The organism is Labedella gwakjiensis, assembly GCF_003014675.1.
GTDB lineage: Bacteria > Actinomycetota > Actinomycetes > Actinomycetales > Microbacteriaceae > Labedella > Labedella gwakjiensis.
This window is the reverse complement of the sequence record NZ_PYAU01000001.1, coordinates 113545-170017: the sequence shown is the minus strand read 5'-3', so window position 1 is coordinate 170017 and position 56473 is coordinate 113545. Positions and strand designations below refer to the sequence as shown.

The 56473-nt window shown below is 68.5% G+C and carries 53 protein-coding genes, 1 tRNA gene and 1 pseudogene (1 of these 55 cut by a window edge); 33 read left to right on the top strand and 22 right to left on the bottom strand.

Translation table 11 applies throughout. The features are described 5' to 3' along the window. Positions 1–1130: the start of a LamG-like jellyroll fold domain-containing protein gene (locus tag CLV49_RS00775; RefSeq protein ID WP_106561823.1), read on the bottom strand. The gene continues 1432 nt to the left of window position 1, outside the view; the window shows 1130 of its 2562 coding nt (coding positions 1–1130); the start codon lies at positions 1128–1130; its stop codon lies off the left edge, out of view. A 317-nt stretch (positions 1131–1447) separates the two neighbouring features. Here CLV49_RS00775 and CLV49_RS00770 point away from each other — a divergent pair. Further along, positions 1448–1522: transfer RNA gene (locus tag CLV49_RS00770), tRNA-Arg, on the top strand. Between the two features lie 233 nt (positions 1523–1755). Here the strand turns inward: CLV49_RS00770 and CLV49_RS00765 are convergent. Beyond that, positions 1756–2331 (bottom strand): hypothetical protein, encoded by a 576-nt coding sequence (locus CLV49_RS00765; protein WP_106561822.1) that lies wholly within the window; start codon positions 2329–2331, stop codon positions 1756–1758. Positions 2332–2557: 226 nt separating this feature from the next. On the opposite strand from CLV49_RS00765, the pseudogene CLV49_RS00760 reads away from it, so the two are divergent. The 4 genes and pseudogenes from CLV49_RS00760 (at position 2558) to CLV49_RS00750 (ending at position 9209) form a co-directional block, all read left to right on the top strand. Next, positions 2558–3726: pseudogene (locus tag CLV49_RS00760) on the top strand (IS3 family transposase). A gap of 151 nt (positions 3727–3877) precedes the next feature. Continuing rightward, entirely contained in the window at positions 3878–4054 is a 177-nt protein-coding gene (locus tag CLV49_RS18235; protein ID WP_158261872.1) for a hypothetical protein, read from the top strand. Next, positions 4051–6492: an AAA family ATPase gene (locus CLV49_RS00755; RefSeq protein ID WP_106561821.1), complete on the top strand. Its 2442-nt coding sequence runs from the start codon at positions 4051–4053 to the stop codon at positions 6490–6492. Before CLV49_RS18235 ends, CLV49_RS00755 begins: the two co-directional genes overlap by 4 nt. Before the next feature lie 11 nt (positions 6493–6503). After that, a complete protein-coding gene (locus CLV49_RS00750; RefSeq protein WP_106561820.1) occupies positions 6504–9209 on the top strand; it encodes an ATP-dependent DNA helicase in 2706 nt (901 codons plus the stop codon). Positions 9210–9231: 22 nt separating this feature from the next. Here the strand turns inward: CLV49_RS00750 and CLV49_RS00745 are convergent, their stop codons facing one another. After that, positions 9232–9633 (bottom strand): HNH endonuclease signature motif containing protein, encoded by a 402-nt coding sequence (locus CLV49_RS00745; protein ID WP_106561819.1) that lies wholly within the window; start codon positions 9631–9633, stop codon positions 9232–9234. Between the two features lie 48 nt (positions 9634–9681). Between CLV49_RS00745 and arfB the strand changes: the two genes are divergently transcribed. After that, positions 9682–10119 carry an alternative ribosome rescue aminoacyl-tRNA hydrolase ArfB gene (gene arfB, locus CLV49_RS00740; RefSeq protein ID WP_106561818.1) on the top strand — a complete coding sequence of 146 codons (438 nt, stop codon included), beginning with the start codon at positions 9682–9684 and terminating at the stop codon, positions 10117–10119. Positions 10120–10183: 64 nt separating this feature from the next. Next, positions 10184–10573 (top strand): ester cyclase, encoded by a 390-nt coding sequence (locus CLV49_RS00735; RefSeq protein WP_106561817.1) that lies wholly within the window; start codon positions 10184–10186, stop codon positions 10571–10573. Positions 10574–10591: 18 nt separating this feature from the next. Here CLV49_RS00735 and CLV49_RS00730 read toward each other — a convergent pair whose 3' ends face one another. After that, a complete protein-coding gene (locus CLV49_RS00730) occupies positions 10592–10960 on the bottom strand; it encodes a cupin domain-containing protein (protein ID WP_106561816.1) in 369 nt (122 codons plus the stop codon). Between the two features lie 88 nt (positions 10961–11048). On the opposite strand from CLV49_RS00730, the gene CLV49_RS00725 reads away from it, so the two are divergent. Next, the gene (locus tag CLV49_RS00725) at positions 11049–11600 is read left to right on the top strand and encodes a hypothetical protein (RefSeq protein ID WP_106561815.1); all 552 of its coding nucleotides are present in this window, start codon (positions 11049–11051) and stop codon (positions 11598–11600) included. Positions 11601–11607: 7 nt separating this feature from the next. On the opposite strand, the gene CLV49_RS00720 is transcribed toward CLV49_RS00725, so the two are convergent. From CLV49_RS00720 to CLV49_RS00710, 3 genes are all read right to left on the bottom strand, one after another. After that, positions 11608–11937 (bottom strand): hypothetical protein, encoded by a 330-nt coding sequence (locus tag CLV49_RS00720; RefSeq protein WP_106561814.1) that lies wholly within the window; start codon positions 11935–11937, stop codon positions 11608–11610. A gap of 34 nt (positions 11938–11971) precedes the next feature. Further along, entirely contained in the window at positions 11972–14353 is a 2382-nt protein-coding gene (treS, locus tag CLV49_RS00715; RefSeq protein WP_106561813.1) for a maltose alpha-D-glucosyltransferase, read from the bottom strand. Positions 14354–14462: 109 nt separating this feature from the next. After that, a complete protein-coding gene (locus CLV49_RS00710; RefSeq protein WP_106564799.1) occupies positions 14463–15224 on the bottom strand; it encodes a GntR family transcriptional regulator in 762 nt (253 codons plus the stop codon). A 156-nt stretch (positions 15225–15380) separates the two neighbouring features. Here CLV49_RS00710 and iolC point away from each other — a divergent pair, with 156 nt between their 5' ends. The 7 genes from iolC (at position 15381) to CLV49_RS00675 (ending at position 22956) form a co-directional block, all read left to right on the top strand. After that, the gene (iolC, locus tag CLV49_RS00705) at positions 15381–16340 is read left to right on the top strand and encodes a 5-dehydro-2-deoxygluconokinase (RefSeq protein ID WP_106561812.1); all 960 of its coding nucleotides are present in this window, start codon (positions 15381–15383) and stop codon (positions 16338–16340) included. Then, a complete protein-coding gene (locus CLV49_RS00700; RefSeq protein WP_243696486.1) occupies positions 16337–17257 on the top strand; it encodes a class I fructose-bisphosphate aldolase in 921 nt (306 codons plus the stop codon). Before iolC ends, CLV49_RS00700 begins: the two co-directional genes overlap by 4 nt. A gap of 58 nt (positions 17258–17315) precedes the next feature. Beyond that, complete coding sequence (iolB, locus tag CLV49_RS00695; RefSeq protein ID WP_208019753.1) at positions 17316–18242, top strand: 5-deoxy-glucuronate isomerase; 927 nt, start codon at positions 17316–17318, stop codon at positions 18240–18242. Next, the gene (gene iolD / locus CLV49_RS00690) at positions 18239–20164 is read left to right on the top strand and encodes a 3D-(3,5/4)-trihydroxycyclohexane-1,2-dione acylhydrolase (decyclizing) (RefSeq protein WP_106561811.1); all 1926 of its coding nucleotides are present in this window, start codon (positions 18239–18241) and stop codon (positions 20162–20164) included. The genes iolB and iolD overlap by 4 nt, the downstream gene beginning before the upstream one ends. A gap of 23 nt (positions 20165–20187) precedes the next feature. Beyond that, positions 20188–21078 (top strand): sugar phosphate isomerase/epimerase family protein, encoded by an 891-nt coding sequence (locus CLV49_RS00685; protein ID WP_243696487.1) that lies wholly within the window; start codon positions 20188–20190, stop codon positions 21076–21078. Positions 21079–21166: 88 nt separating this feature from the next. Then, the gene (gene iolG / locus CLV49_RS00680) at positions 21167–22174 is read left to right on the top strand and encodes an inositol 2-dehydrogenase (RefSeq protein WP_106561809.1); all 1008 of its coding nucleotides are present in this window, start codon (positions 21167–21169) and stop codon (positions 22172–22174) included. Then, on the top strand, positions 22174–22956 hold the full coding sequence (locus CLV49_RS00675; RefSeq protein WP_106561808.1) for a TIM barrel protein: 783 nt from the start codon (positions 22174–22176) through the stop codon (positions 22954–22956). The genes iolG and CLV49_RS00675 overlap by 1 nt, the downstream gene beginning before the upstream one ends. Here CLV49_RS00675 and CLV49_RS00670 read toward each other — a convergent pair whose 3' ends face one another. Beyond that, complete coding sequence (locus tag CLV49_RS00670) at positions 22957–24141, bottom strand: Gfo/Idh/MocA family protein (RefSeq protein WP_106561807.1); 1185 nt, start codon at positions 24139–24141, stop codon at positions 22957–22959. A gap of 151 nt (positions 24142–24292) precedes the next feature. On the opposite strand from CLV49_RS00670, the gene CLV49_RS00665 reads away from it, so the two are divergent. From CLV49_RS00665 to CLV49_RS00655, 3 genes are all read left to right on the top strand, one after another. After that, a complete protein-coding gene (locus CLV49_RS00665) occupies positions 24293–25258 on the top strand; it encodes a sugar ABC transporter substrate-binding protein (RefSeq protein ID WP_106561806.1) in 966 nt (321 codons plus the stop codon). Between the two features lie 61 nt (positions 25259–25319). After that, complete coding sequence (locus CLV49_RS00660) at positions 25320–26363, top strand: ABC transporter permease (protein ID WP_106561805.1); 1044 nt, start codon at positions 25320–25322, stop codon at positions 26361–26363. Further along, positions 26360–27271 (top strand): ATP-binding cassette domain-containing protein, encoded by a 912-nt coding sequence (locus CLV49_RS00655; RefSeq protein WP_106561804.1) that lies wholly within the window; start codon positions 26360–26362, stop codon positions 27269–27271. Before CLV49_RS00660 ends, CLV49_RS00655 begins: the two co-directional genes overlap by 4 nt. 98 nt (positions 27272–27369) lie before the next feature. Here CLV49_RS00655 and CLV49_RS00650 read toward each other — a convergent pair whose 3' ends face one another. Continuing rightward, the gene (locus CLV49_RS00650) at positions 27370–28227 is read right to left on the bottom strand and encodes an aminoglycoside phosphotransferase family protein (RefSeq protein WP_106561803.1); all 858 of its coding nucleotides are present in this window, start codon (positions 28225–28227) and stop codon (positions 27370–27372) included. Positions 28228–28514: 287 nt separating this feature from the next. On the opposite strand from CLV49_RS00650, the gene CLV49_RS00645 reads away from it, so the two are divergent. The 3 genes from CLV49_RS00645 (at position 28515) to CLV49_RS00635 (ending at position 32053) form a co-directional block, all read left to right on the top strand. Continuing rightward, complete coding sequence (locus CLV49_RS00645) at positions 28515–29930, top strand: hypothetical protein (protein ID WP_106561802.1); 1416 nt, start codon at positions 28515–28517, stop codon at positions 29928–29930. A 132-nt stretch (positions 29931–30062) separates the two neighbouring features. Then, positions 30063–31049 (top strand): WxL protein peptidoglycan domain-containing protein, encoded by a 987-nt coding sequence (locus tag CLV49_RS00640; RefSeq protein ID WP_127054194.1) that lies wholly within the window; start codon positions 30063–30065, stop codon positions 31047–31049. 83 nt (positions 31050–31132) lie between these two features. Then, entirely contained in the window at positions 31133–32053 is a 921-nt protein-coding gene (locus CLV49_RS00635; RefSeq protein ID WP_106561800.1) for an NmrA family NAD(P)-binding protein, read from the top strand. A gap of 39 nt (positions 32054–32092) precedes the next feature. Here CLV49_RS00635 and CLV49_RS00630 read toward each other — a convergent pair whose 3' ends face one another. From CLV49_RS00630 to CLV49_RS00610, 5 genes are read right to left on the bottom strand one after another with little or no spacing between them, the layout of a single operon-like run. Then, a complete protein-coding gene (locus tag CLV49_RS00630) occupies positions 32093–33343 on the bottom strand; it encodes a hypothetical protein (protein ID WP_127054196.1) in 1251 nt (416 codons plus the stop codon). A 17-nt stretch (positions 33344–33360) separates the two neighbouring features. Beyond that, a complete protein-coding gene (locus tag CLV49_RS00625) occupies positions 33361–34461 on the bottom strand; it encodes a hypothetical protein (protein ID WP_208019754.1) in 1101 nt (366 codons plus the stop codon). Beyond that, the gene (locus CLV49_RS00620; protein WP_106561798.1) at positions 34454–35287 is read right to left on the bottom strand and encodes a heme ABC transporter ATP-binding protein; all 834 of its coding nucleotides are present in this window, start codon (positions 35285–35287) and stop codon (positions 34454–34456) included. The genes CLV49_RS00625 and CLV49_RS00620 overlap by 8 nt, the downstream gene beginning before the upstream one ends. Continuing rightward, complete coding sequence (locus tag CLV49_RS00615) at positions 35278–36438, bottom strand: FecCD family ABC transporter permease (RefSeq protein ID WP_106561797.1); 1161 nt, start codon at positions 36436–36438, stop codon at positions 35278–35280. The genes CLV49_RS00620 and CLV49_RS00615 overlap by 10 nt, the downstream gene beginning before the upstream one ends. Continuing rightward, positions 36435–37517, bottom strand: a complete 1083-nt coding sequence (locus CLV49_RS00610) for a heme/hemin ABC transporter substrate-binding protein (RefSeq protein WP_106561796.1) — start codon at positions 37515–37517, stop codon at positions 36435–36437. The genes CLV49_RS00615 and CLV49_RS00610 overlap by 4 nt, the downstream gene beginning before the upstream one ends. A 129-nt stretch (positions 37518–37646) precedes the next feature. Between CLV49_RS00610 and CLV49_RS00605 the strand changes: the two genes are divergently transcribed. Both CLV49_RS00605 and CLV49_RS00600 read left to right on the top strand, forming a co-directional pair. Then, positions 37647–38312, top strand: coding sequence for a biliverdin-producing heme oxygenase (locus tag CLV49_RS00605; protein ID WP_106561795.1), 666 nt, complete (start codon positions 37647–37649; stop codon positions 38310–38312). 67 nt (positions 38313–38379) lie between these two features. Further along, the gene (locus CLV49_RS00600) at positions 38380–38802 is read left to right on the top strand and encodes a hypothetical protein (RefSeq protein ID WP_106561794.1); all 423 of its coding nucleotides are present in this window, start codon (positions 38380–38382) and stop codon (positions 38800–38802) included. On the opposite strand, the gene CLV49_RS00595 is transcribed toward CLV49_RS00600, so the two are convergent. From CLV49_RS00595 to CLV49_RS00575, 5 genes are all read right to left on the bottom strand, one after another. Continuing rightward, a complete protein-coding gene (locus CLV49_RS00595; protein WP_106561793.1) occupies positions 38795–39586 on the bottom strand; it encodes a hypothetical protein in 792 nt (263 codons plus the stop codon). The two genes, CLV49_RS00600 and CLV49_RS00595, sit on opposite strands and share 8 nt — an antisense overlap. A 12-nt stretch (positions 39587–39598) precedes the next feature. Then, positions 39599–40111 (bottom strand): MarR family winged helix-turn-helix transcriptional regulator, encoded by a 513-nt coding sequence (locus CLV49_RS00590; protein WP_106561792.1) that lies wholly within the window; start codon positions 40109–40111, stop codon positions 39599–39601. A 2-nt stretch (positions 40112–40113) separates the two neighbouring features. Continuing rightward, a complete protein-coding gene (locus CLV49_RS00585) occupies positions 40114–41778 on the bottom strand; it encodes an MDR family MFS transporter (RefSeq protein ID WP_106564796.1) in 1665 nt (554 codons plus the stop codon). 281 nt (positions 41779–42059) lie between these two features. Next, positions 42060–42476: a GNAT family acetyltransferase gene (locus CLV49_RS00580; protein ID WP_106561791.1), complete on the bottom strand. Its 417-nt coding sequence runs from the start codon at positions 42474–42476 to the stop codon at positions 42060–42062. Between the two features lie 118 nt (positions 42477–42594). Next, positions 42595–43758, bottom strand: a complete 1164-nt coding sequence (locus CLV49_RS00575; protein ID WP_106561790.1) for a glycosyltransferase family 4 protein — start codon at positions 43756–43758, stop codon at positions 42595–42597. Positions 43759–43964: 206 nt separating this feature from the next. Between CLV49_RS00575 and CLV49_RS00570 the strand changes: the two genes are divergently transcribed. The 10 genes from CLV49_RS00570 to CLV49_RS00525 all read left to right on the top strand — a co-directional run bounded on the left by CLV49_RS00570 (position 43965) and on the right by CLV49_RS00525 (position 54918). Next, complete coding sequence (locus tag CLV49_RS00570; protein ID WP_106564795.1) at positions 43965–45023, top strand: LLM class flavin-dependent oxidoreductase; 1059 nt, start codon at positions 43965–43967, stop codon at positions 45021–45023. 150 nt (positions 45024–45173) lie between these two features. Further along, complete coding sequence (locus CLV49_RS00565) at positions 45174–46031, top strand: hypothetical protein (RefSeq protein WP_106561789.1); 858 nt, start codon at positions 45174–45176, stop codon at positions 46029–46031. After that, positions 46032–47666: an AAA family ATPase gene (locus CLV49_RS00560; RefSeq protein WP_106561788.1), complete on the top strand. Its 1635-nt coding sequence runs from the start codon at positions 46032–46034 to the stop codon at positions 47664–47666. Positions 47667–47715: 49 nt separating this feature from the next. Then, complete coding sequence (locus CLV49_RS00555; protein ID WP_106561787.1) at positions 47716–47937, top strand: DUF2997 domain-containing protein; 222 nt, start codon at positions 47716–47718, stop codon at positions 47935–47937. After that, positions 47921–48631 (top strand): 4Fe-4S single cluster domain-containing protein, encoded by a 711-nt coding sequence (locus CLV49_RS00550; protein ID WP_106561786.1) that lies wholly within the window; start codon positions 47921–47923, stop codon positions 48629–48631. Before CLV49_RS00555 ends, CLV49_RS00550 begins: the two co-directional genes overlap by 17 nt. Further along, complete coding sequence (locus CLV49_RS00545; RefSeq protein ID WP_106561785.1) at positions 48628–49125, top strand: hypothetical protein; 498 nt, start codon at positions 48628–48630, stop codon at positions 49123–49125. Before CLV49_RS00550 ends, CLV49_RS00545 begins: the two co-directional genes overlap by 4 nt. Further along, on the top strand, positions 49122–49931 hold the full coding sequence (locus tag CLV49_RS00540; RefSeq protein WP_106561784.1) for a ComEA family DNA-binding protein: 810 nt from the start codon (positions 49122–49124) through the stop codon (positions 49929–49931). Before CLV49_RS00545 ends, CLV49_RS00540 begins: the two co-directional genes overlap by 4 nt. A gap of 124 nt (positions 49932–50055) precedes the next feature. Next, positions 50056–53781, top strand: coding sequence for an AAA family ATPase (locus CLV49_RS00535; protein ID WP_243696489.1), 3726 nt, complete (start codon positions 50056–50058; stop codon positions 53779–53781). 55 nt (positions 53782–53836) lie between these two features. Next, positions 53837–53998 carry a hypothetical protein gene (locus CLV49_RS18400; protein WP_166426839.1) on the top strand — a complete coding sequence of 54 codons (162 nt, stop codon included), beginning with the start codon at positions 53837–53839 and terminating at the stop codon, positions 53996–53998. Between the two features lie 83 nt (positions 53999–54081). After that, positions 54082–54918 (top strand): methyltransferase domain-containing protein, encoded by an 837-nt coding sequence (locus tag CLV49_RS00525; RefSeq protein WP_106561781.1) that lies wholly within the window; start codon positions 54082–54084, stop codon positions 54916–54918. Here CLV49_RS00525 and mscL read toward each other — a convergent pair. Genes mscL through CLV49_RS00510 form a run of 3 tightly spaced genes read right to left on the bottom strand, consistent with a single transcriptional unit; the run spans position 54915 to position 56399 of the window. Continuing rightward, the gene (gene mscL / locus CLV49_RS00520) at positions 54915–55340 is read right to left on the bottom strand and encodes a large conductance mechanosensitive channel protein MscL (RefSeq protein WP_106561780.1); all 426 of its coding nucleotides are present in this window, start codon (positions 55338–55340) and stop codon (positions 54915–54917) included. The two genes, CLV49_RS00525 and mscL, sit on opposite strands and share 4 nt — an antisense overlap. 52 nt (positions 55341–55392) lie before the next feature. Then, complete coding sequence (locus CLV49_RS00515) at positions 55393–55800, bottom strand: FmdB family zinc ribbon protein (protein WP_106561779.1); 408 nt, start codon at positions 55798–55800, stop codon at positions 55393–55395. A gap of 20 nt (positions 55801–55820) precedes the next feature. Beyond that, complete coding sequence (locus CLV49_RS00510) at positions 55821–56399, bottom strand: 5-formyltetrahydrofolate cyclo-ligase (protein ID WP_106561778.1); 579 nt, start codon at positions 56397–56399, stop codon at positions 55821–55823. Positions 56400–56473 lie beyond the last annotated feature (74 nt).

The window sequence follows — 56473 nt, the reverse complement described above, 5'->3', positions numbered from 1 at the left end:
AGCTTCGGCTGGGTCGGCTCACCCGCGGTGAAGTCCGGGTCGAAGGCGGCGAAGCGCTCCTCGAAGTCGATGTCGATCGTGAACTGCTGCCCGGGTGCCTCGAGGAACGGCTGGTCGTAGCTCGTGAGGGTGTCCTGCGGCTTCGACACGACCCACGGCGACGCCGTCTGCACGTTGATCGCGTTGTTCGTGAGGTCGAACTCCATGAGTCCGAGGTAGCCGTTTCCGCCCTCGTAGGCCATCTGGTAGTCCATGAGGACCTGGGTCACGGCGTGGCCGGCATCGTTGGTCTTCGTCTGTTTCGTGGCGCCGTGGAAGTGCCCGTTGAGGGTGAGGAAGATCTGGTCGCTCGGGGCGATGAGCTCGTCCCATAGCTTGTCGCCGTACTCCGTGTCGCGCGGCGTCTCCTGGTCGGCCTCGATGTTGAGGAGTGAGTGCGTGGTGAGGATGACGGGGACGTCGGGGTGCGCGGCCATCGCGTCGCGCGCCCACTGGAACGTCTGCTCGGACGCCCGCCAGGTGAGGGCGAGCACCATGAACTCCTGGCCCTCGGCCTCGAAGACGTGATACTGGCTGAGGCCGGTGGGGTCGCTGCCCTGGAAGGTGGAGACGCCCGCGGCGCGGTCGGGGCCGAACCACTGCAGGAAGGGCTCGTTCGCGAGGTCGTAGTCGACGTCGGTGACCGTGTCGTTCGAGTTCCGGACGTCGTGGTTGCCCGGGAGGATCGAGTAGGGGAGCTGCGCATCGTCGAGTGTCTGCATCGCCGTGTCGGCGGCCTCCCACTCGCGCGTGGTGCCGACGCGGTCGACGACGTCGCCGAGGTGCGCGACGAACGGGATGTTGAGGGCGTCGGCGTTCTCCGCGAGGAACTCCGTCTGCACGCGGTACGGGTCGGTGCCGTAGCGGGGGAGGAACTGGTCGGCCGAGTAGCGCGAGTAGAACTGCGTGTCGGGGAGGACCGCGAACGTGAAGCGCGACGCGAGGTCCTCGGGGACGGCGACGGCCGGTGCGGCCGGCGACGCGGCGAAGAGGCTCAGGGCGACGGCGCTCGCCGCGGCCGCCGCAGCGGTGCGGACGGCGGTTCGGCGTCGACCGGATCCGCCGGAGGGGGCGGAGGGGGAGGAATGCACAGGAGTGTCCTTCGAAGGGTTGTACGGAGGGGGAGTTGTTTCCACTGGAAACGTCTCAACGCTTCCGTCCTCCCGTGAACCCCGCGTTGCCCGCTGCGCCCCGTCGTGTGTCTCGCCGGTGAACGCGCGGTACGTGGAGGATTTCGACCCGGTGGCCTCGTGTCGTCGCCGTCAAGCCCGCGATGTCGTCACTTCGAGCGCTTTGTGTCGCGTACTCGGGGCACAAAGCGCTCGCACCGACGTCCTCGTGTGGCACGGAGGCGAGTGAGCGGACGATGGAAGGGCAGCGAGGCCGTCCGATAGACTGACGTGCGCTGGCCTCTGTAGCTCAATGGAAGAGCACCTCCGTCCTAAGGAGTTGGTTGGGGGTTCGAGTCCCTCCAGGGGCACCAGGTGTTCGTGCACAGGACTGAGGTTCGAATTCTTATCCGAAGCCCAAGGTTCCACCGTCGAGCGAGAGCGGTGTCGCTCTTGTCTGGAGAGCATCCCCGAAAATTACGCGCAGCGAGGCTGAGTCACTGGAAGGTCTCGGCTGGTAGCCGCCAGTACGGGTGGCGGGCCCGGGGCGGTTCGGAATGGCTTCTTTCTGAGGCATCCAGTGCAGATGGTCACCGCCCGAACTCGCTCAATGTTTGATTCTCAGCGCTTCACGCATCACTGCATGGAGTCGACCGAGCTGGCGGTCCATTTCCTCGGAGCCTCCGACGCCCATCGCGCCGGCGAAAGCGGTTGCGGCATCTTCGACCTTCGCTGGACCGAGTAAGTAGAAAGCGGTTGCTCTGTCTACAACGGTGTCCATGAGCATCTTCTGTCGGTCCTGATTGTCGGCGAGAGCCGCGATCAGGGCTTCCAATGTGTCCTGGTGACGCTGCACCTGGGCGGCTAAGTGAGCGCGCTCGGAACTATCTACGCTGGCCGCTAACGCAGTCCTAGCCTCATCGACCGCGGCGCGAGTGGCGTGCCCACGGCCTATTGTCTTCTCCACGTCGCGAGCAATCCCAGCGAGATCTTGGGCAACCTTCATGAAAGCGACGTAGGCGCCGAGCCTTTCTTGTCGCACCCAGCGCTTGTGATCGCGCCTCGATTGCAACCACGCGCCAACGAACCCGGAGGCCGCGGTGACCAGTGCAGCACCGAAGATCGTGAGCAGAACTTGAGCTGTGGGATCGAGTACCAGCGCACCGGCGTCAGAGGGAGTCACGCGGCGAGCCTAATCGGGCCGCGCAGCCAGAGTCGAGGACACTCCGCGTCGCAAGTTCGACGTCCAATTCATCCTGTTCGCGAAGGATCTTTTCCAGCCAAGCGCTCGAGACGCTCAGATGATCGAGCGAGCACGGCATCGAATTGCAGTTCCCGGGCTTGGGTCTGATGCAGGGATTGCTGACAACTGATCTGGCTTGTCCGGGAGGGCGGCCTGAAAGTATGTCATCACGTCGAAGCCGTTTCCGAAGGAGTTCCGGGAGGACGTTGTCCGAGCCGCGCGGGGTCGCGAGCCGGGTGTGACGCTCGAGCGGATCGCTTCCAATTTTGGGGTGCACCTGATCACGTTGTCGAAGTGGATTCGTCAAGGCGACATCGACGACGGGGCGAAGCCTGGGACGTAGCGGTCGGACTCGGCCGAGTTGCGGGCCGCGAACCGACGGACCAGGCTCCTTGAGCAGGAGAACGAGGTCCTACGGCGAGCCGCGGCGTATTTGTCGCAGGCGAATCTGCCGGGAAAAGGCTCTACCCGCTCGTGAAAGAGCTCGCCGCTGACGGGGTTCCCGTCGCGGTGACGTGCCGGGTCCTCACGCTCGCCCGCCAACCGTATTACCGGTGGCTGGCCCACCCGATCACCCCCACCGAGGCGCTGCGCCAAGACCGGGTCAACGCGTTGACGAGAGCGTATCGGGAAGATCCCGAAATCGGGTATCGGCTCCTCGCCGACGAAGCTCGCGAGGTCGGGTTCCCGATGGCGGACCGGACCGCATGGCGGTTGTGTTCGGATGCCGGGATCATGTCCGCGGTGCAGCGCCGCCGGCGCCGAAAAGGTACCAAGCCTGGTCCACCAGTCCACGACGACCACGTGCAACGTGTGTTCGCCGCCGAAGCGCCGAATCGGCTCTGGCTGACCGGCATCACCGAGCACTGGACCGGGCAGGGGAAGTTGTATTTGTGCGCTGTGAAAGACGTGTTCAGCAACCGGATCGTGGGCTACTCAATCAGCGATCGGATGAAGTCCCGCCTTGTCGTCGACGCCATCAAATAAGCGGTCGCCCGCCGAGGCAACGTCGCCGGCTGCATCGTTCATTCGGACCGGGGCAGCCAGTTCCGGTCCCGGATAGTCTTGACCGTTCTGGCCCACCACGGGCCGGTCGGATCAATGGGGAGGGTCGGCGCTGCCGGCGACAACGCGGCTATGGAGAGCTTCTTCAGCCTGCTCCAGAAGAACGTCCTGAACCGTCGCGCCTGGGCCACGCGCGACGAACTACGCATGACCATCGTTGTCTGGATCGAACGCACCTACCACCGACGCCGAAGACAGCTCGGCCTGGGCTGTTTGACCCCCGTCGAGTACGAGACCATCATGAAACCACCGGCCGAGCTGGCCGCGTGACTAACCTGTCACCGATTCCTGCATCAGACCCGTCTTCAGCCCGCGCGACTCGGCAACAGAGGCTGCGGAGTCCTGAGGACCTCTACAGAAAAAAAGATAAATCGTCATACTAAGTGGCGATATGACCCCCGATCAGAATAAGGACAAGAGAATGAGCACTCCGCTCGAGGACGCAGTACTGGTGTCCTACCTTGCTAAGCTCACGGAAAAGGGGCTGAACGAGGATCTGATCAAGGCCATCGGTTTGGCGTTTCTCGGCGAAAAGCTCCCAACTGCGGAGATTGTGGCCGAATTTATCAAGCAGCACAGCGGGCAAAAGTTCGCATGATCCAACTCGAGCATCTCCACATGGAAGACTTCCGCGGTATCCGAGTACTGGATCTACCCCTGAGGTCGAAGTCGTTCGCGATCCACGGCCCGAACGGATCGGGCAAGAGTGGCGTGGTTGACGCGATCGACTTCGCATTGTCGGGCAGCATCCACCGCCTACTCGGCGCTGGAACTGGTGGTGTCACGCTCGTGAAGCACGGCCCGCACGTTCACAAGCGAGACGATCCCGGCGCCGCGGTCGTCGAGCTGACCGTCAAGGATATCGTGACCGGTGACACCGCGGTGCTCCGACGCAGCATCAAGGACCCTGGTGAGTTCACGCTCGATCCGGACACCGAGCCGATGCGCGCTTCCATCGCCGAGGCCCAGGTCCACCCTGAACTGACCTTGTCGCGCCGCGAAATCATTAAGTACGTGCTGTCGAAGCCGGGCGAGCGAGCCCAGGAAGTGCAGGCGCTCCTCAAGCTCGATCGTCTCGATGAGTTCCGCAAGCTTCTCAAGTCGTCGCTTACCAAGACGAGCGGTGCGCTCACCACGGCCACGACCGAGCGGTCGACGGCGGAGACCAACTTCGCAGCTCACCTGGGCATCGGCGAGCTGCTGTCCGAGAGCATCGCCCGTGAGATCAATGCTCGGCGAGCAGTTCTTGGCGCTGATCCACTCACGGACGTCACCATTGATACCAACTTCGAGGAGGGGCTCACTGCCGCTGGCGAGGCGGGAACGTTCAACCTCGCGACCGCGTTGCTCGAGGTCGCCGGTCTGATCGATGCAGTGGACGACACAACGGAACTCGCCGCGAAGCAGACTGCGCTCGCGACGATCGCGCAGGAGCTTGCTGACGACCCAACGCTGCTAGAAGCCCTCAAACACCAGCAACTCGTTGACGCCGGCCTTGCGGCCTTAGTCGATGGACACTGTCCTCTTTGCGACCACGACTGGGAAGACATCGACACCCTTCGCGCGCATCTCACCGAGAAGCTCGAGCATTCTCGCAGCGCCGTCGGCGTGCGGACGCAGCTCCTGGCAGCCGCAACGGCCTATCGCACTGGTCTTCGCGAGTTGAAGGAGTCGATCGACAAGGCAATTCCCTTCGCGACCTCGCACGGCGACGACACGCTTCCCCACCTCCTTTCGAACTTCTCCGCATCTATCTCGGCTCATAACCAGGCCGTCGGGACCACACCTGAATCGGTCCTGGCGGCCGCCGATGCGCTTGCGTCTTCCATCTTCGCGATCGAGTCCGATACCCGTCGCCTCGTCGGAGACCTGGATACGACCCTCAAAGCACTGCCCGACCAGACTGCTTCGACCGCCGCCCGAACCTATCTCGCCATCGCTCAGGATCGGTGGGCTCGCGTTCGCGTTGCACGCGCTCAAGCAACGAAGGCCACGGCGGTTCGCGACAATGCCCAGATCATCTATGACCAGTACTGCGCGGTCTCGGATACGGCGCTCAAAGAACTCTACGAGTCCGTCGAGGCCGACTTCAGCCGCTACTACCAGATCATCAATTCCGACGACGAGGGGCATTTCACCGCCGAACTGAAGCCCACGTCGGGGAGTCTTGACCTCACCGTGGATTTCTACGGCATCGGTAAGTTCCCGCCCACGGCCTACCACAGCGAGGGACATCAGGACGGGATGGGCGTCTGCCTGTACCTCGCTCTCGTGAAGCAGCTCCTTGGCGAGGGGTTTCGCTACGCCGTACTCGATGACGTGGTGATGTCGGTTGACGTCAACCACCGCCGCCAGTTCTGCGAACTGCTCAAGAGCGAATTCCCGGACGTTCAGTTCATCATCACGACCCACGACGTCGTGTGGGCCCGTCAGATGCAGTCGGCCGGTCTCATCACCTCGAAGTCCCAGGCGCGCTTCTATGGATGGACCGTCGATGGTGGCCCGGTCTACGAGCAGGGCGACATCTGGGAGCGCATTGACGAGGACCTCGCCAAGGAGGACGTCGCTGGTGCCGCGCACAAGCTTCGTCGGCGGCTGGAAGCCGCAGCCGCAGATATCGCTGAGGCCATCGGCGGGAAGGTGCCCTTCCGCGGAGACAACAACTACGACCTGTCGGTGCTCCTGTCTGCGGTAAAGGGTCGTCACGGCGACTTGCTCGCCAAGGCAGCAGCAGCAGCGAACTCATGGGGCGACGAGACAGCGGTCGAAGTAGTGAAAACGAAGAAGGCGGAGCGCGCCGCCATCGTCCCCGAGCAGGAATCCGAAGTGTGGCTCGTGAACTCGATGGTGCACAACAACGACTGGGCGAACGCTTCTGTGAATGATCTGGAGCCCGTTCTCGATGCGACGCGCGCGTTCCTCGATCTCTTCACCTGCGACAACCCCGATTGCGGCGGATGGATCTATACCGGCTGGCCCGAAGATGCACTCCGCTGCGACTGCGGCAACTACAACCTGAACCTCAAGAAGAAGTAGTCGGGGACGTTGTGAGTACCGTCTACGAGCACGTAAGCAGCATCGACGAAGCGGTCTGCAGCAACATCGAGGCGCTCGGCGATGACCGCGGACTCCTGTCCCAGAACATGCTCTTGCAGCTCCGGAACCTCGTCGAGGGTGTCGCGGTTCTGGTGCACACCAACGACGGCGACACCGAGCACGACTATGCCGCGATCACGGCCGCACTCGCGCACATCAAGTCGCGGGGCAAGTTCGCGTTCTTGAATCGCTTCTATACGCTGCTTCAGCCGAGCACCTCGCACTACACGTTCGACGGCGACAGTTCCGAACGCTTGATGCTCAAGTACTACGAGTACCTGTTGCGAGTCCGCGCTTTCCTTAGCGACACGTTCGGCCTCGAGGTGCTTGCCAACCTCGAGTCATTCCCAGTGGACCTTGATCCGTCTCTCCGGGAGTACCACGAGAAGATCGCTGCTCGTATTGTCGCGGTGCGAAGCCTCCCCGAGGCCGGAGATTCGTCTTCGCGATACTACGTCCTCAAGACCCGCCCCCTCTTCGTGAACGGTCGGATCTACTACGAGGTGACCTTCACGAATCCGGTTGATCGCAACAGTAAGTTCGACCGCGTGATCGCCTTCACCGATCAGGATGTCGGTGACAAGTACGCTGCCTATCTGACGCTACGTTCTGAGTCGATCGACGTGCTCGGGCAGACAATGCCGATCACGGTCATCCGAAAGTGGGCTGTGTCTATCCGTCCGTGTGAGCTTGAGAACTTCGCGCGCCTGGTTGGTCCGTCAACGAACGTCAACTCCGGCGGTCCCGAATATCGGGCTCTCATGGACTACCTGACGTCGACCGAGTCGACCTTGGTTGATCTCATGGACCTGTCAGACCGGCGGTACGAACGCGTCAAAGCCAAGGTGACCGAGCGGTCCCGAGATCCAAGGATCTTCCCGGCCCTAGACAAAGCTCGGGCGATCATCAAGGAGAAGCGCCGCGGCTACGTGGTGCTACGGTACCTCTTGCTGCAGCTCAAGAATGCCGTGGTGCGTCAGCAGTACAACTCCGATGGATGTGCACGGTTGTCCGGGCTGAATCTTCAGTGGGGCTGCATTCCGTTCGATCAGATGCCGTTCTGCACGTCTCCGATGGGCCACAACCCGCGGTTTCGGGACCTGATGGAAGCCATCGACTCGACCGATCGCACGCACGAGCTATTGGCCCGACGAGTGAAGAACAACGTCGATCGCTACGGGATGCTCTACACTCCGATCGCCGACCTTGAGGGCTTCGGCGATGTACCTGCCTTGATCGAGCAACACAACGATGCGCTATATCGGAGCGCGCGCCACCAGGCCCGGACGCTCGAAGTAGATCGCGGGCATGTTTTCATCCGGGGCTACGAGAACGAGATTGTCGAGATCGTTGAGAAGGTGCAGGCCAATGCCGCCACAGGTGTTGGTGGTTGGGGGAGCGCCATCGACCAATGGTTGGACGAGCGTCCTCAGTTGATCGACGACCCAATTAAGGCCGGCGCCCTGAGATCACTCTTCGAGGAGTCGCGGGTCGCACTCGTCTACGGTGCAGCCGGAACTGGCAAGACGACGATGGTGAACTACATCGCGAATTACTTCAACGAGTCGCCGACGCTCTTCCTCGCGAACACACACCCAGCGGTCGACAATCTCCGTCGTCGTGTGCAGTCGCAGCACGCACAGTTCCGGACAATCGCGAGCCACAACTGGCGGAACCAGTCCGACCCCGAGTTTGAGGTCGTCGTCATCGACGAGTGCAGCACGGTCAGCAACGAAGCCCTGCTCAAGGTTCTCCAGGGAACTCGGTTCAAGTTGCTCGTTCTCGTCGGCGATGTGTACCAAATTGAGTCGATCCAGTTCGGGAACTGGTTTGGGATGATGCGGTCGTTCGTGCCACAAGCGTCGGTCTTCGAGCTGGAGACTCCGTACCGCACGACAAATACCGCGCTCCTCGGGCTCTGGCAGAAGGTGCGCAATGTCGAAGACGACATCACGGAGGCGATGACGAGGGGTGGCTACTCGACCATTCTGAACGAGACTTTGTTCGAGCCTCAGCGTGAGGACGAAATCATCCTGTGCCTCAACTACGACGGGCTCTACGGGATCAACAACATCAACCGGTTCCTGCAGAGCAGCAACCCGAACCCTTCGGTCGAATGGGGACCTGCCACCTACAAGATCGGGGACCCTGTCGTCTTCAACGACAGCGAGCGGTTCAAGCCGCTCATCTACAACAACCTCAAGGGCGTGATCGTCGGTATGGAGCGAGTGCCCGGCCGAGTCCGGTTCGAGATCGATCTCGCGCGAGACGTTACTGAGCTTTCGGTCTGGGGGACTGAGCTCGCGTGGGTGCGGGACTCGGTTGTCGCCTTCGACGTCTTCGAGTTGGCCAACAGCGACGATGACGATGCGGCGTTGAATACTTCGATCCCGTTCCAGGTTGCCTACGCGGTCTCGATTCACCGAGCCCAGGGTCTCGAGTATGAGTCGGTCAAGGTAGTTGTGACGGACGCGAATGAGGACGACATTTCACACAGCATCTTCTACACGGCCTTGACGAGGGCGCGCCAGAAGCTTCAGGTGTTCTGGACCCCTGAGACGCAGCAATCCGTGATCGAAAAGCTGGAGCGCAAGTCGAGCCCGAAGGACGTGGCGCTCCTGTCAGGAAGGCGTGGCCTGACGCCCGTCACGCGTTAGGGTGCCGGTCGGCTCCTGGCTTTCACGCTGACCGCTCTGTCGCGTCGGCGAGGAAGTTCGATCCGTAGTCGGCCTCGTCGTATTCTTGGGGCCGTGGCGACGGCATTGGAACTTGCGTCTCGCGCGCCGCGATCATCTGGGCTCGGGTCTCAAGCCCCGAGAGGTCGATCCCTGCAGTCTTTAGGCTGTCGACGAAACGTGCCTTCCGGGAAGACTTGAGCCCGCTCCACGACGTCTGCCATGTGACCTTGTCATCCGCGAGAAGTCTAGGAATGTCCGGAGCGACTCGTGTCATGAAGAGCGCGCTCTGCTCGGCGCTGGCAGGTACAAGACTCTCTGCGGTCTTCGTGTGATGGTAGTCCGCGCAGAGGAGTTGGAGGTTGCCCAGATCGGCAGAGCTGCCATCGATGTGGTCTATCTCCATGACGGGCTTGCCACAGATCTTGCAGTCGCCGGAGGGGATGATGGACCCATGGCCACTCCACACCGCCCCGGCCTCCGCGTGACATCGGGGGTCACGATCCCCGACTCGGAGTTGTCGTGGCGGTTCTCGCGGTCTTCGGGTCCGGGCGGGCAGGGCGTGAATACGACCGACTCGCGCGTCGAGCTCGTGTGGGATGCCGCGGCGTCGCGGGCGCTGTCGCCCGTTCAACGGGAGCGGGTGCTCGGTCGGTTGGACGGGCGTCTCGTGGACGGCGTGCTCACGATCGCCTCATCGGAGCAGCGCGCGCAGCTGCGCAACCGGGAGGCGGCGCTCGCCCGGCTCGCCGACGTGGTCGCCGAGGCGCTACGGCCGCCGGCTGCTCCGCGTCGACCCACGAAACCGAGCAAGGGCGCCCAGAAGCGTCGCGTCGTGGCGAACCAGAAGCGCAGCCAGACGAAGCAGCTGCGCAAGCGTCCCACCGACTGACGGTCCTGCCCCGACGACGTCCACCGGCCGCACCCCTCCGTCCCTACCCCGGGATAATGGAGGGGTGGAGTCGTGGGAGATGCATCTGTGGTTCGGCGACTACCTCGATGCTCTGAACCGCCACGAGCTCGACGCGATTCGCGAGTTCATCGACCCGGGCGTGCGCCGAGCGCACCTTCCTCGCGGCGCCGAGGCGTGGATCGCGGATCTCGCCGAGCTCTTCCACGCCTTCCCCGATTGGCGCTGGAAGCGGATCCAGCTCGTCGCGGAGGACGACCGGATCGCCGCCCACCTGCGGGGGAGCGGCACACACACCGGCGACTACCTCGGTATCGCGCCGACGAGGCGACACGTGAACGTGGCGGAGTTTGCGATGTACCGCGTGGCGAATGGGCGCATCGCGGAGTTCACAGGCTCACCGGATGCCGAGCTCCGCGCTCAGCTCACCGGGTGATTGGAGGCCCCCGACAGCTCAGTCGAGCTCGCGCAGCGGCGAGGTCATCTCGCCTCCGGCGTCGCCCGTGTTCACCGTTCCCTGCGGTTCGATGAGCATCGCATGCACCTCCTGGTCGGCCCGCGGGCAGTGCTCGACGCCCTTGGGAACCACGAAGACGTCGTTCGGGCCGAGGACGACATCGCGGTCGCGCAGCTGGATCGTCAGCTCACCGCTCAGTACGAGGAAGAGCTCGTCGGTGTCGGGGTGCGTGTGCCACACGAACTCACCCTGCAGCTTCACGACCTTCACGTCGTAGTCGTTGATGCTGACGAGGCGATGCGGCTGCCAGTGCTCCGAGATCGTGGAGAGGGCGGTCAAGACGTTACGGGTGTCGGCGGTCACCATTCCACCGTACCGGCGCGGCCGAGGTGCAGTTGCCCGGATCGACCCATCTGCTCCGGCGTCCCACGAACGCCGCCGGTACAGTGTCAGCGTGACCTCCCCGACCGACGGAACACATTCGACGAACTCCTTCGACGAGGCACGTCGCGCGCTCGAGCAGTCCGAGATCAACCACTCGCCGGCGATCGCCTTCCGAGGCACGGCCGAAGACCTCGATCGCCTTCTCGCCGAACTCGATCTCGCCCTCACCTCCGTGCTCGACGTCCGACCCGTCGAGATCGAGGGGACAGGCGCCGGCCTCTGGCTGTACCGACGTGGCGGACGTGGACGATGGTTCGGCGCCCAGCTCCTGCAGGCCATGACGACTCAGGGCGGCATGCAGAACGTGAGCTACCACGTTCTCCTCGAACGCGTCGACGCAGGCGATCTGCTGCTCACCGTCCACGGCGTCCGCCGCACCCTCTACTCCGTCTTCGACCCGCACGAGGTCTTCGGAGCCGTGCTCACGGACCTCTCCCGTCGCTACCCGGGCGTGACGATCGGCCCCTGGTTCCACAGCTCGACGCTCCCCGAGGCGTTCGCATCATCGCCGGCGGGGTTCGCCCGGTGGATCGGGACAGCGCGCTCGCTCGGCTGGACCTGACGGGCCGTCACCCGCGGCGGCGGCGCCCGGTGACGAAGCGGCGGTCGTCGTGCGATCCGTTCCGGCACTCCGCCGCGAAGGCGGTGCCGGCGGCATGATCACCGACGAGTCGCTCGTACTCGTCGAGGGTGAGCCTGTAGTGCTCGCGACCCGTGCCGAGCCTCGTCCGCAACCGGATCTCGAGGTACGGCTGACTCTTCCGACGCTCGACACCGAGGGCGAACCCGCCGCTCTCCGACGCGACCGTCTCCCGGAAATCGAACCGTCGCCGACCGCCGAACACCACGCTGAGCCCGTCCAGCAGCAGCATGAACAGGTTCAGCACGACGTCGATCACCGTCGGTCGTTCCTCGACACGCGCTCGCGCGAGATCAGTGCGCGGGCGGGATGATCGGCATCGCCGACGTGATCGTCGGGATCGACGACGTGGCCGTTCCGATGATCGGGATCGCGGTCGTCGCCGTGGGCGGCTCGGGCGGTCCGGGCTGCAGCATGAGGAACGCGCGTCCGTACGCGTCGAGGTGGATCGGGAAGCTGTGGAGGTCGTCCACCTTCGCGATCGTCTCGCCCGTCGCCACGTCGGTGACGATCGCGCGCGGCGGGAGCGACTCCGACAGCACGGCGCCGTCGATGGGCTCGCCCGAGAAGTTCAGCACCGTCACCTGGGTCGTGATCTCGCCGTCCTCCCCGTCGATCTCGTGCACCATGACGAGCATGCTGCGCTGGGCGACGTTGGGGATGTCGACCTGGCGGGCCGTGTTGATGCCGTTCTCGGCGCGGATCCGCAGCATCTCCCTGAGCCCGGTCGCGAAGGAGTCGGAGCGCTCGAGCTGCTCGGGCAGGGTGCCGTAGAGCGACCGCGCACGCGGCATGCCCGAGAGCGAACGCGTGGCATCGGGGGAAGAGCCCACGAGGTCGTGAGCGCCGCGTTCGATCCAGCGGGTGTCGCCGTCGCCGATGAGGTCGGCGACCTCCTCCTTCGGGATGGTGAGGGCGCCCGTGAGGTCCCACCCGGAGAGGGCGAACACGCCGGGCTGCCACGCGTTGAACGCGGCGAGCACGAGGTGCGCCTCGCGGATGTGGGGGATGTCGCCCTCGGTGATCGAGTCGAGGGTCTGGTGACCCTGCGACGCGGCGATGAGCGACGCCGTGGTGCACGCGATGCCGTTCTGCGTGAACACCATGTTGTAGTCGGCGTTCTCGGTGAGGACGTACGTGAGCTCGGCGCGGATGGAGTCCGCGATCGCGAGCCCTGTGGTCTCGACGCCGCGATACGTGATGACGTCGTCGCGGTGCAGCGTCGACCAGTGCACGAGCTCGTAGGTGAGCTCGTCGTGGTTCTGCATGCCGTGCACGAGGCTCACGGGCTCGACGCCGTACTCGAGCGACGTGCGCAGAGTGAGGCGGAGGAACTCGGTGTCGCCCGTGGCGAGGGCGTGCTGGTACGCGGGGCGGTTGATGAAGTCGTACGACAGGTCGGCGCCCACGGCGCCGGTGTCGCGGATGTCGTCGACCGTGAGATTGAGCTCCTGGAAGGTGAAGCCACCCACCTTGCGCACCATGCCGGCGATGATGTGGTTCGCGGCCTGCGAGAGCGGGTGGCCCTCCGACCAGGCCGGCAGTCCCTCGGCGCTCTTCTCGACGCCGAGGAAGCCGTTCGCGTCGAGACGCAACGCGCTCGCTCCGAGGTCACCGAGCGAGTGCAGGGCGTCGCCGATCACGAGGCGCATGCCGGCGAAGGTGGGGTCGAGCCAGTTCACCGACGGCTGCCCCTCCTTGAAGTAGTGGAGGTAGACCCAGCGGCGGGTGACGCCGTCGACGCCCACGACCGGAGCGGTCACGCTCCAGTTCGTCTCCTTCACTCCGGGGGAGTAGAAGATGACGCGCTGCAGCTCGCCGATGATGTAGCCGCGCTCCGAGAGGGCGGCCTCCGTGGCGGGGTCGAGGTTCACCGAGTCGCGGTTCGACGGAACCTCGGGGAGCAGGTCCCACTCCTCCGGCGGGATCTCGACCATGTGGTAGATGCCCGGGTAGTCCTTGAACGCCATCTCCGCGAGGCGGAAGTCCGCGCCCTTGCCGGTGTGGCCCGGCACGATGTCGTCGATGATGCTGCCGCCGTGCTCCTCGGCGACGTCCGCCATGCGCAGGAACGTCTCCTCGTTGCCGAACACGGGGTCGATCTGGGTGCTGATGCGGTCGAAGTGACCGTCGACGCTCGGCGTCTCCGACCAGCCGGTGATGCCACCGGCTCGTTTCACCGGTCCGGTGTGCACGCCGTTGATGCCGATCGCCTGGAACGCGCTCCAGAGTGCGGGGTCGGCCAGGGCACCGAGGTAGGTCTCGTGCTCGCGGGTGATCACGGAGATCGGGTACGCCGTGAACCAGACGTCGGCCGTCGTGACGGCGCGGCGCGCGTCCGGACGGGCGTACGGGTGGCGCCACATGCTCGGCTGACCGGAGAGCTGGCGGCCGAGCACGTCGGCGTCCTTCAGCATCGAGTGCCGGACGAGCCACTCGACATATGCCGGGTTCTGGCCGTTCGCCGCACGCGGGTCGGAGAACGACCGGCGCAGGCTGCCGCCGCGGAGGTTCGTGCGCGGCCGGAGGCGACGGGGCCTCGCGGGGTACCGCTGCTCGTCGTAGGTGATCTCGCCGGCCTCGCTCGAGTCGTCGTCCGTCGCATCGACGGCGGGTGTGGTCGCTTCGTCGAGCGTGTCGCCCTGGTCGTCTACGTTCCCGTGGTCGTTCGGCATCTCAGCGTTCACGTGTCCAATCCTCGATCATCGATGTCCATTGGATCATCCGCTCCCATCCTTGCGGAGACCCTTGACGCACGGGCGCTCCGCCGCAGCTTCCGTCCGACTATTTCGCCACGAGGGTGGTCTCGAAGCTGTACATGTCGGGTCGGTAACAGTGGTGGCCGATCTCGACGACCCGCCCGGCGTTGTCGAAGGCCGCGCGCTCGACGGTGAGGACGGGGTGCCCTTTGTCGATGCCGAGCAACTCGGCCTCGTCGCCCTGGGCGCGACGGGCTCCGATCTTCTGCTTCGCGATCCGGATGGCCACTCCGCGGGCGCGGAGCACCTGGTAGAGACCGGACGTCTCGAGCTGCGCGGTGGTGATGTCGGCGAACTCGCCGGGGAGGAAGTTCTCGAGCACGGCGACGGGAACGTCGTCGGTGGTCCGTTGCCGTCGGAGGTGCACGATGTCCTCGCCGACGGAGACGCCGAGCTGGTTCGCGATCGTCTCGTCCGCGGCACGCACCTCGTGACGGAGGATGACTGTGCCCGGACGGTGGCCGGTGCTCGTGAGGTCCTCGAACAGGCTGCTGAGCTCGACCGGACGCGTCACCTGCCCCTGGACCACTTGCGTTCCGATCCCGCGCCGGCGCACGAGGAGCCCGCGGTCCACGAGCTCCTGGATGGCGCGCCGCACGGTCGGACGGGAGAGGCCGAGGCGGGCGGCGATCGCGATCTCGTTCTCCAGTCGCGCACCGCTCGGGATGAGCCCGGAGTGGATGGCGGCCTCGAGTCGGCTCGAGACCTGGAAGTAGAGGGGGACGGGGCCCGTGCGATCGAGATCGGCGAAGGCCTCGTCCGGCCAGTAGGTCCGTTCGTCCGCCATGATGCCCCTCGCCGTCCGCATTCGTTTGTGACGACAATATGACCTGACGGGTTCGATGTCACTTCCCGCCACCGCGAATCGCTTGTGATATTGTCAGGACATGACCACGGAATCCCGTGACCACGCTGCTCCGTCAAGGAAGTTGTACACCGTCGTATGACCGCGAACACCGCTGGACTCGATGTCCTCACCGTCGGACGCCTCGGCGTCGATCTCTACCCGCTGCAGGACGGCGTGGGCCTCGAGGACGTCTCGACGTTCGGGAAGTACCTCGGCGGGAGCGCCGCCAACGTGTCGGTCGCCGCGGCCCGCCACGGCCGCCGCGTGGCCCTCGTCTCGCGCGTTGGCGACGACCCGTTCGGGCGGTACCTCACCCGCGAGCTCGAGCGCTTGGGCGTCGACCCCCGGTTCGTCCCCACCGATCCGACGCTCAAGACGCCGATCACCTTCTGCGAGATCTTCCCGCCCGACGACTTCCCCCTCTACTTCTATCGCGAGCCCATGGCGCCGGATATGGCCATCGAGGCCGCCGACCTCGACGAGGACGCGATCCGCGACGCCTCCATCTTCTGGTTCACGGCGACCGGATTGAGCGCCGAGCCGTCGCGCACCACTCACGCCGCCGCGTTCGCCGCCCGCGGCCGCCGCAGCTTCACGATCTTCGACCTCGACTATCGGCCGATGTTCTGGTCGACGCGCGCGGAGGCGTCCGATCACATCGGCGCGGCTCTCGCCCACGCGACGGTCGCCGTCGGCAACCGCGAGGAGTGCGAGGTCGCCGTGGGGGAGACCGATCCCGATCGCGCGGCCGATGCACTCCTCGATCGGGGGCTCGAGCTCGCGATCGTGAAGCAGGGGCCGAAGGGCGTGCTCGCGAAGACGCGGACGGAACGGGTCGAGGTGCCGCCGCATCCGGTCGACGTGGTGAACGGACTCGGAGCCGGCGACGCCTTCGGCGGCGCCCTCTGCCACGGGCTCCTGGCGGGCTGGGATCTCGAACGCATCCTCCGGTTCGCGAACGCCGCCGGAGCCATCGTCGCGTCGCGGCGGGAGTGCTCGACGGCCATGCCGACGACGGCGGAGGTCGACGATCTCCTCGGGGAGGGGCAATCATGACGATCACGATCGACACGTGGACCGATCGACTGGCGGGCCTCCGAGCCGCGCGGGTGGAGGACCCGGGGGCCATCGGAACCGCGCTCGCCGCGCGTCGTCGCCGACCCGTGCTCCGGGGCGACGGCCGGCTCTTCATCGTCGCGGCCGACCACCCCGCCAGGGGCGCACTCGCGGTCGGCGGCGACTCGACGGCGATGGCCGATCGCGGCGAGCTCCTCCGCCGGCTCGCCATCGCGCTCGAGCACCCGGGGGTCGACGGCGTGCTCGGCACGCCCGACATCATCGACGACCTCGCCCTGCTCGGCCTGCTCGACGATCGCATCGTCGTCGGATCGATGAACCGCGGCGGACTCCGCGCCTCCCGCTTCGAGATGGACGACCGTTTCACCGCGTACGACGTGCCCACGATGGTCGCATCGGGGATCGACTTCGCGAAGACGCTGCTCCGCGTGAACCTCGACGACCCCGGGACGGCTCCGACCCTCGAGTCGACGGGCCGCGTCGTCACCGATGCCGCGCGGGCCGGCCTGCCCATCATGCTCGAGCCGTTCATGAGCCGCTGGAACGGGGACCGCGTCGTCAACGACCTCTCGACGGACGCCGTCGTTCTCTCCGTGGCGATCGCTGCGGGGCTCGGCGCGAGCAGCGCCTCCACGTGGATGAAGCTCCCCGTCGTGGAGGACATGGAACGCGTCATGGCCGCGACGACGCTCCCCACACTCCTCCTGGGCGGCGACTCCGGGGCCGACCCCGACGACACCTTCGCGTCCTGGCAGGACGCCCTCGCGCTTCCGGGCGTCAGGGGACTCACGGTGGGCCGCACCCTGCTCTATCCGCCGGACGGGGACGTCGCGGGGGCCGTCGACATCGCAGCCCGGCTCGTGCACCCGAACCCCGTCTCCGACCACTCCCGCTGACCGCGGGTCACCGCCGAACAATCCGCACCGACATCGCTGTCGACCTGGAGGGAACACCGTGTCTCACGCCGACGAACCGATCCGCTGGTTCCATTCCGCCGGAGCGCTCGCGCGCGACGGCTGGGAGAGCGTTGTCGACGACAGCCTGCCGGGATGGGAACACACTGGCCTGCACGTCGCGCGGCTCGATCCGTCCGCACCCCTGACCCTGCCGGGAGCGGCGGTCGAACGTCTCGTGGTTCCCCTCGCCGGCTGGGTCGAGGCGACGGTCGTCGACCCGGGAGGCGAGCAGACGGTTCACGCGCTCGCGGGTCGCCATTCCGTGTTCGACGGTCCGAGCGACGTCCTCTACGTGACGTCGGGGTCGGTGCTCGAGCTCCGCGGCTCCGGACGGGTGGCGGTGGCTTCCTCGCCGACGGCCGAGCAGTTCCCGACGCGACTCGTGACGTCCGCCGAGACACCGGTCGAACTGCGGGGCGCCGGAACGTCGAGCCGACAGGTGCACAACTTCGGCACGCCCGACGCTCTCGACGCCGCCCGGTTCATCGTCTGCGAGGTGATCACTCCGGCCGGGAACTGGTCGTCCTACCCGCCGCACAAGCACGACGAGCACGTGGACGGCCACGAGTCGAGGCTCGAGGAGATCTATTACTTCGAGGCGACTCCGACCCGGGGGGCGGCTGCCTCCATCGACGCCGACGCCGCGTTCGGGCTCTTCAGCACCTCATCGTCGCCCGCCGGCGAGATCGCGATCGACGCGCAGGTGCGCACGGGCGACATCGCGCTCGTCCCGTTCGGATACCACGGCCCGGCCGTGGCGGCCCCGGGCTACGACCTCTACTACCTCAACGTCATGGCAGGGCCGGATCCCGAGCGCGCCTGGCGGATCACCGACGACCCCCGTCACACGTGGGTGCGCGGCGAGTGGGACGGGCAGTCGATCGACGCGAGACTGCCCTACACGACCGAAGGGACACACCGATGACCACGAGACGCATGACGGTCGGGCAGGCGCTCGTCGAGTTCCTCGCACATCAATGGACGGTCGACGGCGAACACCGCGAGCGCACCATCCCCGGCATGTTCGGGATCTTCGGTCACGGCAACGTCGCGGGAGTCGGCCAGGCCCTCGCGCAGGCGAACGCCGCCGACCCCGACCTCATGCCGTACCTGCAGGCGCGCAACGAGCAGGCGATGGTGCACCAGTCCGTCGGATACGCCCGGATGCGTCGCCGCCGCGCCACCTACGCCTCGACGGCGTCCGTGGGACCGGGGGCGACGAACATGCTGACGGGTGCGGCCCTCGCGACCACGAACCGCCTTCCCGCCCTCCTCCTCCCGAGCGACACGTTCGCGACGCGAGTCGCCGACCCCGTGCTGCAGCAGCTCGAGCAGCCGTGGGACATCGGGCTCACGGTGAACGACGCCTTCCGTCCCCTCTCGCGCTTCTTCGACCGCGTCCAGCGCCCCGAGCAGCTGTACTCGATCGCGCTCTCCGCCATGCGGGTCCTGCTCGACCCCGCCGAGACCGGGGCGGTGACGATCGCGCTGCCCGAGGACGTCCAAGCGGAAGCGCTCGACGTGCCGGAGGAGTTCCTCGCCGATCGCGAGTGGCACATCCGTCGTCCGCTGCCCGAGCGTGCGGCGCTCGCTCGCGCGGTCGCTCGGATCGGCTCGGCGGAGCGGCCCCTCATCGTCGCGGGTGGCGGGGTGCTCTACTCGGGTGCGGAAGACGCGCTGCGCGCGTTCGTCGAGGCGACGGGGATCCCCGTCGCGACGACCCAAGCGGGCGGAGGCTCGCTCGCGTGGGACCACCCGCAGTATCTCGGGGGCGTGGGAGCCACCGGTACGACGGCCGCGAACCGGCTGGCCGCCGAGGCCGACGTCGTCATCGGCATCGGCACCCGCTACAGCGACTTCACGACGGCCTCCCGCACGGCGTTCCAGGACCCGCGCGTCGCGTTCGTGAACATCAACGTGGCCGCGTTCGACGCCTACAAGCACGGAACGCAGTCGCCCGTGATCGCGGACGCGCGCGAGGCCCTTGAGGCGCTCGCCGCCGAGCTCTCGCGGTTCCACGTGTCGACGGGCTTCGCCGAGCGCATCGTTCGCGAGAAGGCGGAGTGGGACGGGCTCGTCGATGCGGCGCTCGCCCCGACGGGACGCGATCGGCCGGGGCAGCCGGAGATCATCGGGGCGGTGCAGGCGGCGACGGACCCGCACGACGTCGTCGTGCAGGCGGCCGGCTCCCTGCCCGGCGACCTCCACAAGCTGTGGCGCGTGCGCGACCCGCTCGGGTACCACGTCGAGTACGCCTACTCCTGCATGGGCTACGAGATCCCCGGCGGCCTCGGTGTGAAGCGGGCGATCGAGGCGGCAGGCGAGGACCGCGACGTCGTCGTCATGGTGGGCGACGGCTCCTACCTCATGATGCACTCGGAGCTCGTGACGGCGGTGGCCGAGGGGATCAAGATCATCCTCGTCCTCGTACAGAACCACGGTTTCGCGTCGATCGGGCACCTGTCGGAAACGGTCGGATCCGGGCGGTTCGGCACGAAGTACCGGAGCTACGACGCCGACGCACGCAACTTCCAGGACGGCGACGTCCTCCCCGTCGACCTCGCGATGAACGCACGCAGCTACGGGCTCGACGTCGTGGAGATCGCGCCGGGGCCGGACGCGATCGACGAGCTCGGTCGAGCCGTCGCGGCTGCGAAGCGCTCGGACCGCTCGACGGTCATCCACGTGGAGAGCGATCCGCTCGTCTACGGGCCGGACGGCGACGGCTGGTGGGACGTCCCCGTCGCGGCCGTCTCGACGCTGCCGTCGACGCAGCGCGCCCGGACGGATTACGAGGGCCTGCGCGCGGCGCAGAGGCCGCTCCTCGGAGAGGGGTCGGGCTCGTGAGGGCGACCGTCGCAGGAGCGCCCGTGAGCTTCGGCGTGTTCGAGCTGACGCCCGAGGGAGCCGAGACGATCGCGCCCGACGCGATGCTCGAGATCCTCGCCACCACGGGCTACGTCGGAGTCGACCTCGGACCCGTCGGCTACCTGGGACGCGACGCCGACCTCCGCCGGCGGCTCGACCGTTTCGGCCTGTCCCTCGCCGGCGGGTGGGTTCAGCTGCCGTTCGCCGACGACGAGGCCTTCGCCGCGAGCCTTCCCGGGCTCGACGACGCGCTGCGTCTCTTCGACGCGGCGGCGGAATCGGGTCCCGAGAGGCTGCCCCTTCCCACACTCGCCGACGACGGCTCGGCGGCCCGACGTGCGGCGCCCGGGAGCGGCGCCGACGTCGATCCTCTCGCGGACGAGGGGTGGCTCCGGCTCATCGCGAACGTCGAGCGGGCCGCGACGATCGTGCGCTCGGCCGGCTTCGAACCAACGTTCCACCACCACGCGGGAACGTTCGTCGAGTCGCCGGAGGAGATCGACCGTTTCCTCGGGGCTGTCGACGTCGACCTGACGCTCGACACCGGGCACCTGGCGATCGCCGGCGGGGACCCGGTCGAGGCCGTGCGGCGGTGGGGCGATCGCATCAACCACCTGCACCTCAAAGACGTCGACCTCGCCGGACTCCGCCGCGTTCTCGGCGCCGGAGGCGGAATGCGGGAGGTGTGGTCGTCCGGCGTATTCGTCGCGTTCGGCGCGGGGGATGTGGACCTCGCGGCCGTCATGGCCGAGGTGGACCGCCGTGCCTTCGACGGCTGGATCGTCGTGGAGCAGGACGTCCTCAACGGTCCCGACGTCTCCATCGCCGACTTCGCCGCGCAACGAGCAGAGGACCAGCGCGTCAACCGGCGTGCGCTCGGACCCTGGACCTGACGGCCGGGTCACCACGCCTCGCGACCGGCCGCCCGCCCCACCTGACCTGACCACCTGACCGACCACCCATTCCAGACAGGACACCTCCGTGACGACACCTCTCCGCTTCGGCCTCATCGGCACCGGACGCATCGGCCAGGTGCACGCCGCGAGCATCGCGGCGGACCCCGAGACCACGCTCGCGTGGATCTCCGATCCGTTCGTGGACGGCGCCCACGCCGTGGCCGAGCGATTCGGCGGCCGGGTCACCGACGACTCCGCCGAGCTCATCGGCTCCGGCGAGGTCGACGCGGTCCTCGTCGCATCGCCGACGCCCACCCACGTGGACCTCATCGCGGCAGCGGTCGCCGCCGGGATCCCCGTCCTCTGCGAGAAGCCCATCGACCTCGACATCGCACGCGTCGACGCGCTGCGCCCCGTGGTGAGGGACTCCGGCGTGCCCGTCGCGCTCGGCTTCAACCGCCGCTTCGATCCCGCATTCGCGAGCGTTCGCGCGCGCGTCGGCGCCGGCGAGATCGGGGAGCTCGAGCAGCTGTCGATCGTGAGCCGTGACCCGTCGGCCCCGCCGGCAGCCTACGTCGGCGTGTCCGGCGGCATCTTCCGCGACATGTCGATCCACGACCTCGACATGGCGCGATTCTTCCTCCCGGACATCGTGGAGGTCGTGGCGACGGGGACCGCCGTCTTCGACGACGGCGCTCGCGAACACGGGGACTTCGACACCGCGTCCATCACCCTGAGGGCCGCGTCGGGTGCCATCGTGACGATCACGAACTCCCGGCACAGCGCCGTCGGCTACGACCAGCGGATGGAGGCTTTCGGCTCGCGGGGCATGCTCCAGGTCGCGAACGCGCCGACGAGCCTCGTGAGTCTCTCGACGGCCACCGTCGTCGAGGGTCGGCCGCCCTACCAGGAGTTCTTCCTCGAGCGTTACGCCGAGGCGTACGCCGCCGAGCTCCGCGAGTTCACCAAGCTCGTCCGCGGAGAGCGGTCGACGAGCCCGACCTTCGAGGACGGCCGGGCCGCCCTCGTTCTCGCGGACGCGGCGCAGAGGTCCGCCACCGAGCGCGTCGTCGTGCCCGTGGACCTCGCCTGATGGCCGCCCCGTTCCGCCTCGCCGCTTCCGCCGAGATGCTCTACACCGACCGACCGTTCGTCGAGCGCGTGCGCGCCCTCCACGAGCGCGGCTTCGAGGTGGAGATCTGGGACTGGTCGACGAAGGACCTCCGCGAGCTCGCCACGACCGGTGCGGTGTTCTCGTCCATGACCGGTTATCTCCGCGGCGACCTCACGACCGAGGCGGGCATCGACGAGCTGCTCGCGACCGCCGAGGAGTCCCTGCGCGCGGCCGACGTCATCGACTCGCCGCGCCTCAACCTGCATGGCACAGGCCTCGACGGGAGCGGGCTGCCGGTCGTCCCTCGCGAGGTGGTCGAGGGCGACGACTGGTTGCGTGCGGCCGACACGCTCGGACGACTCGCGGAGCTCGGCCGTCGCGCCGGCCGGGTGTTCACGCTCGAGAACCTCAACACCGCCGTCGACCACCCGGGGACGCCCTTCGCGCGGGCGCACGACACGCTCGCCCTCGTGCGCGCCGTGGACGACGGTGGACTCCGCCTCAACCTCGACCTGTACCACGCGCAGATCGGGGAGGGGAACCTCGTCGAACTCGTCCGCGAGGCTCTGCCGTGGGTGGGCGAGATCCAGGTCGCCGACGTGCCCGGACGGTGCGAGCCCGGCACCGGCGAGATCCGCTACGAGGCGATCGCGCGCGAGCTCGGATCGCTCGGCTACGACGGCGTCGTGGGCCTCGAGGGCTGGGCGAGCGGCGACACCGACGCGGCCCTCGACGCCTTCACGGCCGCGTTCGCCCTCTGATCAGGCGTCGATCGTCGTCTCACCCGAGACCTCGTGGATGCGTTCCCACGAGCGCGCCTCGGCGCTCCGTTCGGCCGCCGCGACGATCTCCGCCGCTGCCCATGCGTCGCTCGCCGACGGGGCGAGCTGGCGTCCCTCGAGGACGGATCGGAGGAAGAGCTGCGCCTCGATCGTCTTGAGGTCGTCGAAGCCCATACTCGTGCCCTGACCGGGCTGGAAGCGGGAGAAGTCGCCGAACGCCGACTCGGCCATGACCGTCCGGTAACCGTCGCGCGTGTCAGCGATCTGCAGCTCGTTGAGGCGTTGGAAGTCCCAGCGCACCGAGCCGAGGGTCCCGTACACCTCGAGCGTGTACTCGGCGTGGGGGCCGACGGCCACGCGGCTCGAGTCCAAGACGCCGACGGCGCCCGATTCGAAGCGCACGAGGAGGGCTGCATAGTCCTCGTTCTCCACGGCGCCCGTGGGGGCCGTGTCGGAGCCGCGCTCGAAGTGCCCGGCCGATGCGGAGCCCGGGAGCGGGCGCTCGCGGATGAAGCGCTCCGTGATCGCCGTCGTCTCGGCGATCCGTCCGACCGTGTACTGGGCGAGGTCCGCTCCGTGCGAGAGGAGATCGCCGAGGACCCCGGAACCCGCCAGCTCGGAGCGGAACCGCCAGGTGAGCGCTCCGCGGGGATCCGCCGAGTAGTCCGCGAGGAGGGCGACACGCACGTTCGTGATGCGCCCGAGAGCCCCGCTCCGCACGAGTTCCCGGATCCGCGCGACGGCCGGCGCGTGCCGGTAGTTGAAGCCGACGGCTGTCACGAGCCCGGCCTCGGCGGCGGCCCGCGCGATCTCCGCCGACTCCGCGGCCCCGCGGCCCATGGGCTTCTCGATCCAGAAGGGCTTGCCCGCTGAGGCCGCCGCGAGCGCGACCGCGTGGTGGAGGAAGTTCGGCGTGCAGATCGACACCACGTCGACGGCCGGGTCGTCGATGACCTCGCGCCAGTCCGACGTCGTCCGCTCGAAACCGAGTGCGTCCCGCGCGTAGGTGCGCGCGTCCTCGCTCACGTCGGCCGCCGCGACGAGTCGGGGGGAGACGGCCAGGTCGGGGTAGTGGACCCGGACGGCACCGTAGGCGCGTGCGTGCACGCGCCCCATCCATCCGACGGAGACGAGGCCGACACCGACCTCCCGAGCTGCGACCATGTGCTGTCCTTCCTCGACGATGAGTGAGGTCGACTATACGCTTGTTGACAGAATGTATTGACAAATGATTCGGCCCGGCGGACACTCTTCTCGACACCGACGTCACCAGGACGCCTCGCCAGCGAGACGCTCCGCACCGAAGGGAACCTCAATGACGAAGAAACTCCTCGCGGGGATCGGCCTCGCCGCCTCGGCCGCCCTCCTGTTGAGCGCCTGCTCGGGAACCGGTCAGGAGCCCGAGAGCACCTCCGATTCCGTCGACCTGACCTACGCCGTCATCACGCACTCCGGCCCGGGCGACGCGTTCTGGGACCGCGTCAAGTCGGGCGCGGAGAAGGCCGGCGCGGACTACGGCGCGGACATCACGTACAACGCCGACCCCGACCCCGCCAAGCAGTCCCAGCTCATCGACAACGCCGTGGCGCAGAGCGTCGACGGCATCGTCGTCTCCATGGCGAACCCCGACGGTCTCAAGTCGAGCATCGAGAAGGCCGTCGCCGCCGGGATCCCGGTCGTCACGATCAACTCGGGGATCGAGCGCTCCGCCGAGTTCGGGGCCCTCACCCACATCGGCCAGAGCGAGACCGTGGCCGGCGAAGCCGTGGGGGACAGGCTCACAGAGGAGGGGCTCAGCAACGTGCTCTGCGTCATCCAGGAGGCCGGCAACGTCGGTCTCGAGGAGCGGTGCTCCGCGGCGGCCGGCGCATTCGGCGGCACCATGGAGAACCTCCAGGTCGACGGGACGAACGACGCCGAGGTCAAGGCGACCATCAAGTCGAAGCTGCAGGCCGACCCCTCGATCGACGGTGTCCTCACCCTCGGCGGGCAGTACGCGATCGACGCGGTCGGAGCGGTCTCCGAGTCCGGGAGCGACGCCACCGTCGCGACCTTCGACCTCTCCGAGGACGTCGTGAAGGACGTCGAGGAGGGCTCCATCCTGTTCGCGGTCGACCAGCAGCCCTACGTCCAGGGATTCCTCGGTGTCACGGCGCTCTACCTCGACTCGATCAACGGCAACCAGATCGGTGGAGGCCAGCCGGTCTACTCCGGTCCGGCGTTCGTGACCAAGGAGAACGCCGCAGAGGTCGCGGAGTTCGCCGCGAAGGGCACCCGCTGAACCGGGTGATCGAGAGGCGGGGCGCCACGGCGCCCCGCCGTCTCGCGGAAAGGAACAAGGGATGACGACCACAGACATCGTGACCGTCGGCAACAGGCCGCGTCTCGAGAGGCGACCGCTCCGCAAGCTGCTCGCCCGCCCGGAGATCGGTGCACTCGTCGCGGCTCTCGCCGTGATGATCTTCTTCTCCATCTACACCTCCAACTTCATGACCCTGTCGGGCGCGGGCGTCTGGCTCGAGTCGGCCTCGACGTTCGGGATCATGGCCGTGGCCGTCGCGCTCCTGATGATCGGTGGCGAGTTCGACCTCTCCGCCGGTGTCATGACGGGCTTCACCGCCCTCATCGTCGGAATCCTCACGAGCCACTTCGGCCTCAACATCTGGGTCGCGGTCCTCATCTCGCTCGTCACGGCCCTCGCCGTCGGCGCGCTCAATGGATTCCTCGTCATGCGGACGGGGCTGCCGAGCTTCATCGTCACCCTCGGGACCTTCTTCGTCCTCGCCGGCGTCGACCTCGCCGTCACCAAGATGATCACGGGCCAGGTGGCGATCCAGGGGATGACGAACGTCCCGTTCTACGACTCCATCCAGCCGGTCTTCGGGTCGTCGATCCAGATCGGCGGCGGGACCTTCTACGTCTCGGTCCTGTGGTGGTTCGCGGCGACGGCGATCGCCACGTGGGTCCTCCTGCGCACACGTGCGGGGAACTGGATCTTCGCCGTCGGCGGGCAGTTGAACTCGTCCCGCCAGGTGGGTGTCCCTGTGCTCAAGACGAAGATCGGGCTCTTCATGACGACGGCCGGTGCGGCGTGGCTCGTCGGCATGATCTCGCTTTTCCGCACGTCGACGGTCCAGGCCAACACGGGCGTCGGACAGGAGTTCATCTACATCATCTGCGCGGTCGTCGGAGGATGCCTGCTCACGGGCGGATTCGGATCGGCGATCGGCGCCGCGCTCGGAGCCCTCATCTACGGGATGGTCTTCCAGGGCATCACGTTCGCGCAGTGGGACACGAACTGGCTCCGCACGGTCCTCGGGGTGATGCTGCTCCTCGCGGTGTTCCTCAACCACTTCGTGCGCACCAGAGCAGGAGGAACACGATGAGCGCGATGCGTCAGGCCGTCGCCGACGGAGAAGCGCCGTCGGGCACCCCCATCGTCGAGGTCCGCGGGATCGGCAAGTCGTACGGGCCCGTGAACGCGCTCTCGGGGGTCTCCACGACCGTGGCCGCCGGCGAGGTGACCTGCGTCCTCGGAGACAACGGTGCGGGGAAGTCGACGTTCATCAAGATGCTCGCGGGGGCACACTCGCCGAGCGAGGGTGAGCTCCTCCTCGACGGCCGGCCGGTCACGTTCTCGTCTCCGCGCGCCGCGCTCGACGCCGGTATCGCGACCGTCTACCAGGACCTCGCGGTCGTTCCCCTCATGCCGGTCTGGCGGAACTTCTTCCTCGGGTCGGAGATCACGCGCGGCGTCGGTCCCTTCCGACGGCTCGATGTGGCGGAGATGAAACGGATCACGTACACCGAGCTCGACAACATGGGTATCGAGCTGCGGGACGTCGACCAGCCCATCGGAACCCTTTCGGGTGGCGAACGCCAGTGCGTCGCCATCGCACGCGCCGTCTACTTCGGCGCGCGAGTGCTCATCCTCGACGAGCCGACGGCCGCGCTCGGCGTCAAGCAGTCGGGCGTCGTGCTGCGGTACATCGCCCGTGCGCGCGATCGGGGACTCGGCGTGGTCTTCATCACCCACAATCCCCATCACGCCTACCCTGTGGGTGATCGCTTCCTCCTGCTCAACCGCGGCACGAGTCTCGGCGACTTCCCGAAGGAGCAGATCACCCTCGACGAGCTCACGAGCCTCATGGCCGGAGGCGCGGAGCTCGACTCGCTCGCACATGAGCTCCAGCGGACGATGGGTCCGCGTTCACCGATCGCTCAGCAGGTGGAGGCCGAGGCGAGGCGCCAGCCCGACATCGTCGGCGACACGGGGGAGGCCCGACCGCTCTGACGCCCGTCCCCCACGCGAACGCCCATGCTCGTCTCCGACGCGCGTGGGCGTTCGTCGCGTCGGCGGTGGGAGGCGAGTCGGGACGTCGGTGATGCGTCTCAGTCGAGGAGCTGCCGCAGGGTGAAGGCGGACTCGGTCGCGCGGAGCGGATCGTCCACGGTGATGAGGGCCTTCCACAGGGCCCACCCGATCGCGCGCGCCCACATCGCGTCGTCGACGTCGATCGCCCGTCGGAAGGCGTCTCGACCCGCGGGATCGAGGAGTGTCCAGGCGATGACGAGGTCGCACGCCGGATCGCCGACTCCGGCGCAGCCGAAGTCGATCACCGCGGAGAGCCGGCCGCCCCTCGTGAGGAGGTTCCCCACGGCGACGTCGCCGTGGAACCAGCGCGGCTCGTGAGAGTCCTTCGCGTGCAGTGCGTCGTCCCACAGCTCGCGGGCTCTCATCGCGTCGACACGTGGCCCGAGGGCGTCGAGGGCTGAGCGTACCTGCTCGTCCCACTGCTGAAGCGGGGCTCCGCGACCCGCGCTGTGCTCTCCGGCTGTGGGGCCGTCGACCGTGTCGATCGCCCACAGCTCGTGGAGGAACCGAGCGACGTCGCGCGCGAATAGATCGCGGTCGAGGCTCGGGACGTCGCGGGCAGGGGTGCCGTCGATCCACCGTCGGACCGTCCAGGAGAACGGATAACCTGCGCCCGGCACGCCGACGCCGACGATCTCCGGAACGGGAAGGGAGACGGCGGCCGCCACGATCGGGAGGATTCGGATCTCCTTGTGAACCTGTGAGGCGTAGCCTGGCCCGCTCGGGAGCCGGACGGTGTACTCGTCTCCGAGATGGAACGTGCGGTTGTCCCACCCGTCGATCTCGACGGGACGCACGGCGAGCGATCGCCATTCCGGGAACTGCTCGGCGATGAGGCGGCGGACCAGGGCTGCGTCGATTCGTTCGTGCCTCATCGCGTCCTCCCGCCCGCCGTCGGCTTGTCACATATGTCTAGCGGATTCGGAGCGGACGCGGCATGTGCGTCGACCCAGCGTGCCGCCCGATGTGGGGCGGGCGCGATGTGCGGGTGGGCGGGGGAGGGCACCCGCGATTCGTGACGACTCGAGGAAAGATGACTGCCGCCGTTGCAAAGGTAAGGCTCTCCTAAGTAAGTTAAGGATAACCTAACCAACTCTCTCCGGGGCGAGTGCCTGCGCCGCTGCGGAGGCGTGTGGTTGTCTCCCTCCCGAAAGGACACCCTGTGCACCCAGCAGTACCTCGTCGCCCCGGCGCGACGGCCCGGAAGGCCGCAGCGCTCGTCGCCGTCGCCGCCCTCTCGATCGGCGCAGCCCTCGGAACGGCCACCGCCGCGTCCGCCGCTCCATCCGCCGGCACGATCTCGGACGCCTCCTTCACGTGGGGTCTCAGCGGCGAAGCCGGCGGCGGCGCCTTCTTCGGCGGCTGCAACTTCCTGAGCGCCGGCACCGCCGGCAACACGGGGAGCTCCCGGCTGTGGACCGAGTCCGACGGCTTCTATTCGACCCAATCGGGCAACGTCACCATCGTGAAGCCGAACGCGGCTGGCGAACTCGAGCAGCCGACGTGGGCCACGAAGTGCCAGACGCCGCAGGGCACGGCCGTGTCGGCCTCGTCGACGACATCGCTCACCAAGAATGCCGTCGTCTTCGACGGGGGAGAGGGGACCGTCGCGGCCGACGGATCCACGGAGATCGCCTGGACGGGATCGTTCACGGTCGCGTTCTACGGCGGCCTCACCTACTGGAGTGCGACCGACCCGGTGCTCACGCTCGACGCGTCCGGCAACGGCCAGCTCACCGCGACGGCGTCGGGCTACGGCACGAGCATGGAGGACATGACCCAGTGGGTCCCGATCTCCGGCCGCGAGATCGTGCTCGCCGACATCACCGGAGCAGCCGCGGACGACGACGGCTTCACGGTGACGCCCGAGTACCTGGGCAAGACCGTCACGACCTCCGGAACCCCGCAGACCACCACGGGTGCGACGTGGGGCTCCTTCCCGCAGAGCTTCGTGGACTTCCAGCAGCTGACCGGCCAGAGCAGCTACTGGTACAGCTCGGGCGGGTCACGCGACGCCGCGAAGCCGACGACCCCGCTCGACGTCTCGTACGTCGTCACGGGCACCGGCACCGAGCCGGGAACGGAGCCGGCCGACGACGAGCAGGACATCGACGTGACCGTTCCGGCCGCCCCCGAGCCCGAGTCGGGCAGCTTTGGCTGGGCCTTCACCTCCGCTGACGCCGTGAGCCTCGGAACCGCGACCCAGGCCGGCAGCACCTTCACCGCGTCCGGAGCCCTCAACACGATCGCGGTCACCGATACGCGGGCAGGCGGTTCCGGAGCGTACTCGTGGAGCATCTCGGGTAGCGCATCGGACTTCGTCTCGAGCGACGGCAGCTTCTCGGCCGGATACCTCGGGTGGACCCCGAGCGTGTCCGCCGCGGGCGCCGGCGTGACGGCCGGCACCCCCGTGACCTCGACCCTCAGTGGCGGCGCGGGGCTCGGATCGTCGGCCACGCTCGCGTCGAGCACGGCGGCGGCGAGCGCCTCTGTCGATGCCGCGCTGTCGCTCGTCATCCCGAGCGACACCGCCGCAGGCGCGTACACCTCCACCCTCACGGTGACGGCGCTCGGCTGACCACACGCGAGACGATCGGGCGGTGCCGGACGAAGGTCCGGCGCCGCCCCTCGGTCGTTTCCGCGCCCCTCCCGAACCTTCCTCGAGCCAGGACCCCGCATGCCCCAGAGCCGAACGACCCGAACCCTAACAATGCTCCTTTCAGCCGTGGCCGTCGCCACGGCTTTCGCCGTCTCCGCGGGCGGCACCGCCACGGCGGCCGCCGCGGCGACCCGCGCCCACACGCTCTCGAGCGCTGCAACGGACGGCGCCAGCTGGAGCGTCTCCCCAGCCGACACTCCACACGGTGCCGGCCGACCCTTCTTCGACTACGCCCTCGACCCGGGGGAGACGATCGATGATGCGTTCGCCGTGCGCAATGACGGCGCGGCCGCTCTCACCCTCGCCGTCTACGCCGCCGACGCCTTCACGACGAGGGAGGGGAACATCGATCTCCTCCCCGCCGGCGAGCAGTCGGAGGACGCGGGCACGTGGGTGGAGCTCGATACGGCCGAGATCGTCCTCCAGCCGGGTGAGACACGTGTCGTGCCGTTCAGTATCGCCGTTCCTGCCGACGCCCGGCCGGGCGATCACCCCGCCGGGATCGTCACGTCGCTCCGATCGGACGACGACGGCGCGCAGGTCCAGGTGGACCGCCGACTCGGGAGCCGCCTGTTCGTGCGCGTCGCCGGTGAGCTCTCTCCATCCGTCGAGGTATCGGATCCGGTGGTCTCGTTCTCCGGGACCTGGAACCCCCTCGCCCTCGGCCAGGTCGATGTCGTGTACACGCTGAGCAACACGGGCGACACCCGCGTCACGGCTGTGGGGGCGACATCGATCCACGGCCCCGCCGGTGTCGCGTCGCTCACGACGGGAGCCGAGCAACTGCCCGAGGTACTGCCGGGCTCCACCGTGGAAGTGACGCAGACCGTGTCCGGTGTGGCCGCTCTCGTCTGGTTGGGAGGCGCCGTGAACGTCATCCCCACGAGCGTCGGGATCGGGGCGGCGCAGCTGGACGCCGTCGTCCTGCCGTTCGGTGTGGCTGCCGTGCCTGTGGCGACGCTCCTCATCCTCGCGGGGATCGCCGTTCTCGTCGGCGCCATCGTCCTCCTGATGCGCCGGAGGCGCCGGAGCGCGTGACACGATGGTGAGGCGATGCCTCCACGGGTCGGATCGACCCGATCCGATGCGCGACGTCGACACCGACGAATCGAGCGCCATCCATGACCACCACCGTTCTCGTCGCCGGAGCGACCGGCGATCTCGGCCGCCGTATCGTCCGTGCCCTCGGTGGCCGCGACGCCTGGATCCGCGTTCTCACACGTCCCGGGAGCGACTCGGCGCACGCGATGTACGGTGACGCTGACGGGATCGAGATCGTCGAGGCCTCCTACACGGACGCTGCGGCTCTCCTGGCGGCCACCGCGGGTGTCGACGTGGTGATCTCCGCCGTCAACGGCCTCCGTCCCGTGATCGTCGACGCGCAGAGCGCCCTTCTCGCTGCCGCGGTGCGCTCGGGGGTCTCCCGATTCATCCCCTCCGACTATTCGGCCGACTACCGGTCCATCTCCCCGGGCAGCAACCGCAACTTCGAGCTCCGTCGCGAATTCGCGGCAACCCTGGATGCGGCCGACATCCGCGCCACCTCCGTGCTCAACGGGGCCTTCGCCGACATGCTCACGGGCCAGGCGCCGCTCATCTCGTTCTCGCGGCACCGGGTGATGTTCTGGTCGTCGGCCGATCAGGTCCTCGACTTCACGACCAAGGACGACGTGGCCCGCACGGTCGCCTCTGTCGCTCTCGACGATCGGGCACCGCGCGTCGTGGAAGTGGCCGGGTCGAGTGTCACAGCGCGTCAGATCGCGGAGACTCTCACGAGCCTCACCGGGACGAGTCACCGGCTCCAGTGGGCGGGCACGACCGGCACGCTCGCGGGGATCAGTTCGGTCATGCGCCGGATGTCGCGCGACGACGGTGAGGCGTTCCCGGCATGGCAGGGGATGCAGTACTTCGTGAGCATGTTCAGCGGCCAGGCACAGCTGCGCAACCTCGACAACGATCGCTACGGGCCCGTGCCGTGGACCTCGGTCCGTGACGTGCTGTCGGCTCACCTCGCTGATGGAGCGCGCGAGCCCGTCAGCTGACCGGGGATCGCGCGCTCTCCCGGCCAGGACGGCACACGCTCACCCCGCCTTCGACCAGGGGAAGCGCAGCCGACCCGTGAGGTTCAACACCGAGAGAACGCTCACGAGTCCGGCGAGGATCGCGCCTCCGATGGGCAGGACGAGGGGCGTCACGAGGTCCGTGGCCGTGGGGACGAGCCCTGCCGTGGCCCGTTGGACCGATGACCACGACTGCGCGGCACCCAGCGCCGCAGCCTCGGGCGCCCCGGTCGTCGCCTCCGGGGAGCTTCCCGGAGCGAACACCGCCTCGTTGCGTGGCGTGGATCCGCCGGAGGTCGCCGACTCGTTCGTCGTCGGCACGATCGCCGGAGCGGCGGCGTCGGCGTTCACGATGAGGGACGTCGCGGGTTTTGCAGGATCGCGCTGGCCGCCCGACGTCAGCCAGTAGCCCGTCTGGCCCGTGAGCTTCTGGAAACCGAGGAAGCTCGCGGGGAACGCTCCCCAGTAGGCCGCGTTCGCGTCGGTGCGGGGTGCCTGGTCGGCGCCCGCCGCCGACACGCCCAGGTACTCCGGCAGGATCTGGAATCCGGAGTCGGTGAGGGGCACGTCACGGAGCTCGGCGAGGACGACGGTGCGGCCGGCGATCGGCTCCCACTTCGTCATGTCCTCCATACTCGTGCCGTAGCCGCTGAGGGTCGCGGTGAGGCGGCCGTTCCCCGACGCATCGATGGCGAGCGCCGGGTCCGTCGCGCTCCAGTAGGTCATCCCGCCGTAGAACGCGACCGTGAACGAGCCGGTCCAGCGGAGGTCGACGCCGTCGGTGCCGAACGTGCCGGCTCCGCCCGTGAACACGACCTGCGAGTCGGTCGAGGAGGCGGTCGACGCGGCGGTGACGGGGTTGCCGGCGGCGTCGAGGCACTTCGTGGCGAAGGACGCGCGCTCCCAACCGCCGTCGGTCGTCGCCTTGACGATCTCGACGTCGCCGCTTTGAGCGGAGTACAGTCCGTCGCCCGCCCCCCAGACCCGCGCTCCGCCGCTGTCGCCGGCGCGACCCGCGCTCAGGAAGTTGCATCCGCCGGCGAACGCGCCGCCGCTCGATTCACGGTTGAGGCCCCACCGCAGTTGCGCGTCGTCGACGGCACCGGCCTCGGGCGCGGGTGGGTCGGTCGACTCCGGGACCGTGACGTCGATGGGCACGCCGTCGTCCGTCTCAGCGGAGAGGGGGAGTGCGGCGGCGGACGCCGAGGGCGCCGCCGCTCCGAGGAGCGCGGCGGCGACGATGGCCGCTGCCCACGTGCGACGAACCGTCATCGGCCGGCGACCGCGCATCACGCCGTCACCTCCGCGCGCCGCGCAGCGCGTGCCCGGACACCTCGACGGATCGACGTGCCGATGCTGAGCAGGAGGAGCACGAGCGCGATCAGGAGGGACACCCCCAGAACGACGTACGGCCAGGTCGCCGCTGACGCCGGTTCGGTGGTACTCGGTATCGCGGCCGGGTCGGCGCTCACCGTCACGTCGGACTCCGCGACCCGCCCGGACGCCGCGCCCGTGAGAGTGAGGAGATGGGTTCCGTCGCGGAGATCGGCGGGGAGCGGGAGCACACCGGCGATCTCTCCGGACGGCCCGGCCGTGAGGGGGCCGACGGCTGAGACGCCGTCGTCGAGCGTCGCGACGATGAGCTCTCCCGGCTCGAATCCCTGCCCGGTGAAGCTGAGCGCCTGACCGGAGATGGCCGACGTGGTCGTGTAGCCGACCCGTGCGGCGGTCGCGGCCGAGCCGCCCTCTGCCGGCTTCTCGTCGTCCGCGTCGGTCGCCGGCTCCGAGCCCGTGGACGTGGTGAAGTCGAGGGGTGTGAAGGTCTCGTTGTTCGCGTTCTTCACCCCGTGGGCCCCGATCGTGATGATGCCGCAGGTCACCTCCAGGCAGTCGACGGAGCTGACGGCGCCCGAGCGGTCCTGGCTCTCGAACGTCGCCCCTGGAACGACCATCTCGACGCTCCAGGACCCGTCGGCCGCCATCACGGCGTTCGCCGCGTCCTCGGTCTCACTCCCCGGGAAGGCGACGAAGCGCTGGAATCCCTGATTGTCCTTCGACTCCGAGTCGGGTACGTACCTGTAGTCCTCGCCCACCTGGCCGCCGTTGCTCGGCCGCCACGACGAACCGTCGGCGACCCAGCCGAACAGCACGTAGACCCCTCCGAAGCCGCCGGTGATCGACTGGAAGCCGGACCCCGTCACGGTGACCGTCGTGGCGAACTCCGGGTCGGCCGTCGCCCCGCCGGTCGCGCTCTCGACGGTGACCCGTCCGGCCGCCTCGGCCGGTTGCACAGTGCCGGGCAGGAGCGCTGCCGCCAGGACGGCGACGGCCGTGAAGGCCGTCCCGGCGGCGAACGTGCGGCGGCGTGAGCGGGCGGGGGAGTCAGGCATGGGCCGGGTGTTCCTTCCGGTCGTGATCGGTGGGTGGGACGGGGGGAGTGGACCCGGACCGGACGGGGCCGACGCGGACCGTGTCTCCCTCGGAGGAGACCGCGATGGGGTGGCGGTACACCTCGGAGAGCAGGTCGCTCGACAGGGCCTCGCGCGGAGGCCCGTCGGCGCGGATGCGCCCGGCCTCGAGGACCACGACGCGCCCGGCGTAGGCCGCGGCGAGATCGAGGTCGTGCAGCACGACGACGACGGCCCCGCCCTCGTCCGCGTGTCGGTGGAGACGCGCGAGCACCCGCTCCTGGTGGCGGATGTCGAGACTCGCTGTGGGCTCGTCGAGCAGGATGAGCGGGCATGCCTGGGCGCGCACACGCGCGAACGCGACACGGGCGCGCTCGCCGCCTGACAACTCGGTGATCGTGCGGTCGAGCAGTGGCGCGATCTCGGCGTCCTCCACGGCGCGCTCGATGTGTGCGTCGTCCTCGTTCTCCTCCGGTCGCCCCCGCCAGGGCGCGCGTCCCATCTCGACGACCTCGCGCGCGCTGAACGGGAACGAGACCTCGTTCGACTGGGTGAGGACGGAGCGGCGCCGGGCGAGGTCGACGGGCCGATACGCGCCGAGGGGCCGTCCGTCGAGGTGCACGGCGCCGTCCGTCGGGGCCGCATCGCCCGAGAGGGCATGCAGCAGCGTGGACTTTCCGGCCCCGTTCGGTCCCACGAGGGCCACGAGTTCACCCGGACCGACGGCCAGATCGATGGCGGTCAGGATCTCGCGCGCTCCGAACCGGACGTGCAGGCCGCGTGCCTCGATGATCGCCGTCACGCCCATCCTCCCGAGCGGACGCGCGTGCGGCGCAGGAGCCAGAAGAAGAACGGTCCGCCCACGAGAGCCGTGAGCATGCCGATCGGGAGGTCGGCGTATGGCACGGCCGTGCGCGCGACGGTGTCGGCGGCGAGCAGGAGCAGGGCGCCACCGAGGGCGCTCACGGCGATGAGGGGGCGGTGGGACGGACCGAGGACGAGGCGCACGAGATGTGGCACGACGAGACCGACGAACGCGATGATGCCGCACAGCGCGACGGCCGCTGCCGTGAGGATCGCGACGAGCACGATCGCGACCACCCGCGTGCGCTCGATGGAGACGCCGAGGTGGCGCGCTTGGCGCTCGCCGAGGGCGAGGAGGTCGAGCCGGTGGGCGAGAGCTAGGGCGCCCACGAGGCCGATCACCGTGACAGGGGCGACGATCGCGACGTCCTGCCAGCGCGTGCCGTTGAGCGAGCCGAGCTGCCAGAACACGATCTGCTCGCGTTGCTGAGTGGATGACAGGAAGGTCGCGAGGGCGATCCCGGCGCCGCACACGGCATTCACGGCGATGCCCGTGAGCACGAGCGTGACGACCTCCGTCCGCCCGCCGGAACGCGCCGCCAGGTACACGAGGAAGGTGGCGATCAGTCCGCCGACGAACGCGAAGAGCGGGGAGGTGAGCGGCCCGGCGGAGGTCGCACCGGAGACGATCGCGATCGCCGCCGCCATGGCCGCACCCGACGACACCCCGACCACTCCCGGCTCGGCGAGGGGATTGCGGAACACGCCCTGCATGAGCGCCCCGCCCACGGCGAGCGCCGCCCCGACGACGAGCGCCATCGCGATGCGGGGGAAGCGGATCATCCAGAGGGTCGCGTCGGCGTTGGGGTGGCCCGGCTCTGCGACGATCGGCAGTGTGATCGCGCCGAGACCCACGGCCGACAGCAGGTCGTTCGTGTGGGCCGCGACCGAGCCGAGGATCTCGGGGACCGGGATGGAGAGCTGGCCGAGACCAGCAGAAAGGACGGCGAGCAGAGTTGTCGCGCCGAGGAGCAGGCCTGTCAGGATGCGGCGCCGCCGTCGCGGGTGGCGGACCGTCGGCGCCGGATGCGACGGATCGCCGATCGTGGGCTCATCCCGTGACGCCCCGACCGACGGCGCGATCGCCGCGCTCATCCGGCCTGGTCCGGCGCGTAGATGGCCACGGCGAGGGCTTCGAGAACGCGGGCCGTGTCGGGCCCGAAGCTCAGGATCTGTGAGTCGGCCATATCGACGATACGACGGTGTTCACCCGCGGGCGTCTGCTGCAGCGCAGGCAGAGCCTCGAGCAGACCGTCGACCCCGTCCACCGACTCCAGGCCTCCCGTCATGACGAGCACGAGGTCCGGGTTCGCGGCGACGAGCCCCTCGTCCGTGATCGGCCGCATCCCGGTCCACCCGATCTCCGAGGACACGTCCTCGCCTCCCAGCGCCGTCACGAGGGCATCGGCCCCGGACTCCTGGCCGAACATGTAGTAGACGCCCGACTGTCCGCGCACGTAGAGGAACACCATGCGGAGACGCTCGCCATCGGCCGGCGCGATCGCCGCGATGTCCGAGACGGTGGCGTCGACGGACGCCGTGACCCGCTCGGCGAGAGCCGCGCCTCTCTCGGGGACACCGAGTGCCGTCGCGACTCCGTCGATGAGCGACCCGATCGAGTCGATCGCGCGGTGAGAGTCGACGACGACCACGTCGACGCCTGCGTCGCGCATCTGCAGCACCGTGTCCCAGGGGCCGAGGCTCGTATCCGTGATGATGAGGGTCGGGGCCAGCTCGAGGATGGCCTCGGCGTTGAGGTCGTGGCCGTTCTGCGTCACGAGGGGGCGGTCGGCGATCTCCGCGAAACCGCTCGAGATGTCGCGTCCCACCACCTGATCGCCGAATCCCAGCTCGAACACGGTCCGCGAGAGGGAGCCGTAGATGTCGAGCGCGAGGATGCGCGATGTGTCGTCGACCTCGACGGTCGTCCCCTGGGCGTCGGTGACGGTCGCAGGCAGCGACTGCTGGCCCTCCGTCACCGGATCGACGGGGGAGGAAGGCGCGACGGCTGTGCTCGGCCCGTCCCATCCGCCGGGATCGGCGAGGGGAGTGACATCGGAGAGCCGCGGGGTCGCCTGGGCATCACCGTCCCCGTCTCCTGCTGTCGTCGTGCACCCCACGAGGAGCAGGCCCGTTGCGACGACGAGGGCGAGGATGCGGAAACGGCTGGTCATGGTCACGGCGGTGCGATGCTCTCGATCGGTGGGGGGATGTCGGCGGCGAGGCGGCGTCGAAGGAAGGTAAGCCAACCCTAACCACATTAACTACTTAGGTAAACCTATCCTTTGCCGTAGAGTGGCGGCATGGACACGACCATCGCCCCGACCGCTGAGCACGCAGCCCCCGGCGTCGCCGCGCTTCTGCGCGAGGCCACAGACGCCCAGCACCGCACCGCCGAGTCGCGCCCGTTCATGACGGCGCTCATGGGAGGGGAGCTCGACCTCGCCGCGTACACGCTGTACCTGGCGCAGTTCGCCCGGATCTACGCGGCCCTCGAGTCGCGTGACACCGTCCCGACCGACCCATCCGTGCTCCAGGACCGCCGGCTGGATCGTGCAGCCGCGATCGACGGGGACCTCGCCGCGCTCGGCGCCCCCGACTGGCGCGACACGGTTCCGGCCCTGCCCGCGACGATCGTCTACGAGGAGCACCTGCGGGCGATCGCCCGCACCGAGCCTCTCCGCCTCGTGGCCCACCACTACACGCGCTACCTCGGCGACCTCTCGGGTGGGCAGGTGATGGCGACGATGCTCCGGCGCCACTACGGCGCCACCGATGAGCAGCTCTCCTACTTCCGCTTCGACGAGCTCGGGCCGCTCGTGCCCTACAAGCGCGGCTACCGCGACGCGCTCGACGCCCTCGATCTCACTGACGCGGACCGTGACGTCCTCGTCGCCGAGGCGCGCGCGGCCTTCGATGCGAACACGGCTGTCTTCGACGACCTGCAGAAGGTCGTCGCCGCACGCTGACCGCAACGGGGCGGATCGTTCCGTCGGCATTCAGCGCCTTCGCCGCGGGACACGACAGGATGGTCACATGATCTCCACAGCGCTCGCCGCCCGACTCCGCACCGTAGGCCTCACGTGGGCGCCGTCGTCCGGCGACGCGTTCGAGATCAAGGGGGAGGACTTCGAGGGCGACGTCTTCACGGTGAGCGACATGACGATCGAGCCGCAGCACTACCCGAGCGGCACCATCCTCGGCTTCAACGGCACCACGGAGTGGGCGCTCGACTCCGTCTCCCTCGACGACGCGCTCTGGCTGCCGCGCGAGGACCAGCTGCGCGAACTCCTCCGCGGGGCGTTCGTGTCGCTCGTGCGCATGCAGGAGGGGCTCCGCGGCCGCACGATCTACACCGTGACCGCGCGCATCGACGGAGAGGAACGCTCGTTCACGAGCGACCACGCCGCCGAGGCCTACGGCGAGGCGCTCCTCGACCTCATCGAATCCGTCAGCTGAGGGGCTCGGCCGCCGCGAGAGTGACGGCGTCGATCGAGAAACGCCACGGGGTGAGTGAATCGCTCATCGGATCCAGAAGTCGGAACGCGAAGTCGTGTAGGCCGGAGGACGTGTCGATCCAGAAGGTCCTCTCACCTCTCGTCATCCCCGGCTGAGGCGGAAGCGTCCGCCAGCCGGCCGGATAGTCGACGGCGTCCCGTGCATCGTCCGTCAGACTCGATCCCCACCGTCCCGAGAGGCGGTAATCCGCCCAGTCCAGCCATCGGGCAACGCGTTCGTCGCTCCGTCGAAAGCGGACATCGACCGTGAGGAGGAAACCCGTGCTGTACACCTGTGCGTCGCGGACGCGCACGTCATAGTCGCCACGTGACAGTTCGATGTGCAGCGGGACGGAGGCCGGGAGCTCGCCGACGGGAGCGAGGTCATACGCGCCATGCTCGTCTGCGAAGGGGGATTGGTCGTCGCCTTCCGACATCAGCTCGAAGCCGGCCTTCGTCGGCACGAGAGTCGAGAACATCGCCGCAGCGATCTGAAGGCTCGTGATCGCATTCCCGAGGTCATGACCGGTCTGGGTTCTCCGGTCCTCGTCGTCATGCGAGAGGAGAGACGCCGCGAATCGATCGAGGAGCTCATGCTGGCGCGCGACAGCGCCGGCAAGGAAAGCAGCAGCGCTGTCTTTGTCTGGCATACCGCTGGGGAAACGGATCTCCCCGGAACTCGACATCAGCACCTCGAAGCCCTCCGGCTCTTCAGACGGCTCTGGCGCGACGAATTCCTGGTCCACGCCCACAGTCAATCAGACCGGGGTGTTCCGCCCGTCCTCAACTTCGAGGGCCTCCCAGTCGTGGATCCAACGGGCGAGGTAGCCGGCGAAACGGTGGAGGTCCGCGTCGTCCCACTCGCCGAGCACGCGCTGCAGGGAGGAGAAACCGGTCGGCCCGATGTTCCCGAGGCGCGCGCGACCCTCGTCTGTGAGCTCGATGAATCGCGCCCGGCGGTCCTCGGGGTCTGAGCGTGTGGAGACGAGGCCGAGGTCCTCGAGCTGCCGCGACTGACGGCTGATGGCTGTGCGGTCGACGGCGAGCATCTCGGCCGCGGCACCCGCGTGAATCGGGCCGAGGCGCTCGACGATGCGGAGCAGCTTGAGGCCGAACGGCTGGAGTGCGGGGTCGACGGCCGCGGCCGCGTCGCGGATGCTCGTGCGGATCTTCGCGGCGAGGATGCCCATCTGCTCCTCGACCTCGTGGAGGGGAGAGGGCGTTTCGTTCTCGCCACGCCGCGCGCCGCCGTCGACCCCGGTGGACGTCATCGCTACCGGTCCCCGCCGTCGGCGTCGCGCCGCCCGCGCTCGTCCGGGTGGGAGAGACCCACGGGAGGGAGGGCGACGGCGGCGGTCGACGTGCTGATGAGTCGGTCCTCCGCCACTTCGAGCTCGGTCTCCAGCTCGGTCTCCTGTGCAGCGCCGTGTCGCTGCACCGCGTTCATCGTACCGAGCCGCGCGTTCGGGAGGAACGCGACAGCGATGAGGGTGATGACCGCGAGCGGCACGCTGTAGAGGAAGACCTGTCCGACACCGGTGCCGTAGGCGCTCTCGACGACCACACGGATCGCCTCGGGCAGCTGATTCACCTGCGGGATGGTGCCGCCCGCGAGGGCCTGCGCCGCGACGGCCTGCTGCTCGGGGGCCAGGCCGGCGATGCCGTCCTTGATGCTCTGGGCGACGACGGTTCCGAGGATCGATCCGAGAGCGGACACACCCACGGTGCCTCCGAGGCTGCGGAAGAACGTGACGGCGCTCGTGGCGACGCCGAGGTTCCGCACCTCGATCGAGTTCTGCACGACGAGGACGAGGTTCTGCATGAGCATGCCGATACCCGCTCCGAGCACGAACATGTAGATCGCGACGAGGACGAACGGGGTGTCGTAGTGCAGGGTGCTGAGGAGGGAGGTGCCCACCACGGCGAGGACACCGCCGGTGACCATGATCGCCTTCCACCGTCCGCGCTTGCTGATGAGGGAGCCGAAGAACGCGGACGCGATGAGCAGTCCGGCCATCATCGGGATGGTGAGGAGGCCCGACTGGGTGGGCGTCGCGCCACGCGCGAGCTGCATGTACTGGGCGAGGAAGACGGCGGTGCCGAACATCGAGACGCCCACGGAGATGCTCGCGATGACCGCGAGGGTGAAGGTGCGGTTGCGGAACATCGAGAGGGGGATGATCGGCTCGGCGGCCTTGAGCTCGACGATGACCGCGGCGGCGAGGAGCACGACGGCTCCCGTGACCATGATGAGCGTCTCGAGCGACATCCAGTCGAACTGCTTGCCGGCCATCGACAGCCAGATGAGGAAGAGGGAGACGCCACCGGCGATGAGGACGGCGCCCGCGTAGTCGATGGTGACCTTGCGCTTGGCGCGCTTCGGCAGGTGGAGCGTCGACTGGATGAGCATGATCGCCACGATCGCCACCGGGAGAGCGACGAAGAAGTTCCACCGCCACCCGAACGCGTCCGTGATGAGGCCTCCGAGCAGCGGGCCGCCGACGGTGCCGACGGCCATCACGCCGCCGAAGAGGCCGGCGTAACGCCCGCGCTCTCGCGGGCTGATGATGTCGGCCATGATGATCTGGCTGAGCGCCGCGAGACCGCCGCCGCCGAGACCCTGGAAGACGCGGAAGACGATGAGCCAGTCGGTGTTCTGAGCGAAGCCGGCTGCGGCCGAGCCCAGCACGAAGAGCCCGAGGGCGAGCTGGATGAGCAGCTTGCGGTTGAAGAGGTCGGCGAACTTCCCCCACAGCGGCGTGGACACCGTCGTGGCGAGGAGGGTCGCCGTGACCACCCAGGTGTAGGCCGACTGGTCGCCCTTGAGCTCCGAGATGATGAGCGGGAGCGACGTCGAGACGACGGTTCCCGCGAGGATCGACACGAACATGCCGAGGAGCAGACCGGAGAGAGCCTGGAGCACCTGGCGGTGGCTCATCGAGCCGTCTGGCGACCCCTCGGCGACCGCTGTGGCGGCGGTATCAGGTGTGTTCGTGCTGCGCTTCCGCGCATCCTCGTGGCGTGACATGTGACTCCCGGTAATAGTTGGCAACGGTCAACTATACACCTTCGTCACGTATCTGGTGCACCGACGGAGGTCCGCACGGCGCGCTGGGTCCGCCGACCGCGACACGTTCAGCCGAGCACGAAAGGAGTTCCCGTAGCGCTCGGCCGAACCTGTCGCTCCGGTCGACTGCGTCGGAGGGTGCTGCTGGCGCGTCAGTCCGGGATGATGCGTCGGCCCATGCTGATCGAGCCGTCGGGCTCGTAGCCGAGCGACGCGTAGAAGCCGAGAGCTGCATCGTTCCCCGCCCGCACCTGCAGGTTGATCTTCGGGCAGCCGAGTGCCTCGAGCCGCACCTCAGCCTCGCGCACGAGAGCCCGCCCGAATCCCGTGCCGCGGTGGTCGGGTGCGACCGCGAGGTAGTTGAGCCAGCCGCGGTGGCCGTCGTAGCCGGCCATGAGGCTCGCGATCGGTTCGTCGTCCACCGTCCCGACGAGGAAGAGGTCCGGCTGCACGGTGAGCTTCCGCTCGATGTCGCGGTGAGGATCGTTCCACGGTCGGGTGAGCTCGCACGCGTGCCACAGAGCGACGACGGCCTCGGTGTCGGACGGGCGGAAGGACCTGATCTCCATCGGATCAGTCAATCACTCGTCGACTCCGAGGCTGCGCCGGGCGGGCGTCGAGGGCGGCAGATACCTGTCGAGGGCTACAGGTGCACCTGTAGCCGTGGGTCGGGAGTAGCCCTCTGGGTTAGGGGCGACCGGTGCGGCGACGGCGGGGCACGCGGAGGGGGGCTGTGCCGGAGGCGAGTTCGATCGCGTCGCTGTAGTGGCCGACGAGGGCGCCCGTCACGCTCTTCCATGTGCGCGTCCGCACGGCCTCGCGAGCGGCGCGGCCGAACGCTGCGCGCTTCCCGTCGTCGCCCACGAGGTCGCGGACGTGCGACGCCATCTCCTCGAGGTTCCCGGGGGTGTAGAGCCACCCGGTGCGGCTCGAGTCGACGAGGTCGAGGGGGCCGCCGCGTCCCGTCGCGACGACCGGAACGCCCGACGCCATCGCCTCCTGGATCGTCTGGCAGAAGGTCTCGGACTCGCCGGGGTGCACGAAAACGTCGAAGCTCGCCATGGCCATCGCGAGCTCGTCCCCACCGAGGAAGCCCGCGAAGTGCGCGTCCGGCAGCTGCCGCCGGAGTGCCGGACCGAGGGGGCCGTCACCGACGATCACGAGGCGCGTGCCGGGGACCGACGAGAGCGCCGCGAGATCCTCGAGCTGCTTCTCGGCGGCGAGCCGGCCGACGTAGCCGACGATGCGCTCGCCGTTCGGCGCCACCGTCCGTCGCCACGACTCCGAGCGCTTCGACGGATCGAACCTCTCGGAGTCGACGCCGCGCACCCAGAGTCGCACCCGGTCGATGTTCCGCTCCTCGAGCTGCCGGATCGCGGAGCTCGACGGGGCGAGAGTCAGCGTCGACCCGGTGTGGATGCGGTCGACGTGCTGCCAGAGCAGCTCCTCGGCGTAGGGGATGCCGTACCGGGCGGCGTAGGCCGGGATCTCGGTCTGGTACACCGCGACGGTCGGCAGCCCGAGCGCCTGCGACGCGAGGAGTCCGCGCCACCCGAGCACGAACGGCGAGGCCAGGTGGACCACGTCCGGCTGGAATCGCTCGAGCGTGTTCATCAAGCGGCGCGACCCGCCGGGCGCCACGCGCACGCTCGGATACCGGGGGAGCGTGAACGACGGGACCTGATCGACGCGCACGCCCGCGTGCTCCGCCGGAGTGAGGCGTCCGCTCCGGGCGGCGATGACGATCATCTCGTCGCCGCGTTCGGTGAGGTGCTCCATCACGCGCAACAGCGAGTGTGTCACCCCGTTCATGTGGGGGAGGAAGGATTCGGCGACCATCGCGATCCGCATACTCGATGGTCTCTCCCGGCGGGAACCGGACGGTGAGCGCGAGGAAGACGCGAGGTGAAGCCGGCGTGACGAGAGCATGACGCGAGCGCCTGCGCTCGGGCGGGAATACGGTGGGGGAATCGACCGTTGACCCGATCGACAGATACATTCAGGTGAATGGATCGCAGCAGGCACCGGTACAGACGGAACAGGACGGACGGCTCGACATGACGAAGACCCTCGAACTCGGACTCGACACCTTCGGGGACGTGAGCGTCGATGCGCAGGGCGAACTCCTGCCGCACGCGCAGGTGCTCCGCAACCTCGTGGAGCAGGCGAAGCTCGCCGACCGCGTGGGCCTCGCGTACTTCGGCATCGGTGAGCACCACCGCGAGGACTTCGCCGTCTCGGCCCCCGAGGTGCTCCTCGCGGCGATCGCCGCGCAGACGGAGGACATCCACCTCGGCACCGCGGTGACGGTGCTCAGCTCCGACGACCCGATCCGCGTGTTCCAGCGCTTCGCCACGCTCGACGCCGTGTCCAACGGTCGCGCAGAGGTCATCCTCGGTCGCGGATCGTTCACCGAGTCGTTCCCCCTCTTCGGCTTCGAACTCACGCAGTACGAGGAGCTCTTCGAGGAGAAGCTGCAGCTCTTCACCGAGGTGCGCAAGCAGAAGCCCATCACGTGGCAGGGCAACACCCGCGCGCCGCTGTCGAACCAGTCGGTCTACCCGCCTATCGAGAACGGCCTCCTGAAGACGTGGATCGGTGTGGGCGGAAGCCCCGAGTCCGTCGTGCGTGCCGCGCACTACGGCCTTCCGCTCATGCTGGCCATCATCGGAGGGGAGCCGCACCGCTTCGCACCCTTCGTGAAGCTCTACAAACAGGCGCTCGAGCAGTTCGGCAACCCGCTTCCCCCCGTGGGCGTGCACTCGCCGGGTCACGTGTCCGACACCGACGAGCAGGCGCGCGAGGAGCTGTGGCCGCACTATCGCGTGCTGCTCGACCGCATCGGCCGCGACCGCGGATGGCCGCCCATCACGCGCGACCGCTTCGAGGCCGAGGCCGCGCCGGAGGGCTCGCTGTACGTGGGCTCGCCCGAGACCGTGGCGCGGAAGATCGCGCGCACCGCGTCGATCCTCGAGCTCGACCGCTTCGACCTCAAGTACGCGAACGGCACGATGCCGCACGAGAACCTCATGCACAGCATCGACCTCTACGGAACGCAGGTCGCTCCGCGCGTCCGCGAACTCCTCGCACAGGAGGGCGCGCTCGTCACCTCCTGAGCACGCGCGCCTGCACCGACCGCTCCCCACTCCACCCCAGGAGTGGGGAGCGGTCCCCATCGAGGGGCGTCCCGGCGTGTCGATAGGGTGAACGTGCGCCCGTGATCGCCGCGACGGGCGCTCGATCGACCGTCGGGGGGAGATGATCGCGTGAGCTCCGGTCAGCCCATCCGTTCCGACGGCGCTCGCCGCGCCATCGGGCGCTTCTCCGCCGGAGCCTGGACCGTCGGCGCGATCGTGATGGCGCTGATCGCGTTCTCCACTTTCGCTCGCCTCGAGTGGGACCCGCAGACCGGCGCGCTCCGGGACACGGAGGGCGGCTACGGCTACAGCGACTACCCCTGGGAGGACGCGAACCTCCCGGAGGTGCAGCCCGTCGACGGAAACGTGTACGCCGGCGACGGCAACGCGGTGATCCGTATCGACGACGTCACGACGGATCCGCTCCAGGTCACCCAGCTCTCCGACGCGAACGTGCGGCTGTCCATGACGGAGAGCGGCGACATCGACCCGGATCTGGCCGTCGACGATCGCGAGTGGCCATTGCGGGTGGGCTATCCGCAGCCCGATCTCCCGTCCGTCGTGTTTCCCTATGAGGGGACGCTCGAACTCTGGGTTCAGGTGGAGGGCCCGTGGCAGCTCCGGATCGAGCCTCTCACCGCGGAGGAGATCACCGATGTGGTCTCGGGGAAGGGCAACAAGCTCCTCGTCTACCGCGGATCCGCCGCGAGCGCGCTCTTCGAGTTCGTCGGAGAGGGCATCTTCTTCGTCACCGCCTACACGCGTGAGACCGGCGAGGAGTCCCTCTTCATCGAGAGCGACCCCCTGCGAGAGAGGCAGTCGTGGACTCCGTCCGACGTCGTCGTTCTCAGTATCGAGTCGTCGGCCGATCGTGGAGCCTGGGTCGTGGACATCGACCCGACGGTCGATGACACGCCCTCGACGACGCCGCCGAGCGAGCCGTCCCCGACCTCCACCGACACACCCACCGAGCAGGAGACCCCGTAGATGGCCGACTTCACGAAGACCCTCGACCAGGCGTTCAAGGCGAGGCTCCCTCTCCTCTACATCGAGACGAGCGAGGAGGAGCGCGTCATCCAAGAGATCGGGCGGGCGGCCGGCGAGCTGCGGCATCCCCGCCAGGTGTGGACGTGGTCGTCCGCGACGGGCCTCGTATCGCCGGAGTCGAAGATCATCGCGAACACGACGAACCCGTCCCGCGCGCTCGAGCACGCCCAGACCGTCGCCGAGAACGCCGTCTTCGTCTTCTGCGACCTCCACGCCTACTTCGGTTCGGAAGGGCGCCCGGGGGACCCGGCCATCATCCGCAAGGTGCGCGAGGCCGTCCTCGAGTTCCGGCACGGCGACCTCGGCCGGGCGCTCATCGTGACCGCGCCGGTGCGCACGATCCCTCCGGAGCTCGACAAGCTCACGAACCTCGTCGAGTTCCCGCTGCCGGATCGCGCCGACCTCTCGTGGCTGCTCGACACCATGATCGACAACAACACGTCGGGGGACGGCCGGATCCGAGTGAAGGCCTCGGCGGGCGACCGCGAGAAGATGGTCCAGGCAGCGCTCGGGCTCACGATGGCCGAGGCGGAGAACGCGTTCGCGCGGGCGATGGTCGACGACGGAGCGCTCTCCTCCGACGACATCGACATCATCCTCGACGAGAAGCGGCAGACCGTGCGCAAGGCCGGGCTCCTCGACTTCGTGGACAACGGCATCGACCTCGACCAGGTCGGCGGTCTCAACAACCTCAAGCGGTGGTTGTCGCGGCGCGACGGGTCCTGGCTCGCCGAGGCAGAGGCATTCGGACTTCCCGCGCCGAAGGGAGTGCTCATCACGGGAGTGCCCGGCTGTGGGAAGTCGCTCACGGCGAAGGCCACGGCCGCCTCATGGGACATCCCGCTCCTCCGCCTCGACATCGGCAAGATCTTCGCGGGCCTAGTGGGCTCGAGCGAGCAGAACCTGCGCACGGCGATCGCCACGGCAGAGGCCGTCGCGCCCTGCATCCTCTGGGTCGACGAGATCGAGAAGGGATTCTCGAACACCACGGGCTCCGGTGATTCCGGTACCACTGCCCGGGTCTTCGGGTACTTCCTCACGTGGATGCAGGAGAAGAGCAAGCCGGTCTTCGTCGTCGCAACGGCGAACAACATCGACGCGCTGCCTCCCGAGTTCCTGCGGAAGGGACGTTTCGACGAGATCTTCTTCGTCGACCTCCCGACGGCCCAGGAGAGAGACGCCATCTGGCGCATCCAGCTGGCATCGCAGACCACACCGGCCAACGGCCTCGGGGCCCTCGCCTCCGACGAGGCCGTGATCGAACGGCTCACGTCGGCGTCCGAGGACTACTCGGGAGCCGAGATCGAGCAGGCGGTGGTCGTCGCGATGTACGAGGCCTTCGCGGGCGGACGGACGGTGACCGTCGACGACCTCGAGAAGGCGGTCACCTCGATGATCCCCCTCGCGGTCACGCAGTCGGAGGAGGTGGCCGACATCCGCAGCTGGGCCGCGCTCCGCGCCGTCCGCGCCACGGGAAGCGAGGACGCCGATCCCGCGGAGGACACGACCGCGGGAGTCCCCGCCACGGGAGCGGACCTCGCCAGGCGACGCGGCGGACGCACGGTCGACTTCTGATGCACGACACGACCCCCGCGCACGATCAATTCGGAACGGAGACGGACACATGACCGAGAAGCAACTCGTCGTCCAGGTGCGACGCGATGGAACGGTGACCGCCGAGACGGTGGGCATGCAGGGGGCGGAATGCCTCGACTACATCGCCGTGCTCGAGCACATCCTCGAAGCGCAGACGACCGAGTCGGCGTTCACCGACGACTACTACCGCACCACCGCAGAGCAGTCGACCGACGTGGTGGCGGAGGACCGCGATGCGCTCGGTCGCTGAGCTGCTCGCGCGGCCGGAACCGGAGCGCCGGTCGGGGGAGACGCTGCGCTGGTCCCGGTTCCTCTCCTCTACGCGCGCGGAGGGCCCCGGCCTGCGGTCGGCTCTCTGGGTGCAGGGCTGTTCCGTCCGATGCCCCGGTTGCTTCAACCCGCACCTGTGGGCCGAGACGGGGGCGCGGCTCGACACCACGTCCGAGCTCGCCGCCCGCTTCACGACCGAGACCGCCGCGGCGGGAGCCGAGGGGATCACGCTCCTCGGGGGTGAACCGTTCGACCAGGCGGAGGCGCTCGCCGAGGTCGCGGAGAGCGTCCGCCGCGAGGGCCTCACGGTCATGACCTTCACCGGCTACACGCTCGACGCACTGCGGACGTGGTCGTCCGGGCGTGACGACATCGCGCGCCTCCTCGACGCGACCGACCTCCTCGTGGACGGCCCGTTCCTGCGCGATCGACCCGACCCCGGTCGGCCCTGGCTCGGGTCGAGCAACCAGGGGATCACGGCCCTGACCCCCGCATACGCCGACGCCGTCGCCGCCATCGAGTCGGGCGGCGGGCTCGATCGGGTCGAGATCCGCATCGACCCAACCGGAGCCGTCGCCGTCAACGGCTGGGCCGACGACGCGGCCCTCGCCGCCCTGCTCGACGATCTCGGAGTGCGTGCCGACGGCCCGCTCCGGAAGGAGAAGAACCGATGAGTGTCACGATCCTCCTCATCCCCGTCGCTCTCGCGGCGGCGTCGCTCGCCGGCGGGACCGGCCTCACGGCCGCGTTCCGCGCAAAGAACGACGCGGGAGCGGGCGACGGACCGGCCACCGCTGTGAGCGTCCGCACCCGCATGAAGGACCGCGGACTGCTCGGACTCGCACTCGAAGACCTCGGCGCCGTCGACGTCTCGGTGGGCGCTGCCGAGGTCTCGGCCGTCGTCGACGATCATCGCCTGACGATGACGCTCACCGATGACGACGTCTGGGAGGCGCACTTCGAACGCACAGACGGCCTCGCCGTCGACGAGGGGATCGCCGGCGACATCCTCACCCGGCTCGACGGGGCGTACGCCGGCCGTGTGCAGTCGGCGGTGGCCGCACGGATCCGTGCGCAGGCCGACTCGGCCGGCTTCGAACTCGTCTCCGAGACGCGTGACGACGACGCCACGGTCACGATGGTGCTCAACGTGCGCCAGGACGCGTGACGAGCGCGTCGGCGAACGGGCGGTGGGGAGGGCCGGACGGTCCCTCCTTCCGATGGCTCGTCCTCACGAGCCTCTGGCTCGTGTTCGTCCTCATGCCGAACGGGGTCACCACGTGGCTCGGCTTCGCGATCATCGGCTTCGCCGTCCTCCGCCCCCTGTGGATCGGCGCGGCCGTCGCGTACTTCGTCGCCACGGTCGCGATCGAGACGACGGATGCGCTCGGCGTCTGGAGCGTCGTGCTCGGTGGTGTCCTCTGGGTGGTCGGCATCGCGCACGGCATCTCAGCCAACAGGTTGTGGCAGACGACACTCTGGAGCCGAATGGAGCGCGGAGTGCGACTCCTCGGGCGCGGAACTCCACGGCGTCGGCCGGCCGGGGTGTCGGCCGGCCGGTCCTCGCGGTCGCTCCCTCCCGAGGCCGTCGGACTGCTCGACGCCTCCGGCACGGACCGATCCGACTACCTCGCAGACGCCTCGCCCGCGCCCGCACGACCCGCGTCCTCGCGACCCGCGTCCTCGCGGCGTCGCACGTCCTCGCGGGGCGCGCGGGAGGGCGCGCTGCCCGCCACGCCCGTCGATGTGAACACCGCGACGCAGAGGGATCTCCAGTCGCTGCCCGGATTCACACGACAGCGCGCGAAGGCCGCGATACGAGAGCGGGAGCGTCTCGGCGGGTTCAGTTCGGTCGAGCAGTTCGGGGCCGTCGCCGGCCTCCAGCCGCACGAGGTCGTGCGCCTCGGCCCCGCCCTCGAATGCTCGCCGAAGCCGCGTCGCCCCCGGTCTTTCGGACGACGTGTCGACCTCTGACGGAAGGTCCCGGTGCACGATCGACATCCGATCGGGCACGTATCGGCGCTGAATACCGGGTTTTGCCCGGGAACGCGCCTATTGTGGCGGTGTGTGGAGGCTAGATCGACGAAACGATGACGGCGTGCTCGAGACCGAGAGCGCCGCCGGAGGTGACGTCCTGGGCCCGAACAGCACACAGCCGCACGACCTCACCCTCGGGGATCCCACGGTGACCGTCGCGAACGTCGCGGATCGTACGCGCGACCAGTGGCGCGAGGAGCTCGCGCAGGTCGGCGGGCGGTCTCCACTCCTCCACTTCGTGGACGCCGCGCACACCGCGATCGAACTGAGCGCGACGCACCCCGGGGGACTGCCGCAGTTCATCACGGGTAAGTCCACCTTGCTCTCGAACCTCATCCGCGACGAGGTCGCCCTCCGTCGCGCGAAGGTCTCCGCCGACCTCATCACGGCGAAGGGCATCGAGCTCCGCAGCGTCCGCGGCATCGACGCGGTGCACCTGGCGGTCGGCCTCGCCCACTGGCGCTTCGAGGGCGCCGATCACTGCGCGCCCGTCCTCCTCCGTCCCCTCGCCATCCGGCGCTACGGCAGCGACTTCGAACTCAAGCTCACCGGCACCACGGTTCTCAACCCCGAGCTGGCTCGGGCGCTGCGCGAGCAGTTCGGCATCACGCTCGATGCGACGGCGTTCGAGGCTCTCGCTCACGCCGGCGACGTGTTCAAGCCGCAGCCTGTGATCGATCGGCTGCGCGGGCTCACGTCCCACCTCGACTGGTTCAACGTGCAGCCGCGACTCGTCGTGTCGTCGTTCGCCGACGTGAGCGCCGGTCTCATCCAGGACGCCCGCACGCTCGACCACCCCGTGCTCGACGCGCTCGCGGGCAACCCCGGATCGCGTCGCCTCATCGAGGGCATGAGCTCGCCCGTCGACCCGGTGCCGCAGGACGAACGCCCTCCCACCACGGACACCCTGCTGCTCGACGCCGACTCCGAGCAGGAGAACGTCATCGCTCAGATCGTCGCCGGTCAGTCGATCGTCGTCCGGACGCTCCCGGGCACCGGCGGAACGCAGACGATCGTGAACGCGCTCGGCGAGCTCGTCTCGAAGCACAAGCGTGTGCTCGTGGTGAGCCCGCGCCGGTCGAGCCTCGACGGCATGCGTCACCGCTTCACCGGCGTCGGACTGCCGGGGCTCGCGGCACACCCCTCCACGCTGAGGCGGGATCTCGTCACCGCCATCTCGCGCAACGAGAAGGCCAAGGCCCCGCGCGTCTCCGACGTGGACGACGCCCTCGTGCGTCTGCGCAAGGTGCTCATCGACTACCGTTCGTCGCTCGTGTCGATCGACCACCTGCTCGGCGTGTCCGTCGTCGATGCGCTCGACGCCCTCACCGCGCTCGCGAACAAGGCGGAACCGCCGTCCACGACTGCGCGCCTCGACATGCACTCCATCGCACGGCTCGCCCAGGGGCGCGAGGAGACCGCTCGAGCCCTCGCGCACGCAGCAGCGCTCGGAGAGTTCCAGTACGGCCCGGGCGACTCGCCGTGGTACGGCGCGCACTTCGCCACCACCGCGGACGCGAAGGCGACCCACGAACTCGCGAAGAAGCTCAACCGCAGCGAGCTGCCCCGGTTGCTCGAGCGCGGCTACGAACTCATCGGCCAGACGCGCATGCGCCCCTTCGAGACGCTCGAGGAGCTCGGCATCTACCTTCGGCTGCTGCTCGACGTGCGCGAGACGCTCGACAAGTTCCAGCCGTCCGTCTTCGACCGCTCGCTCTCGGAGCTCATCGCCGCCACCGACTCGCGTCGCGAGTCGCCCGGCATGTCCTCGGCGAATCGCCGACGGCTCAAGAGGCTCGCCAAGGAGTACGTGCGTCCAGGGGTGCACATCTCGGACCTGAACGCCGCCCTCCGCCGTGTGCAGCAGCAGCGCATCCTCTGGCAGCGCTACGTGGATGCCGGAGTGACGCCGGAGGTGCCGCTTGGCATCGCCGACGTGCAGGTCGCCTATCAGCGGGTCGTCGCGGACCTCGGTCAGTTGGACGCGCCGCTCGGGCGCGAGGATGCCGCCGATCGGCTCGTCGCCGCGCCCGTCAAGGAACTCGTCCGGATGATGTCCGGTCTCGCCGCCGAGTCCCAGGTCATGGACAACCTGCAGGAGCGCACGACCCTCATCGCCGAACTGCGCGAGAAGGGCCTCGACGATCTCCTCGTCGACCTGTCGAGCCGGCACGTCCCCGAGCGCCTCGTCGCCGACGAGCTCGAGCTCGCCTGGTGGCAGTCCGTGCTCGAGAACGCTCTCGGGAACGACAAGGCACTCCTCGGGGCGAACACCCAGGTCATCGACCGCCTGGAGGCCGACTTCCGTCTCGTCGACGAGGCGCACGCCTCGGCGTCCGGAGGAATCCTCGCGGGGATGCTCGCCGATATGTGGAAGATCGGCCTCGTCGACTGGCCGGACGAGGCGCACGCGTTGCGGACCCTCCTCCGCGGCGACGGCGTCATCTCACCGGCCGACGTCGAGGCTGCGGCTCCGCACCTCGCGCGTTCGTTGTCGCCGATCTGGGCGATGTCGCCGTACGACGTCCCCGCTCTCCCGGACTCCCTGCGCTTCGACGCCGTCTTCCTCCTGGACGGGGGAGCGACCCTCCTCTCCGAGAACGTCGGAGCGATCAGGCGGGCGAAGCAGGTCGTCGTCTTCGGCGACCCGGTCACGCAGAGCCCCACGCCCTTCGAGATCGCCGTCGGTTCACCCGACGAGGCGGAGCGGCACGTCGACGAGGACGTCGACGTCGACGAGCTCGCCTCCCGCTCGGCCTTCGCGCAGCTCGGAGCGCTCCTGCCGGGTCTCCAGCTCACACGGAGCTACCGCGCCGGCGGCGAAGACCTCGCGGAACTCGTCAACCAGCGCTTCTACGGCGGCGAGATCGACTCGCTGCCGTGGGCCGGATCTTTCCTCGGCCACGGGTCGCTCACCCTCGACTACGTCGCGAACGGCCACGGTATGCCCGACCCGCTCACCGGCACGGTGGAGTCGGTCGACCCCGAGGTCGCTCGCGTCGTGAGCCTCGTGCTCGAGCACGCGACGAACCGTCCGCGTGAGTCGCTCATGGTGGTCACCGCGAGCGAGAAGCACGCTGTCCGCGTGCAGCAGGCGGTCCTGAACGCGTTCTCGCGCCGCAGCGATCTGTCCGACTTCATCCTGCGCGAAAGGGCTGAGCCGTTCACCGTCCTCACGCTCGAGCAATCGGAAGCGGAGAGTCGCGACCGGGTGATCTTCTCGCTCGGCTACGGCGTGACGCCGCACGGTCGCGTGCTCTCGACCTTCGGAGCGCTCGGTCGCCCCGGTGGCGACCGGTTGCTCGCCGTCGGCATGACGCGCGCTCGTCGGTCGATGGTGATCGTGTCGTGCATCCGTCCGGACGACATCGACCCCGAGCGCATGCAGCACGGCATCGTGGCGCTCGCCCAGATCCTGCGCGAGCCGCCGCGTCGCGACCCGCGTCCGCCCGACACCGACGGTGCGCAGCCGATGCTCATCGACCTCGCCGAGCGGCTCTACCGCCACGGCCTCAACGTGGAGATCGGATACCGCGGGTCGATCGCCCTCGTCGCGGCCTTCGGCGCGAAGGCCGTCGCCATCGAATCGGACCCCGAGGTGGGTCTCGAGTCGCTGCGGGAGTCGCTGCGACTGCGGCCCGATGTGCTGCGTCGTCTCGGGTGGCACTACGTGCGTGTGCACAGTTTCGATCTGTTCGCCGACCCCGAGGGCGTCGCGCGCAACATCCTGTCCATCCTCGGGGCCCCGGTCATCGATGTTGTGAGCACGGGTGTCGTCGAATCCTGACGACCCGTCGACGGGACCAGCCCCCGGTACCGGCGAGGCCCGATCACGTCAGCGGGTGACGAGAGTGGCCGGCTCACGTCGCGCGCGGCTCGAGCCCGTTCCCGGGACCGATCCGTCGCCGGACATCCCCGCGCGTGACGATGCGCCGCCCGCGCGCACCGGCAAGCGGGGAGAGAACGACGAACGACTCTGGGGCGACGTTCCGCCGCACTGGTGAGCGGGTGTACAGTGAAGCGCCATCTGGCACCGCGCGGCGAGGGAACGGGCGTATCCGGCTTCACTCGCGAGAGGCACGCCCGAATGTGTCCAAATCTGACCCCAGAATCCTGGTCGGATGCCCACCGCTACGAACCGTATCTCGGTCGGTGGAGCCGTCTGATCGCGCACGACTTCATCCCGTGGCTCGATGTGCCGCCCGGTTCCCGGTGGGCCGAGGTCGGGTGCGGCACAGGCGCGCTGTCGGACGAGATCATCCAGTCCGCTCAACCGTCGTCCCTGTGGGCGAGCGATCCCTCGGCGGCGTATCTCGCCTACTCGCGGTCGCGCGTCACCGACCCGGCTGCCGATTTCTCGGTCGGTGACGCCGAACACATCGATCTTCCCGACTCCTCGGTCGACGTCACCGTGTCCGGCCTCGTCCTCAACTTCGTGCCGGACGCGGCTGCAGCACTGCTCGAAGCCCGGAGGGTCACACGGCCGGGTGGGACCGTCGCCGGCTACATCTGGGACTACTCCGGCGAGATGGCGGCGATCCGATACTTCTGGGACACGGCGATCCTCCTGGACCCCGTCGCTCGACGTCTGCACGAAGGCCGCCGCTTCGCCACCTGGATGCCGGACGAACTGGCTCGACGATTCCGTGAGGCCGATCTCGAGAACGTGGTCGTCGAACCGATCGTCATCGACATGGTCTTCCGCGACTTCGATGACTATTGGCAGCCGATCCTGGGGGAGCAGGGATCTGCTCCGACATATCTCGCCACGCTCGAGCGCGCTTCAGTCGACGCCCTCCGCGAGGCGGTGCGGAGCAACGTCCCCACCGCGCCGGACGGTTCGGTCCCGATGACGGCTCGAGCCTGGGCGGTCAGAGGCACCGTGCCGGAGGATTCCGGCCCTCCAGGCGCGTCGGCGAACTAGACCTCGCGCTTCGCGAGCAGATCGCGGATCTCGGCGAGCAGCTCGACCTCGGTCGGTGCCAGGGGCGCCTCGTTATCGCCTGCCGGCTTGTTCTTCGCCAGGAGGGCGTCAGCGCGCTTCTTGAGCGTGTTGATCGGCAGCACGAAGACGAAGTAGACGACGGCCGCGATGATGAGGAAGTTGAGGATCGCGCCGATGATCGCACCGAAGTAGATGGTCGAGGATCCGCCGCTCACCGTCGGGATCGCGAGGGGGAGCGCCTTGTTGAGGCTCTCCGCGTTGAAGAGCGCGCTGATGATGGGGTTGAACAGGTTGTCGACGATGGAGGTCACCACCGCCGTGAAGGCCGCGCCGATGACGACGGCGACCGCGAGGTCGATGACGTTCCCACGGAGGATGAACTCCTTGAAACCCTTGATCATGTGCGTGCTCCCTCGTTCCCTGATTGAGGTGGTGCTCATCGCCGGACGGCGATCAGTGTGCTGCTGCGGCCGATCCCGTGCCGGACGACGATCCCGACGAGCCGGAGCTCGCGGCGCCCGATGAACCCGACCCGGAGGACCCGGACCCAGACGATCCCGAACCGGACGATCCCGAACCGGACGACCCCGACCCCGAGCCGGATGAGCCGGACGACGAGTCCGACGACGACGACGCGGAGTCGGACGAGGAGCCCGGGGTGGCCGGGCTGCTCGAGGAGGATCCGGAGCGCGAGTCCGTGCGGTAGAAGCCGCTGCCGTTGAAGGTGACACCGATCGAGCCGAACACCTTGCGGAGGCGACCTCCGCACGCCGGGCACTCGGTGAGGGCGTCGTCGCTGAACGACTGGTACTGGTCGAAGGCGTTTCCGCAATCGGCGCAGCGGTAAGCGTAGGTGGGCATGCTGTCTTTCTCGGGGTGGGTCAGAATTCGATGATGCGGTCTGGTGTGACGACGCCGTCGACGGGCTGGTCGTGCCGTTCGCTGGGGACGTCGTCGATCAGTTCGGTGTCGTAGACCACCGCGTACACGGGCGGGCACTTCTCCATCGACCCGAGGGTCTTGTCGAAGTAGCCCTTGCCCCAGCCCATCCGCATGCCGTCGCGACCGATCGCGGCGGCGGGCACCAGGATCAGGTCGACGTCGTTGATGGCGAGCGGGCTGAGGAGCTCCCCTGACGGCTCCGGCATCCCGAACAGTCCTACGAGTTCGACGCCGTCCTCGCCGACCGTCCAGTCGAGCAAGCCGTCCTCGCGGCTCACGGGGAAGAGCACGCGGAGCCCCTCCGCCCGTGCCCACGCGAGGTACGGGCGGGTGTCGGGTTCGTCGGGGGCTGAGAGGTAGCAGGCGATCGACCGGGCACTGAGCCCGAGGGTGAGCGATTGCAGATTCTCGGTGAGGCCCGCGGAGGCGTGTTCGTGCTCCGACGAGGTGAGGTTGCGCCGGCGTTCGCGGAGTTCGGCTCGGAGGGCGCGCTTGCGGTGCTCCGTGTCGGTCGTCATGCGCACATTCTAGTTCGGGCATCCGATCCACATGTCCCCTCTATGTGCGACGTGCATTCGAGGCGATTATGGAT

Bases quoted from the DNA above. Each gene is read 5' to 3' on its own strand.
- CLV49_RS18235 (WP_158261872.1), top strand. From the start codon at position 3,878: ATGAGCACTCCGCTCGAGGACGCAGTACTGGTGTCCTACCTTGCTAAG.
- CLV49_RS00755 (WP_106561821.1), top strand. From the start codon at position 4,051: ATGATCCAACTCGAGCATCTCCACATGGAAGACTTCCGCGGTATCCGA.
- CLV49_RS00745 (WP_106561819.1), bottom strand. From the start codon at position 9,633: ATGGAGATAGACCACATCGATGGCAGCTCTGCCGATCTGGGCAACCTC.
- arfB (WP_106561818.1), top strand. From the start codon at position 9,682: ATGGCCACTCCACACCGCCCCGGCCTCCGCGTGACATCGGGGGTCACG.
- CLV49_RS00730 (WP_106561816.1), bottom strand. From the start codon at position 10,960: ATGGTGACCGCCGACACCCGTAACGTCTTGACCGCCCTCTCCACGATC.
- treS (WP_106561813.1), bottom strand. From the start codon at position 14,353: ATGCCGAACGACCACGGGAACGTAGACGACCAGGGCGACACGCTCGAC.
- CLV49_RS00710 (WP_106564799.1), bottom strand. From the start codon at position 15,224: ATGGCGGACGAACGGACCTACTGGCCGGACGAGGCCTTCGCCGATCTC.
- iolC (WP_106561812.1), top strand. From the start codon at position 15,381: ATGACCGCGAACACCGCTGGACTCGATGTCCTCACCGTCGGACGCCTC.
- CLV49_RS00700 (WP_243696486.1), top strand. From the start codon at position 16,337: ATGACGATCACGATCGACACGTGGACCGATCGACTGGCGGGCCTCCGA.
- iolD (WP_106561811.1), top strand. From the start codon at position 18,239: ATGACCACGAGACGCATGACGGTCGGGCAGGCGCTCGTCGAGTTCCTC.
- CLV49_RS00675 (WP_106561808.1), top strand. From the start codon at position 22,174: ATGGCCGCCCCGTTCCGCCTCGCCGCTTCCGCCGAGATGCTCTACACC.
- CLV49_RS00670 (WP_106561807.1), bottom strand. From the start codon at position 24,141: ATGGTCGCAGCTCGGGAGGTCGGTGTCGGCCTCGTCTCCGTCGGATGG.
- CLV49_RS00665 (WP_106561806.1), top strand. From the start codon at position 24,293: ATGACGAAGAAACTCCTCGCGGGGATCGGCCTCGCCGCCTCGGCCGCC.
- CLV49_RS00660 (WP_106561805.1), top strand. From the start codon at position 25,320: ATGACGACCACAGACATCGTGACCGTCGGCAACAGGCCGCGTCTCGAG.
- CLV49_RS00655 (WP_106561804.1), top strand. From the start codon at position 26,360: ATGAGCGCGATGCGTCAGGCCGTCGCCGACGGAGAAGCGCCGTCGGGC.
- CLV49_RS00650 (WP_106561803.1), bottom strand. From the start codon at position 28,227: ATGAGGCACGAACGAATCGACGCAGCCCTGGTCCGCCGCCTCATCGCC.
- CLV49_RS00640 (WP_127054194.1), top strand. From the start codon at position 30,063: ATGCTCCTTTCAGCCGTGGCCGTCGCCACGGCTTTCGCCGTCTCCGCG.
- CLV49_RS00635 (WP_106561800.1), top strand. From the start codon at position 31,133: ATGACCACCACCGTTCTCGTCGCCGGAGCGACCGGCGATCTCGGCCGC.
- CLV49_RS00630 (WP_127054196.1), bottom strand. From the start codon at position 33,343: ATGACGGTTCGTCGCACGTGGGCAGCGGCCATCGTCGCCGCCGCGCTC.
- CLV49_RS00625 (WP_208019754.1), bottom strand. From the start codon at position 34,461: ATGCCTGACTCCCCCGCCCGCTCACGCCGCCGCACGTTCGCCGCCGGG.
- CLV49_RS00620 (WP_106561798.1), bottom strand. From the start codon at position 35,287: ATGGGCGTGACGGCGATCATCGAGGCACGCGGCCTGCACGTCCGGTTC.
- CLV49_RS00615 (WP_106561797.1), bottom strand. From the start codon at position 36,438: ATGAGCGCGGCGATCGCGCCGTCGGTCGGGGCGTCACGGGATGAGCCC.
- CLV49_RS00610 (WP_106561796.1), bottom strand. From the start codon at position 37,517: ATGACCAGCCGTTTCCGCATCCTCGCCCTCGTCGTCGCAACGGGCCTG.
- CLV49_RS00605 (WP_106561795.1), top strand. From the start codon at position 37,647: ATGGACACGACCATCGCCCCGACCGCTGAGCACGCAGCCCCCGGCGTC.
- CLV49_RS00600 (WP_106561794.1), top strand. From the start codon at position 38,380: ATGATCTCCACAGCGCTCGCCGCCCGACTCCGCACCGTAGGCCTCACG.
- CLV49_RS00590 (WP_106561792.1), bottom strand. From the start codon at position 40,111: ATGACGTCCACCGGGGTCGACGGCGGCGCGCGGCGTGGCGAGAACGAA.
- CLV49_RS00585 (WP_106564796.1), bottom strand. From the start codon at position 41,778: ATGAGCCACCGCCAGGTGCTCCAGGCTCTCTCCGGTCTGCTCCTCGGC.
- CLV49_RS00580 (WP_106561791.1), bottom strand. From the start codon at position 42,476: ATGGAGATCAGGTCCTTCCGCCCGTCCGACACCGAGGCCGTCGTCGCT.
- CLV49_RS00575 (WP_106561790.1), bottom strand. From the start codon at position 43,758: ATGCGGATCGCGATGGTCGCCGAATCCTTCCTCCCCCACATGAACGGG.
- CLV49_RS00570 (WP_106564795.1), top strand. From the start codon at position 43,965: ATGACGAAGACCCTCGAACTCGGACTCGACACCTTCGGGGACGTGAGC.
- CLV49_RS00560 (WP_106561788.1), top strand. From the start codon at position 46,032: ATGGCCGACTTCACGAAGACCCTCGACCAGGCGTTCAAGGCGAGGCTC.
- CLV49_RS00555 (WP_106561787.1), top strand. From the start codon at position 47,716: ATGACCGAGAAGCAACTCGTCGTCCAGGTGCGACGCGATGGAACGGTG.
- CLV49_RS00550 (WP_106561786.1), top strand. From the start codon at position 47,921: ATGCGCTCGGTCGCTGAGCTGCTCGCGCGGCCGGAACCGGAGCGCCGG.
- CLV49_RS00545 (WP_106561785.1), top strand. From the start codon at position 48,628: ATGAGTGTCACGATCCTCCTCATCCCCGTCGCTCTCGCGGCGGCGTCG.
- CLV49_RS00525 (WP_106561781.1), top strand. From the start codon at position 54,082: ATGTGTCCAAATCTGACCCCAGAATCCTGGTCGGATGCCCACCGCTAC.
- mscL (WP_106561780.1), bottom strand. From the start codon at position 55,340: ATGATCAAGGGTTTCAAGGAGTTCATCCTCCGTGGGAACGTCATCGAC.
- CLV49_RS00515 (WP_106561779.1), bottom strand. From the start codon at position 55,800: ATGCCCACCTACGCTTACCGCTGCGCCGATTGCGGAAACGCCTTCGAC.
- CLV49_RS00510 (WP_106561778.1), bottom strand. From the start codon at position 56,399: ATGACGACCGACACGGAGCACCGCAAGCGCGCCCTCCGAGCCGAACTC.